Here is a 57,108-nt window from a genome sequence, read left to right as displayed (position 1 = left end):
GCAGCCCCAGCGCGATGATCAGCGAGCCCAGCGAGATCTTGTGCAGGCCGATGTCCCAGTACCACATGGCCAGGAAGGTCGCGGCCAGCACCAGTGGAATGGTGATGCCCACCACCAGGCCCGGGCGCGGGTCGATGTACCAGCGCCGCCACCAGCGCTGCGGGCCTTCGCGCTTGTGCAGGCCCAGGCTGATGAAGCTCACCGCGAGCACCACCGCCACGGCCTCGATCAGCACCTTGATGAACTCGTTGACCGAGTTGGACACGGCCTTGGGCTGGTCCTGCACATTGACCAGCTGCATGCCCGCCGGCAGCTCGCTGGCCATGCGCGCGCTCGCGGCGCGCAGCGCCTTGCCCAGGCGGATGATGTCGCCGCCCTTGGTCATGGCCACGCCCAGCGCGATGGAATCCTGGCCCTGGTGGCGCACCTTCACGTTCGGCGGATCGGTATAGCCGCGGCGGATCTCGGCGATATCGCCCAGCCGCAGCTGCGCGCCCGAGGCGCCGCGGATCGGCATGGCGCGCAGGTCCTCGACCGCGTTGAAGGCGCCGGCGACGCGCACCTGCACCTGCTCGTCGCCGGCTTGCACGACGCCCGCGCTCTGCAGCGCGTTCTGCTGGTCGAGCTGGGCCAGCACCTGGTTCATGTCGAGGCCCAATTGCGACAGGCGCAGCTGCGACAGCTCGATGTAGAGCTTCTCGTCCTGCACGCCGAACATCTCGACCTTGGCGACATCGGGCACGCGCAGCAGCTGCTGGCGCACGTCGTCGGCCACGTCCTTGAGCTCCGCATAGCTGAAGCCCGGACCCTGCAGCGCGTAGATCACGCCATAGACGTCGCCGAAGTCATCGTTGAAGAACGGCCCCTGCACGCCCTGCGGCAGGGTATAGCGCATGTCGCCGATCTTCTTGCGCACGGTGTACCAGAGCTGCGAGACCTCGCTGGGCTTGGAGTTGTCCTTGAGCTGGAAGATGATCTGCGACTCGCCGGGCTTGGAGTAGCTGCGGATCTTGTCGGCATAGGGCACCTCCTGCAAGGTGCGCTCGAGCTTGTCGGTGACCTGTTCGGCCACCTGCTGCGCCGTCGCGCCGGGCCAGTAGGTGCGCACCACCATGGCGCGGAAGGTGAACGGCGGGTCTTCATCCTGCCCCAGCTGGAAGTAGGCGGCAAAGCCCAGCAGCACGATGGACACCAGCAGGTAGCGCGTGAGCGCGATGTGCTCGAGCGCCCAGCGCGAAAGATTGAAGCCTGGTTTGGGCTGCATTGGATTCATGGCGGACTCAGCGGGTGGCGGGGGCGGGCTGGGACGGTGCAGCCGGTGCGGCGGCCGGTGCCGCGGCGGCCGGTGCCGCGGCGGCCGGTGCCGCGGCGGCCGATGCCGCGGCAGCGCCAGCCGCAGTGGTATCGCCCGGACCCTGGTACACCGTCACCTTCTGGCCCGGCGCCAGCACATGGCCGCCGGTGGCCACGACGCGCATGCCGGCCGTGAGGCCTTGGGTGATCACCACCTGGTTGCCGTCGGCCGTGCCCACCACCACCGGCTGCGAACGCACCGTGCTCGACGCGGGATCGAACACCCAGACGGCCGAGCCGCCGCCCGCCTGGTGCAAGGCCGTGGTCGGCAGCTTGATGACGCTTTCGCCGGCCGCGCCCATGCCCTCGGGCACTGCATGCACCGTGGCGCCCAGCGCCGGCAGCGCCTGGCCGGGCGCGGGCTCCAGCGCCACCTTCACGAGATAGGTGCGCGTCGCCGCATCGGCGCTGGCCGCGACTTCGCGCACCCGGCCGCGCAAGCGCTGGTCGTCCGCCCAGGTGCGCACCGCCACCGCCTGGCCGGGGCGCACGCGCGCCACCTTGTCCTCGGGCACCGAGAACACCACGTCGCGCTCGCCGTTCTGCGCGATGCGCACCACGGGCGTGCCCGCAGCCACCACCTGGCCGGGTTCGGCATCGATGCCCGTGACCACGCCCGCCACATCGGCCACGAGGCGCGTGTAGTCGGCCTGCAGCGACTGGCTCGCAGCCTGCGCGCGCGCCTGGTCGAGGCTGGCCTGGGCCGACTTCAGCGTGGCCTCGCGGCGGTCGAGCTCGGCACTGCTGATGAAGTTCTGCGCCTTGAGCGTGCGGTAGCGCTGCACGTCGGCGGCCGCGAGATCGCGCTGCGTGGTGGCCGCGGCCACCTGCGCGCGCCCGGCGTCGGCAGCGAGCCGGTAGTCCTGCGCATCGAGTTCGGCCAGCAGCTGGCCCGCGCGCACCTGCTGCCCGAGTTCGACCTGGCGCGAGACCAGCTTGCCCGGCACGCGAAAACCCAGCCGCGACTCGATGCGCGCGCGCACTTCGCCCGCGTACTCGATCTGCGTGCCATAGGCGCCCGTGCCGACCTCAAGCAGCTTCACGGCGCGCACCGGCTCGGGAGCGGGCGCCGGGCGCGAACAGGCGGCAAGGCCGCAGGCCAGGACCAGGGCGGGAATGGCCCAGCGGGGCCGCGAAAGAAGCAAGGAGGGCATGGGACGCCTAAAAGAGCGCAGGCCGCTGTCCATGGACGGATATCGCCCATGGACACGGGCCCACGACACAGTACAAATCTGCGAGGAATCGGTCTGCCAGACGGCAGATCGACACTAATGACTCATCGGTTAGTAATTATCAAAGGCCGGGCGCGCTTGTCAAGCGACAATGCTGGCGTGAAACCTGCCGCTTCGTCAAACCCCCTGCCCCCGGCCACGCCGCCCACGCTGGCGGCACCGGTCACCCATTACGAGAACTTCCCCGTGGCCTCGCTGCTGTGCCCGCCGCATCTGCGCCAGCCGATTGCCGCGATCTACGGCTTTGCACGCACCGCCGACGACATTGCCGATGAAGGCGATGCCGCGCCGCACGAACGGCTGGCCGAGCTCGCGGCCTACCGCGCGCAGCTGCAGGCCGTGGCCGCGGGCCAGGTGCCCGCCGCGCGCTGGGCCGCGGTGTTCGGGCCGCTGCAATGCGCCATCCAGCAGCATGCGCTGCCGGTGGCGCTGCTCGACGATCTGCTCAGCGCCTTCGTGCAGGACATCCACAAGACCGCGGCCGCAGGCACCTACGCCGACCGCGCCGAACTGCTGGACTATTGCCGGCGCTCGGCCAATCCCGTGGGCCGGCTGCTGCTGCATCTCTATGGCGTGCATGACGCACAGGCACTGGCGCAAAGCGATGCGGTCTGCAGCGCGCTGCAGCTGATCAACTTCTGGCAGGACCTGAGCGTGGACATTCCGCGCGGCCGCCACTATCTCAGCGATGCCGACTGCGCGCGCCATGGCGTCACGCGCGCCGAACTTGCCACGCTGATCAGCACGCCGGCCACGCAGCAGCTGATTGCCGACAACGCGCGCTGGGCGCGTGAGTGCATGCTCGCGGGCCTGCCGCTGGTGCACCGCCTGCCCGGGCGCGCGGGTTGGGAACTGCGCCTCGTGGTGCAAGGCGGGCTGCGCATTCTCGACAAGGTCGATGCGCTGCAGGGCGCGAGCCTGCACACCCGCCCCACGCTGGGCAAGGCCGACTGGCTGCGCATGCTGGGCCGCTGCCTGCGCATGTAAAGGCCCTGGCCTGGGGCGCTGCGCCGCCGCTGGCGCACAATCCCCCCATTACCGGCGCTGGCCCGCGTGTCCGCGCGCCCGGCTTTCGCGCCCGCACCTCTTATTGCAAATCCATGCCTTTTTCCTCTCTTGGCCTTTCCCCGGCCCTTGCCCGCGCCGCCAGTGAACTGGGGTTCGCGCAGCCCACGCCCATCCAGTCGCAAGCCATTCCCGCGATCGTGCAGGGACGCGATGTCTGGGCCTCGGCGCGCACCGGCTCGGGCAAGACCGCGGCATTCGCGCTGCCCGCGCTGCTCCAGCACCAGAACCTGGCGCTGGCCCAGCGCCCCGGCGGCGCGCGCAGCGTCCATACGCTGGTGGTGGTGCCCACGCGCGAACTCGCGGCGCAGGTCGGCGAAGTGCTGCGCAGCCTGGGCCGGCACTTGCCGCAGCCGCCGAAGATCGCGGTGGTGTTTGGCGGTGTGTCGATCAATCCGCAGATGATGGCGCTGCGCGGCGGCGCCGACATCGTGGTCGCCACGCCGGGCCGTCTGCTGGACCTGGTGGACCACCGCGCGCTGAAACTGGCCCAGGTGCAGCTGCTGGTGCTCGACGAAGCCGACCGCTTGCTGGACCTGGGTTTTGCCGACGAACTGCAGCGCACGCTGGCGCTGCTGCCGAAGAAGCGCCAGACACTGTTCTTCTCGGCCACCTACCCGCAGGCCGTCGAGGCGCTGGCGCAAAGCCTGCTGCAGGACCCGCTGCGCGTGGAAGTGGCCACCGACACCGCCGAAAGCCAGGCCACCATCGTGCAGCGCGCGATTGCCGTGGACACGCCGCGGCGCACGCAGCTGCTGCGCACGCTGTTGGCCGACCCGGCCTGGAGCCGCGTGCTGGTGTTCGTGGCCACCAAGCACACGGCCAATGTCGTCGCCGAGAAGCTCTACAAGAACGGCATCTACGCCACGCCTTTCCATGGCGAACTGAGCCAGGGCGCGCGCCAGCAGGTGCTCGAGGAGTTCAAGGACGAGCGCTGGCAGGTGGTGGTCACCACCGACCTGGCGGCGCGCGGCATCGACATCGCCCAGTTGCCGGTGGTGGTGAACTACGACCTGCCGCGTTCGGCCGTCGACTATGTGCACCGCATCGGCCGCACGGGCCGTGCGGGCGAAAGCGGCCTGGCGGTGAGCTTCGTCACGCCGGCCAGCGAGGCCCACTGGCAGCTGATTGAAAAGCGCCAGCACCTGGCGCTGCCACGCGAGATCATCGAAGGGTTCGAGCCGACCGAAGAAGTGCCCGCCCCCGTGCCCGGCGCGGCGGATGGCAATGGCGGAGTCAAGGGCAAGCGGCCGAGCAAGAAGGACAAGCTGCGCGCGGCGGCCGCGGCGGCTGAAGGCCGGCGCGACGGCGCTTGAGGGCAGGCCGTTCAGCCTTCGACCGGGCTCAGGACGAACGGGGGGTACTCACCCTGGGCCCAGGGCCCTGGGCCCTAAGCCCTGAGCTTGTCGAAGGGTCGAAGGGTGGCCCCTCGAAGGCCCACCCACAACCCAATCCCCCAAAGCCCCAGCCGCGATCATGGGAGAATCAGCGCCAATATGAATCCGGCCCAGTACGCTCAAGAAAAGGCTGCCGCTTCGGGCAGCAGCTTTTATTACGCCTTTCTTTTCCTGCCGCCGCAGCGGCGCGCGGCCATCACGGCCTTCTATGCGTTCTGCCGCGAGATCGACGATGTGGTCGATGAGGTCAGCGATCCCGGCGTGGCCGCGACCAAGCTGGCCTGGTGGCGCGGCGAGGTGGCCAAGTCCTTTGCGGGCCAGCCCACGCACCCCGCGATGCAGGCGCTGATGCCCAGCACGGCCGAGTACGGCATCACGCAGGCGCATCTGCTGGCCGTGATCGATGGCTGCCAGATGGATCTGGACCAGACGCGTTACCTCGACTACGCCGGCCTGCAGCGCTACTGCCACCTGGTGGCGGGCGTGGTCGGCGAGGTCGCCGCGCGCATCTTCGGCCAGACCGAGGACGCCACCACGGCCTATGCGCACAAGCTGGGACAGGCACTGCAGCTGACCAACATCATCCGCGATGTCGGCGAGGACGCGCTGCGCGGGCGCATCTACCTGCCCGTGAACGAACTGCAGCAGTTCGACGTCAAGGCGCACGAGATCCTCAAGCGCCAGTATTCGGACCGCTTCACCGCGCTGATGCGCTTCCAGGCCGAGCGCGCGCACCGGCTCTATGACGAAGCGCTGGCCCTGCTGCCCGCGGCCGACCGGCGCGCGCAGAAACCGGGCCTGATGATGGCCAGCATCTACCGCACGCTGCTGCGCGAGATCGAGCACGACAACTTCCAGGTGCTGCACCAGCGCATCAAGCTCACGCCGCTGCGCAAGCTCTGGCTGGCGTGGAAGATGCAGGCGCTGGGGCGCATGTGAGCGCGCGCGTCGCCGTCATCGGCGGCGGCTGGGCCGGCCTGGCGGCGGCGGTGACACTGGGGCAATCGGGCCGCCAGGTCACGGTCTACGAGGCCGCGCGCCAGTGGGGCGGGCGCGCGCGCGCGCTGGCGCTCGACACGCCCGACGGACCGCTCACGCTCGACAACGGCCAGCACATCCTGATTGGCGCCTATAGCGACTGCCTGGCGCTGATGCGCAGCGTCGGCGTCGAGGTCGACACCGCGCTGCGGCGCCTGCCGATGACGCTGCGCCACGCCGATGGCTCGGGCCTGGCATTTCCCGATCTGGCGCCGCCGCTCGATGCGCTGGCGGGCATTCTGGGTGCGCGCGGCTGGCGCTGGCGCGAGCGGCTGGCATTGCTGGCCTGGGCCACGCGCTGGCGGCTGCGCGGCTTTCGTTGCGATGAACGCGCCAGCGTGGCCGATCTGTGTGCTTCGCTGCCGCCAAGGCTGATGGCCGAATTCATCGAGCCGCTGTGCGTCTCGGCGCTCAACACGCCGCCCGCGCTGTCGAGCGGCGCGGTATTCCTGCGCGTGCTGCGCGATGCGCTGTTCAGCGGCCGCGGCGGCTCGAACTTCCTGCTGCCGACCTGCGACCTGGGCCAACTCTTTCCCGCCACCGCGGCCGACTGGCTGCAGGCACGCGGCCACGACCTGCGGCTGGGCACGCGGGTGGCGCAGTTGCAGGCCGATGGCAAGGCGTGGCGGGTCGATGGCGAAGCCTTCGACGCGGTGCTGCTGGCGACGCCCGCGAGCGAAGCCGCGCGCCTGGCCGGCCAGGCCGCCAAGTCCCTGCCCGATGCGCCGGCGCTGCGCCAATGGCCGGCGAGCGCCGCGGCGCTTGAACATACCGCCATTGCCACGGTCTACGCCCGCAGCGCAAGGCCGCAGCAGCGCCTGCAGCCCGGTTTGCCCTTGTTGGCGCTGCGTCCCGGCCCGGATGCGCCCGCGCAATTCGTCTTCGACCGCGGCCATCTGGGCGGCCCGGCGGGCCTGATGGCCTTTGTGGTCAGCGCCAGCGTGGCCTCGCGCGCCGATACCGAAGCCCAGGTGCTGGCCCAGGCCGCGCGCGAACTCGGCTGGCATGGCATGCAGCCGCTCACCACGGTGATCGACAAGCGTGCCACCTTTGCCTGCACGCCCGGCCTGCAGCGCCCCGCCCAGGCACTGGCGCCGGGACTGCTGGCCTGCGGCGACTATGTCGCAGGGCCCTACCCGGCCACGCTCGAAGGTGCGGTCAGGAGCGGGATCGGCGCGGCGCAGGCGCTGCGCTGAACGCGGCGTGCGGAGGCCGGCTCAGCCCTTCCTATCCAGCTGATTGCCCCAGGTCCCGACATTGGCGGACTTGAGCAGCGGCGACGCATCTCCGGCCACGGCCAGTTCCGCCGCCGCCTCCATCAAGGCCGGACCAAAGCTGGCCATGGCCTTTTGCGTGAGCCGCATCGATGGCCCTGCCACCACCAGCACGCCCGTGGTGGGCTCACCCTTGCGGCGCACCGGCGCGGCCATCGAACTCATGCCGGGCGCATACATGTCCTGGATGATGCAATAGCCGCGCTCGCGGTGGCCTTCGAGCAGCTTCATCAAGGCCTTGACCGAGGTTGGCGCATTCGGGCCGAACTGCTTCGGGCTGCCCAGACCCTGACGGCTGACCAGCGCGATGGCCTGGTCCTCGGGCAGCGTCATGAGCCAGGCCTGGCCCGCGGCGCTGCACGACAGCTGCAGGTCGATGCCCATGTCGGGGTCATAGAGCAGGCCGGACTTCGCGCCCTGGGCCTTGGCCACCAGCGTAAGGCGTTCGCCGTCGACGATGGCCAGGCGCGCGAGTTCGCCCGTGGCCTCGGCCAGCCGCTGGATCACCGGCTGGGCAATGTCGACCACGCCGGATTTGCTCAGGAAGCTCAGCCCCATCGACGACAGCTTGGTGGTCAGCGCGTAGTCGCCCTTTTGCGGCATCTGGCGCACATAGCCGTAGCCGATCAGCTCGTGCAGCGTGCGGTGGCAGCCGCTGCGCAGCTGGTTCAGGTCGGTGGCGATCTTCACCAACGCCGCGCCGTCCGGATACCCCACGAGGTATTCAAGGATGGCCAGCGATTTCTCCATGGCGCCGCTCATGTCGTTTCTCCTTGCCCACAAAAATGACGCCCATCATAACCGTTCAAAAGTTGAACGACGTTGAAAATTTGAACATCATTCAACTTTTTGGATATGATGGCCGCCGGCATCCGTTTCCTTCCCTCAACGCAAAGGTAGAGACATGAAAACCACCCCGTCCCTGATTCGCCGCGCCATCGTCGGTGCCGCCGGCGCCCTGCTGCTGGCGCAAGCCCCGGCGGCGCTGGCGCAGGAGGTGAAGGAGCGCAACCTCAAGTTCGCCTTCAGCCTGGCCAAGGACCACCCGCTGGGCCAGGGCGCGCAGAAGTTCGCCGACCTGGTGGCGCAAAAGAGCGGCGGCAAGATCAAGGTCTCGATCTATGCCAATGCGGTGCTGGGCGGCGACCCGCAGAACCTGTCGGCGGTGCGTGGCGGCACGCTGGACTTCACCTCGATGGCCACGGGCCTGCTGGCCGGCGTGGACAAGCAGTTCATGGTGTTCGACTTCCCCTTCCTGTTCAACAACGCCCAGGAAGCGTACGCGGTGTCCGACGGCCCGGTCGGCACGCAGTTGCTGGACGGCCTGTCGCGCTTCGGCCTGGTGGGCCTGGGCATCTGGGACCTGGGCTTTCGCAATATGACCAACAGCAAACGCCCGATTGCCCGCGCCGAGGATCTGCAGGGCCTGAAGCTGCGCGTGATTGCCGCGCCGATCTATATCGACATGTTCAACACGCTGGGCGCCAATCCCGTGCCCATGACCTTCGGCGAGGTCTATGGCGCGCTTGAATCAAAGGCCATCGACGGGCAGGACAACCCGGTGGGCGTGATCGAGTCGGCGAAATTCGCCGAGGTGCAGAAATACCTGTCGCTGACCCGGCACATCTACACCGGCATGCCGCTGCTGATGAGCAAGAAGACCTGGGACGGCATGTCGGCCGCCGAGCGCAGGATCATCACCGAGGCTGCGGACGAAGCCAAGGCCGAGGAGCGCAGGATCTCGCAGCGCAAGGAGGCGCAGGCCATCGACGGCCTGAAGAACACCATGCAGGTCAACGAAGTGAGCCCGGCCGAAGTCGCGCGCCTGCGCCAGAAAGTGCAGCCCGTGGTCGACAAGTTCAGCAAGGAAGTCGGCGATCCGCTCATGCAACAGGTGAACGCCGAACTGGCGCGCCTGCGCGCGGCGAAATGACGGCTTGAGAACGAAAGGACCATCATGGCACTTCTGGGCAAGGCCGCCGTTGCAATGTGGTGGGATATGGCCGGCGCATGGCGTGCGGAATTCGAGGACTGGCATTCGCATGAACATTTCCCTGAACGCATGGGCATTCCCGGATTCCTGCGCGGCTCGCGCTGGGCCGATGCGGACGGCGGCGAAGGCTTCTTCGTCATGTACGAACTCGACCGCTATGAAACGCTGGTATCGGACGGCTATCTGAGCCGCCTGAACCAGCCCACGCCCTGGTCGTCGCGCCTCATGCCCCAGCACCGCAACATGGTGCGCAGCCAGTGCCAGGTGCTGGAGAGCGCGGGCAGCGCGCTCGGGCGTTTCATGCTCACCGTGCGCTGCTCGCCGGCGCGCGGCGGCGCGCAGGCGCTGCGCGGCCACCTGCGCGCGCAAGCCGAGGCACTGTCCCAGCAGCCCGGCACGACCGGCGCGCATCTGCTGCAGACGCAGACACCCGATATCGCGCCCACCACCGAGCAGAAAATCCGCGGCGGCGACCAAGCCGCCGACTGGATCTACCTGGTCAGCGGCTATGACCGGCACGCGCTCGAGGCCAGCCTGGCGGGCGGGCTGTCCGCGCCAACGCTCCAGGCGCATGGCGCCGACGCCGCGCCCTGCGCGCAGGTTTTCACGCTGTGCCATTCAGCGGAAAACGCCCGGTGCCCGGACTGAGTTCACGCGTCTTTGCGCAGGCTCCAGCGCGCCAGTACCAGCGCCGCCAATGCCGCAGCACCGGCAACGAGAGCGCCCGCCACGCCCACACTGCCCACGCCCCAGCCCGCCACGCTGGCGCCGCCGAGCATCGCGCCCAACGCAATGCCGCCATTGGCCGCGGAAACATTGATGGTCCCCGCCAATGCCTGGGCCTGGGGCGCGGCCTTCATCACCCGGATCTGGCAGATCGGGTAAAGCGCGGTATTGGCAATGCCCCACAGCGCCAGGGCGAGCACCAGGCCCGCGTGCTGCTGCGCCAGCGCCACCGTGCCCAGCATGCCCAGCGCCAGCAGGACGCTGAATGCCGCCGTGGCCGCCAGCGGCTGGCGGTCGACCCAGCGCCCGCCCAGCCAGTTGCCCAGCAGGCCCACCGCGCCGAAACCCATCAGCCACCAGCCCACCTGCGCGGCCGGCACCAGCGCCTGTTTTTCCAGCAGCTCGGCAAGATAGGTGTAGCCAGTGAACATGGCAGTGAACACCGCGACCGACAGCAGCACCTGGGCGACGAGCCCCGGATCGCGCAGGATGCGCGCCTGCTGCGCCAGCCCCACGCGCGGGCTGCCGGCCAGCGCCGGCATGGAGAAATGCAGCAGCAGCGCCACGAGTGCCGAAAGCAAGGCCAGCGCCCAGAACGCGCCGCGCCAGCCGATGGCATCGCCGGCCAGCGTGCCCAGGGGAATGCCGAACAGCATGGCCGCGGAGATGCCCAGATAGACGGTGGCCACCGCCCGGCCCGCGCGTCCGGGCCCGGCCAGCTGCGCGGCGGTTTCACTGGCCGTGCCCCAGAACACCGGCAGCGCCAGCGCCGGCACGATACGGGCCAGCGCCAGCACCCAGAGATTCGGCGCCATCGCGGCCAGCGCGTTCGACAGCGCAAACAGCACCAGCACCGCCCCGAACATGCGCTTGCGCTCGATATGCGCCAGGCGTGCGGTGAGCAGCGGCCCGAACAGCATCACCACCACCGCAAACAGCGTCACCAGCTGGCCCGCGGTGGCCACGGAAATCGACAGGTCCCGCGCCAGCGCCGGCAGCAGGCCGACCATGAGGAACTCGGTGGTGACGATCACGAAGGCGGCGACCGCCAGGATCAGCGTGGACGTCTGGCCTGCGGCGGGCTGTGGCCGACCAGCGGCGCAAGATGAGGGCATGGAGCGGAAACCGAAAATGCAAAGGCGCGAGCTTATTGATTCCCCATGTTCCCGTGTTGGATGAAATTTCTCCAGACTTCATCCAAACATTCCGCAATTCAAACGCTCAGTCCTTTTCCCAGATGGCCCAGCAGCGCATCCACCTTGGGCAGCAGTTGGCGGCTGCGCTGCCAAAGCAGATACAGCGGCAGGCCGTCCGCGGCAAACGACGGCAGCACCTCGACCAGTTCCCCGCGCGCGATCCGCTCGCCCACGAGCCAGGTCGAAATCTGCGCCACGCCCAGCCCCTGCAGCACCGCATCGACCCAGGCCTGGGCATTGCCCACTTCCAGGCGCGCCGTCGGCTGGAGATGCTCGATCGGCGCCGTGCCGCGCTGAATCAGCCAGGGCGCAGGCGACCCATCGGCACGCAGATAGAGCACGCCGTCCATGGCATTCAGCGCCGCCCGGTCGTCGGCCAACGGGCCGACGCGTTCGAGATAGGCGGGCGCGCAGCAGAAGACGCGCCGGTCGCGGCCCAGATACCGGTGGCCGATGGGCGCGGGCCAGCGCTCGCTGCCGCCAATGCGCACCGCGACATCGATGCCGTCTTCGACCAGGTCGACAAACCGGTCGGTGAACGAGATCTGTGGCTGTACGCCGGGATAGGCCTTCACGAAATCAAACAGCAGCGGCATGACGCGCAGCTGGCCGTAGGTCGCGGGCAGATCGATGCGCAACCGGCCCTGGGGCGCGCTGCCCTCGGACTTGAGCACATGCTCGGCTTCCTCGAGTTGGCCCAGCACCTGCTGGCAGGTCTTGTGGAACGCCTGGCCGGCATCGGTCAGCGCCAGCCGCCGCGTGGTGCGCTCGAACAGCCGCACGCCCAGGCGCGACTCGAGCCGCGCCACGGCCTTGCCCACGGCCGAGTTGGTCAGATGCAGGCGTTCGCCCGCGGCGGTGAAGCTGCCGGCATCGACCACGCAGACAAATACGTCTATCCCCTTGAGGCGCTCGGAAGTGAACATGTTCAACGCCGGAGGCTCAGCCTTGCCGGCAGTTCGGTGGGCGGCTTTGGCCACGGGCCCAGGAGCCTCTGCAGAATTTCATGCGGATTGCAGGGACCGCGGAGCTATCGCTCCAGCCACCACTGGATGATGAACTTGGCGATGAAGCCGATGAAACCCACGCCCAGTCCGAGAAAGATCACGAAGGTGCCGAACTTGCCGGCCTTGGACTGGCGCGCCAGCTGCAAGATGATGAACAGCATGAAAAGAATGAACGCCCCCACCCCGTAGGTGAGAAAGAAGTGCGCGATCTGCTCTTCCGTAAACCCGAAAATCACAACGACATTTCCTACAACGCCCTGCCCGGCGGCGCCGGCTCGCGCGGCGCGAGCCCGGACACATCCACCAGGTCACGGTAGGCATGCCAGCTCGCATGTCCCAGCATCGGAACCACGGCCACCAGGCCGATCAGCAGCGAGCCCAGGCCCAGCAGGGTAAACAACACAATCAACGCCGCCCACAGCGCCATGGGCGCCGGGTTGGCAATCACGACCGTCCAGCTGGTCAGCACGGCTTGCCAGACGCTCACGCGGCGGTCGAGCAGCAGCGGCATGGCCACGACGCTGGACGCAAAGATCGGCGCGGCCAGGAAACTGCCCAGCGCCAGCCACAGTGCAAACAAGCGGCCATCGTGGGCCAGCACCACCTGCTGCAGGAAATCCATGGGCGTGCGCACCGGCACCGGCGACAGCACGGTGATCAGCGACGCCGACACCACGACCCAGCCCGTGGCCGCCAACGACAGCAGCAGGCCGAAGCGCACCAGGCACCAATAGCCGGCGTGCTGCTGCAGCCCTGCATGGCCGCTCTGCCAACGCATCCAGGTCTGGCGCACCAGGCCCGGGCCGACCGCCTCGCCGCGCTCCAGCGCGCGGCTGATCGCATACAGGCTGGTGGCCACCACCGGTCCGATGACGAGAAACCCCGACAGGGCCCCAGCCATCAGCCAGAAGCGATTGTGCCCGACGGCCAGGATGGCAGCGCCCAGCAGCGCCAATACCAGACCGTGCGCGTAGCCCAACAGCGGCGCGCGGCACAGGTCGCGCCAGGCCAGCCCTAGCCAGGCCAGCGGCTGCAGCAGGCCGATGCTGTGGACCGGGGGAAGCGCGGAGGGAGACAGGCGGGAGGGCAGGATACTGGGCATAGGTCTCGGCTCGCAGGCAGGGAGGGTCGGGAATCAGCCTTGGGCCAGACCCTGACACAACTGCGCGAGACTGGCCACCGTCGCGTGGGGCGTCACCCCCTCGTGCGGCCAGTCTACGCCCGCGCGGTTGAGCCAGGCTGCGTGCATACCCGCATCCATCGCGCCCTTGACGTCGAGCATGGCGTCGTCGCCGATGTGCAGCACGCTGTCTGCGGGCACGCCCGCGGCTTCGGCCGCGAGCGCGAAGATGCGCGCGTCGGGCTTGGCAAAGCCCACGCGGTGGGCGCTCACGCTGGCGTGGAAGAAGCGCCCGAGCCCCACGACATGCACATCGGCCGTGCCGTTGCTCAACGCCACGACGGGCCAGCGCGACGACAGGAATTCCAGCGCGGGCAGCGCGTCCTCGAACAGCTCGACGCGTTGGCGTTCGGCAAAGAAGGTATCGAACGCGGCTTCGGCCAGCGTGTGGTCGTCGCCGGCACGCGTCAGCGCCAGGCGGATGGATTCGCGCCGCAGGCCGTTGAGGTCATGCGCGAGATCGGGCCGCAGGCTGCCGATCTCGTTGCGCACCGCGCGCACGGCTTCGGCGGTCTGCAGCGACTGCGCCGTGGCCGGCGCATGGACGTGCAGCCATTCGAGCAGCACGCGCTCGGCGCGTTCGATGGTCGGCCAGATGGGCCACAGCGTGTCGTCGAGATCGATGGTGATGGCACGGATGGCGTGGGCACGCACGCCGTGGGCACGGATGGCGTGGGCAGGCACGCCGCCGAAGGCACTGAAATCAGGGAGAGCTTGCATATGCGCTCGAGAATACCGCAGCCATCGCGGGCCGGGGGCTGCGCGCGGCCCCGGGCCTTGGCACAATCGAAGCATGCCTTCACGCTTTGTGCCCGAACCCCCTTTCATCCACGGACAGGTGCCGCGCACCGCCGTGCTGCTGTGCAACCTGGGCACGCCCGATGCGCCGACGGCGCCGGCCGTGCGCCGTTATCTCGCGCAGTTCCTTGGCGACGACCGCGTCGTGGAGATCCCGAAACTGGCCTGGTGGCCGATCCTGCACGGCATCATCCTGCGCACGCGCCCGGCGAAATCGGCCGCGAAGTATGCAACCGTGTGGCATCCCCAGGACGGCTCGCCGCTCGCGCATTGGACCGCGCGCCAGGCGCTGCTGCTGCGCGGCTGGCTTGGCGAGGCGGGCCAGCATGTGCTGGTTCGGCACGCGATGCGCTATGGCAACCCGTCCATCGCCAGCGAACTCGATGCGCTCAAGGCCGAAGGCGCGACGCGCATCCTGATCCTGCCGCTGTACCCGCAGTACTCGGGCACCACCACGGCCAGCGTGTTCGATGCGGTGTACGACTGGGCGCGCACGCAGCGCCACATTCCCGAGCTGCGCTTCGTCAACCGCTACCACGACGACGCGGGGTATATCGACGCGCTGGCGCGGCGCATCGAGGCGCACTGGCGCGATGCCGGGCGCAGCGCGCATCTGGTGATGAGCTTTCACGGCGTGCCCGAACGCACGCTGCACCTGGGCGATCCCTACCACTGCGAAAGCCACAAGACCGGCCGGCTGCTGGCCGAACGCCTGGGCCTGGCGCCGTCGCAGTACACCATCACCTTCCAGTCGCGCTTTGGCAAGGCGAAATGGCTTGAGCCGTACACCGAGCCGACGCTGGTCGCCATGGCCCAGCGCGGCGTGCAAAGCGTCGACGTGGTCTGCCCGGGCTTCACCAGCGACTGCCTGGAAACGCTCGAGGAAATCAACCAGGAAGCGCGCGAAGCCTTCCTGCATGCGGGCGGCAAGGCGTTTGCCTATATCCCCTGCCTCAACGACAGCGCGCCCTGGATCACGGCGCTGAGCCAGCTGACGCAGCAGCATCTCGCGGGCTGGCCCACGGCCATGCCGGATGCGGCGGCGCTCGAACGATCGGCGCAGCGCGCCCGCGGCATGGGCGCGGCGCAATAGCCACGCCAGCGCGGCCGTCAGCGCAGGTTCTCGCGGCGCCAATGGGCGTCCTGCACCTCGCGCGCCGGCAGCGCCAGGCCGTGCTTGTCCATCAGCCGGTACAGCGTCATGCGCGAGATGCCCAGGTCGCGCGCCGCATGGGTGATGTTGTTGCCGACGCGGCTCAGCGTCTGGTGGATGGCTTCGCGCTCGGCCTGGGTGCGCGCCAGATCCAGCTGCGCGCCGGCCACGAGTTGCGTTCTCGGCAGGCCCAGATCGGCCACGCCGATCCAGCGCGCATCGCTCATCACCACGGCGCGCAGCACCCGGTTGTAGAGTTCGCGCACATTGCCGGGCCAGGCGTAGCCCAGCATGGCCGCCAGCGCCTGGCGGCTGAAGCCCTGCAGCCGCGCGGGCCGGTCGGCCGCGCAACGCGCAAAGAAATGCTGGGCCAGCTCAGGCACGTCCTCGATGCGTTCGCGCAGCGGCGGCACCTGCAGGGCCAGCACGTTGAGGCGGTAGAACAGGTCCTCGCGGAAACGCCCCTGGGCCACGGCACTGGCCAGGTCCACATGCGAGGCCGCCACCACGCGCACATCGACTTCGATGTCGACCAGCCCGCCGACGCGCGTGAGCGTGCGGTTCTGCAGGAAACGCAGCAGATGCGCCTGCAGATCGAGCGGCAGGTCGCCGATCTCGTCGAGAAACAGCGTGCCGCCCTGCGCGGTCTCGATCAGCCCGCGCTTTTGCGCCGCGGCGCCGGTGAACGCCCCGCGCTCGTGGCCGAACAGTTCCGACTGGATCAGCGCGGGTGCGACCGCCGCGCAGTTGATGGCCACGAACGGCCGGTCGCGGCGCGTGGAGCAGTCATGGATGGCGCGCGCCGCGAGCTCCTTGCCGGTGCCGCTTTCTCCGCCGATCAGTACCGAAGCCTGGGTCTGCGCCACCTTCGCGATGTCCTGGCGCAGCTGCTGCATGCCGGCACTGCGGCCCACCATGCCCAGCGCGTCGCCGGCAGCGGCCGGCTGGCTTTGGCACTGGCGCAGGCGTGCCCGCCGCTCAAGATGCTCCAGCACATGCTGCATGGCAGGCCAGTCGAGCGGCATGACCTGGTAGTCGAAAAAGCTCTCGAGCGCCTGGCGCCGGAATGCCACGCCCTCGAGCGCCACCTCCTCGCACAGCGCCACCCATTCCATGCCGGGCGCCGACTGCAGGCAGCGTTCGACCAGCTCCAGCGTCTGGGGCCGGGCCGTGCCCACGCCCAGCAGGCCGACCCCGGCGTCGCGTTGCGCCAGCGGCGCCGCTGCCGCATCGGCGGCCAGCGTCACCTGCCAGCCCAGCTGCTGCAGCCGCCGCGCGACTTCGTCCATGCCACCGCCTTCGAGATCCAGGCAGAGGATATGCGCCTGCTTCATGGCTGCGCCCATCTCAGAACGACATCGGCAGGCGCACCGTCAGGGTCAGGTCGGGGGTGTCGCGCGTGAGCCCGGCGCCCACAGACACGTTGAGCGTGGTGCGCTGGCTCAGCCGGTACGAGTAGCCCAGTTGCAAGGTGGCGATCTGCGCGCGCACCGAACTCGCCACCGAGCTGCCGTTTTGCTTGGTGCGGCCGATCGAGCTCAGATCGAGGCCCATGCTGAACGACGAGCGGTCGTTGAGCGCCATGCCCATGCCGAAATTCAGCCCCCAGATATTGCCCGGCTTGATCGAGCCGATGTACTCGCGCTGTCCGTTGAGCACCTGGCGCGAGATATCGTCGCGGCCGAAATTGTAGGTATAGCTGATGCCGCCAAAGAACACCGCCGGGTCGGACGCCATGAGCCAGGTGAGCGAGGGCTGCAGCGAATAGAAGCCCGAGCCCGTGGGCAGGTCCAGCGGCAGCCCGGTGCCCGTGGTGTTGCCTATGCAGCGCGTCTGGCAGTCCGTCACGACATCGAACGGATCCTTGCCGGTGCGGCTCTTGAAGCGCAGCGAGCCGATCAGATAGGGACGGTCGGCGCGCGGCTGATTGAGCTGGTAGCGCACCGCCATCTCCACATCGCCCACCGCATGGCCGCGGCTGCTGAATGACTGCTCCGCGGCCGCGCCGGTGAAGATCTCGCGGCTGATCGACGCATCGTTGCGGTAGACGTAGGGCACGCGCAACTCGGCTTCCAGCCGATTGGTCAGCCCCCATCGGCCCGTGAGCGCCGCGGTGATGGTGTTGCGCTTGACCTCGCGCACGTCGACCAGGCCGATCAGCAGCGCCGGAATGATGGTGTAGCCCACGAGCGCCACCCGGTTGCTCGACGAGTAGCCATACTGCACCGATGGCTCGAGCACATAGCGCCCGGGCGGGGTCAGGATGCCCGGCTGGTCGAACATCGGCACGACCGGCGGCGCCTCGGGCGCGGCCGGAGCCACGCCCACCTGGACCACGCGCTGGCCCTGCCCCTCGTGCGGGTCGACCCGCACCGCCACGGGCGGCGAGGCACCGGCGGCCGCGGTCACGGCGCCCGGCTGCGACTCCACCACCCTGGCGGTGGCACGCGCCGCGTTCTGCTCCTGCTGCAGGCGCTGCTGCAACGCATCCTGGTTGCTTTGCTGCTGCGAGACCAGGCTGCGCAGGCGCTCGATTTCCTGGCGCTGCTCGTCGAGCTGGCGCTGCAGGTTGTCGATGCGCTGCTGCGTATTGGGACGCGCAGGCGCCTGTTGCGTGCCCGCGCGCGCCGGCGCCTGCTGGGCGTGCAGTCCCGCGCTGCCCAGCATCAGTGCCAAGCCGCTGGTCACCAGCAGAGGGTGGGAAAGTCTCGATTTCTGCATCGCTTGGGCCTTGTCATCAAACCGGTTACCGCTCCGGGCGATCGCGGGGCAATCGGTGCAGGTAAGCACGTGAGCCGATCCGAGCGTAGGGGCGCGCCTTCAGCGCACCTAACGGAAGTACGCAAGCGAACGTAAAAAACCCATGGGACTTATTGCCGGTGTTACGTCTTCATGGCGTTCGGGCGCGCGCCGCGTCGCCATGTGGTACATCGCCTTGCGCCTACAGCAGACTGGATTGCGCACTCCCGCCGCTCGCGGGCAGCGCGGCTCAAAGACGCTTGGCCGTGGCGCACAGCGGTGGCGCACGCGTATCGCTGCCATCGCAGATCTGTGACAGTTGCGTGCGCCCCGCGGCGCGGCGTCCGCAGCGGTTTTTTCGCGGGGCCAGCCGCGTGCCAGAGGGCCTTCAGGCAGCGAGGCTGCCGCGTTTCGCTGTCACAGTACAGAGACAGTCTTGCGCGCTCGGAACACCGTTTTTTGCGCTTCCTACCCTGTCTACACCTTGACACAAACAACCGCCCTCCGCGCCCCGCTGAGCGCTGCCGGGGCCCGCTGAATCACTGGCATGGATGCTGCTATGCGCCCTGTGATTTGCGGCAACGCACATCACTATCCGTTCGCAGATCTTCACCAACGTTTTGGAGGCTTTATGAAAAGGACTCTCGTGGCTTCGGCCCTCGCAATGGCATTCGGCATCAGTGGCATGGCCTGGGCAGCGGACAACACGCAGGAAACGCGCCGAGGTGACAACTACAGCACCGACACCCAGACCTTCAATACGAACAACAGCGACAACAGCACCCGCACGCGTACCACGGACAACAGCAACTCGAGCACCAACACCCGCACCACGGACAACAGCGACTCGAGCACCTACACCCGTACCACGGACAACACCAACTCCAGCACCAACACCCGCACTTCCGACAGCAACAACACCAACTCCAGCACCAACACGCTGACGCGCACCACCGACAACAGCGACTCGAGCACCAACCGTGAATCGGGCGCGTCGGAAGCCAGCGCCGCACGCTCGGCGGCATTGAACAACGGCTCCGCCGCAACGTTCTCGAATGCCTTCAACGTGACCACGGCCGTGGCCAGCAGCGCGCTCAGCGGCTCGGTGTCGGGCAACGCCGTGAGCAACATCGGCAACTGGGCGACCAACACCGGCTCGGCGGCCGGCGGCGCAGGTGCAGGCGGCGCAGCCGGCACGGGCTATGGCGGTGACGCCAACGGCACCGGCCGCGGCGGCGCGGGCAGCGGCGGCAATGGCGCCGCCGGCGGCACGGGTGGCGGCGCCACCAATGCCGGCTCGCAAAGCGGCGGCGCCTACAGCGGCGTGGCCACCGCGGGCAACGGCGGCGCGGGCCGCGGCGGTGCCGCCACCGGCAGCGACAGCGGAACGAGCACGGCGGGCGCGAGCGACGGCGCAGCCGATGGCGGCCTGAGCGGCGCCACGGCCAATGCCAATGGCGGCGGCGCCACCAGCACCGGCGGTGGCGGCACGCGCACAGCCGGCACGGGCACGGCGGGCACGGGCGGCGCGGCCTCGGTGGGTGACACCAGCAGCGGCTCGGCCAGCAATGGCTCGAGCACTGCCGGTGCCGCGGGTGCAGGCGGCAATGGCAGCGGCGGCGTGGGCGGCGCGGGCAATGGCGGCACCAACACCGCAGCGGGCGGCACGGGCGGCTCCGGCCAGGGCGGCGTCGGCGGCGCGGGCGGCAGCAACAGCGTGAGCGCAGGCACCTTCAGCATGGCCAACGCCATGACCAGCGTCGGCCAGTCGGCCGCGGGCATCATGATCGCCAACCAGAACAGCGGCATCTCGTCGCTGGTGCAGCAAAGCGTGAACGTGCAGGCCAACCTGGCCGTTCGCTGACGCCAAAGCGAGCCGCGGATGGCAGCAGGTGTCGGGCAGCGTCCCGCATCTGCGCGCCATCCGCGCCGGCATCTTGCCCGTCCCTTCAGGAGCAAACATGAAAATGCATCAAGTGCTGGCAGCGCTCGCGGCGGCAGCCGGCCTGGCCGCGCCGCTGGCCCAGGCCCAGGACGCACCCGCGGCGCCGGTTGCGGCGCAGCCCCCAAGCGGTTTCGACCGTCCCGTGGCGCTGGCCACGCTGGAAGGCCTGCGCGGCGGCATGGCGGTGCACAACGACATGGACCTGCATGGCGTGACCAGCGGCAACTCCGCGTTCCAGGTGCAGACCGGCAACAACACCATCGATGCGGGCTCGTTTGCCAACATGGCCGGGTTGCCGGTCGTGATCCAGAACTCGGGCGCCAATGTGCTCATCCAGAACGCCACCATCGTCAACCTGCAGATGAACTGATGCCACGCACCGGCTGCAGCCGCAGCCGCGCGCCGGTACACGCTACAAGGGCCTTGCCATGTTGCTGCCACGTGTTTCGAGTCTTTGCCTGCGGCCGGCGGCATGCGCCGCGCTGCTGGCCGCGCTATGGGCCGCGGCCTGCGCCGCGCCTGCGGCGCTGGCCGAATCGGCCCGGCCCGACTTCTCGGCGCAGCCGGCGCTGTTCCCGGGGGTGGCCATGGGTGGCGTGGCCGTGCCGGTGGTGAGCATGCGCCAGGCGCGCCTTTCCGGCACCATGCTCCAGCAATACGATTTCAGCTGCGGTTCCGCGGCCCTCGCCACGCTGCTCACGCACCACTACCGCACGCCCGTGACCGAGGCCCAGGTGTTTGAATCCATGTACCTCGAAGGCGACCAGGCCAAGATCCGGCGCGAGGGCTTTTCCTATCTCGACATGAAGCGCTATCTGGCGCGCCTGGGTTTTGCGGCCGACGGTTTCGAGCAGCCGCTGGACAAGCTCAACGACGCGCGCATTCCGGCGCTGGCGCTGATCAACGAGAACGGCTACCAGCATTTCGTGGTGATCAAGGGCGTGCAGGCCGACCGCGTGCTGCTGGGCGACCCGGCGCAGGGCACGCGCGCCATGCCGCGGCGCCAGTTCGAATCGCTATGGACCAACCGCCTGCTGTTCGTGATCCACAACCGCATGGACCAGGCGCAGTTCAACCGCGTTGCCGACTGGCGCGCCGCGCCGCGCGCGCCCATGAACACCAGCCTGGGCCAGGACAGCCTGAGCATCGTCACCATGCCCAAACACGGACCGGGAGGTTTCTGATGCGCCAGATGCTTTGCACCGCTGCCTGCGCCCTGCTCTGCCTGGGCGGAACCTCGCTGGCACATGCACAGGCCGATTCCGCGCCGCAGGAGCAACTGTGGCTGGCGGTGGCGGACACCACGCTGTCGGAGATGCGCGGCGGGTTCGCGCTGGGCGACGGTTTGATGGTCACGCTGGGCATCACGCGCGCGCTGTACATCAACGGCGCGCTGGTCACCGAAACCCGGCTGCACCTCAATCCCGCCGAACAGCTCAACAGCCTGCAGGCGGCGCAGCTGGGCCAGCAGTTGCAGTCGCTGAACCTGGTGCAAAACGGGCCTGGCAACGTGTTCCAGTCCGGCAGCACGCAGACCGTCCAGACCGCGGCGCAAGCCGCAGGCACCGCCGCGCTGGTCAGCAGCGTCACGGGCCTGGGGCCGGGCACCATCGTGCAAAACAGCCTCGACGGCCAGAACATCCTGAACCAGACCACCATCAACGCGACCAGCTCGGGATTGAGCATGATGCGCGCCGCGCAGCTGCAGTCCGACATCAGCCAGGCCGTGCAGCAGGCGATCGGCGCGCGCTGACCGGCACGTTTCAGCGCCGGCGCAGATGCCCGGTGGGCAGCGCCGTGGTGTACTTGACCTGGCTCAGCGCAAAACTCGAGCGGATGCTGGCCACGCTGGGAATCTGCGTGAGGCATTCAAGCAGCAGGTTCTGGTACTTGATCAGGTCCTCGATCACCACGCGCAACATGAAATCGGCCTCGCCGCTCATCAGATAGCACTCCATCACCTCGGGCCGCTGGGCAATGGCACGCGTGAAGACTTCGAGCGACTGCTTGTCCTGATGCCTGAGCGAGACATGCACGAAGACATTGACGGCCAGGCCGAGCTTGAGCGGGTCGACCAGCGAAACCGACGCGCGCAGCACGCCGCTTTGCTTGAGCTCGGCGACGCGGCGCCAGCAGGGCGAGGCCGACAGGCCCACGCGCTCCGCGAGTTCGGCATTGCTCAGCTGCGCATCCTTTTGCAGCTCGTCGAGGATGCGCAGGCTCGCTTCGTCGAGGGAAATCTCGTTCAAGATAATTTTCTCCGGCTTTCATTTCATATGCGGTATTTTCCTCCACTTACCCTGTAATCCTTCGAAAAGAAGACAAAGCAATTCCGCGCATTCTCAGCAAAACTACCTGTAAATAGTGGTTTCCCCGACAGCATGCGCACTTCCCCGATTCCGTTGGCCATTTCCCGGCCCAAGCTGCTCCTCTCCGACCGGGCCCGTACGCTGGCTTGGCTTGGACTCATGGTGCTGCTGTGGGGGCTGAGCTGGCCCGCGACCAGGATTGCCCTGGATGCCGTGCCGCCGCTATGGCTTGCGGCCATCCGTTTCGGCAGCGCCGCACTGTGCCTGTTTGCCTTTGTCGCGCTGCGCGGCCGGCTGGCCTTTCCGCCACGCGCCGACTGGCCCATCGTCGCCAGCATGGGGCTGCTGCAGATGATGACCTTCACCGGCCTGGGCATGATTGCCATGACCCATGTCGACACCAGCCGCGCGGTGCTTCTGGCCTACACCACCCCGCTGTGGGGCGTCATTGCGGGCTGGATGATGCACCGCAATGCACCCACGCGCTGGCAACTGCTGGCACTGGCCGTGGGCCTCGCCGGGGTGGGCCTGGTGTGCTCGCCCTGGGAGATGGACTGGTCGGCGCCTGGCACGGTCATGGGCGCGGCCTTCCTGCTCATCGGCGCGATCTGCTGGTCGGTGGTGATCCTGCACATCAAGCGCCATCGGTGGAGCGCCTCCCCGCTGGCGCTCGCGCCCTGGCAGATGCTGCTGGCCGCAGTACCTCTGTCGTGCTTTGCGTTGGCGCTGGAGGGCTCGCCCGCCGCGATTGCCTTCGACCTGCGGCTGCTGGAACTGCTGCTGTTCATCGGACCGGTTGCGACCTCGGCCTGCTTCGTGATCTCGGCCGAGCATGGCCGGCGCATCAGCACCTTTGCGATGTCCAACTTCACGCTGGGCGTGCCGCTGATCGGCATCCTGGCGTCCATGTTGCTGTTGGGCAACAGCCTGTCGCCGCTGTTTGCGGCCGGCCTGTGCCTGGTGTTCGCGGGCATGCTGCTCGCCGCCATGGCCGCCGCACGCGCGCGCGCGTGAGGGCGGCATAGGCAATCGCTGTGCCTTCTTCTGCCAATTCATCGTGAATCTTCACCGCGTTATTGCCTGCCGTTATTTATTAACAGCACAAACATCGTTGGTCCTCACCCGATCAAAAAGGACAATGAAGGCTTCGGGATTGAATCCCTTGGAGTGACCATGAAAAAAATGCTTGCCTTTGCCGCGGCGCTGACAGCCGCCCAATGGGTGGCCGCAGCCCAGCCGCTGCTGACGCCAGCGCAATTGAACAGCCTGCAGGCCACGCCGGCGCAGGCGCGGGTGATCGACATCCGCGATCCGCAGGCCTATGCCGCGCAACACATTCCCGGCGCGGTGAATGCGCCCTATGGCAAATGGCGCGGCCCGGCCACCAATCCCGGCGAATTGCCTGACGTCTCCAAACTCACGCAACTCGTGCAGTCGCTGGGCCTCACGCCCGCGACCCATGCGGTGGTGGTCTCGACCGGAGCCGATGCCACCGATTTCGGCGCTTCGGCGCGCGTCTACTGGACGCTCAAGACGCTGGGCCTCAAGGAGCTGTCCATCGTCAACGGCGGCATGAAGGCCTGGACCGAAGCCGGGCTGCCGCAGGACACGGCCGCGCCGACGATTGCGGCCAGCCAGTGGCAACCCCAACTGGACGACCGCCTGATTGCCACGCGCGAAGATATCCGCCGCAACATCGACCTGAGCAATGCCGCGCTGGTCGATTCGCGTCCCGATGCCTTCTACCAGGGCAAGACGCGCGCGCCCGCAGCCAAGCTCTCGGGCACGCTGCCCGGTGCGCAGCAGCTGGACTTCAACCAATGGTTCGTGCCCGGCACATCGACCTTTGTCGACGCCGCCGCAGCAAAACAGATTGCCGCCAAGGTGCAGCGCAAATCGGGCCAGGACATGGTGGCTTTCTGCAACACCGGCCACTGGGCGGCTACCGACTGGTTTGGCCTGAGCGAAATGGCCGGCCTGCCCAACGTCAAGCTGTATGCGGGCTCGATGGTCGACTGGACCCAGCAGCCCGGTGCGCCGGCGTTGGAAAACCAGCCCAGCCGCGCCGAATCGCTGGCGTATGACGCACGCCAATGGTGGCAGCGCAAGTTCAAGTAAGCCGGCGCCGGCCCCGGCCAGCGCTGCTGGCCTTTCTCCCTGATTGATATCCAAACGGATTGGTGGACATGAAACGTCTTCCCCTCGCGGCCGTGATGGCCGTTTTCCTTGCCTGGCTGCTGTGGACCGTCTCGGTGCGCCAGGCCGCCCTGTTTGCCGTGGGCATCGGCCTGGGCGCGGTGCTGGCGGGCCAGCGCTTTGGCTTCACCACAGGCTGGCGCATGCTGATCGAGGAAAAGGACGCCAGCGGCGTCTTCGGCCAGTTGCTGCTGCTGGCCCTGGCCGCGGCCCTTGCCATGCCGCTGCTGGGCACCTTCCCCGAACTCACGGCCGCGCTGGGCCCGCCCAGCGTGAGCCTGCTGATTGGCGCATTCGTGTTCGGCCTGTGCATGCAGATCGCCGACGGCTGCGGCAGCGGCACGCTCTACAAGGCCGGCATGGGTATTCCCATGAACGCCGCCATCCTGCCGATGTTTGCGCTCGGCAGCTTTGTCGGCTCGCTGCACCTGGGCTGGTGGCTGGAACTGGGCCGCGTGCCGCCCGTGGGTCTGGTCAGCGCCTGGGGTTGGCCGGTGGCATTGGGTGCGACGCTGCTGGCTTTGGCTTTGATTGCCGTGGGTGTGCGCTGGTATGTGGGCCGGGCCAATGCCAGGCTCCAGCGTGCCACCCAGCCGCTGTGGCAGCGCAAATGGGTGGTGGGCGCGGTGCTGCTGGCGATGCTGGCCACCGCCAACCTGGTCATTGCGGGCCAGCCCTGGGGCGTGGTCTATGGCTTTGGCCTCTGGGCCGCCAAGCTCGCCAACGCCACGGGCGCGGTCGACCTCGCGCAGAACTGGTTCTGGAGCCAGCCCGGCAACGCCGCGCGGCTGCAGGAAACCGTGCTGCTCGACGTGACCAGCATCACCAATATCGGCATCCTGGCCGGCGCCCTGTGGGTCGCGGCCGCGAAGCCGGTTTCAGCCAAGGCGCTGACCGGCACGCAATGGATCGTGGCCCTGGTCGCGGGCCTGGTGCTGGGCTACAGCTCGCGCCTGGCCTTCGGCTGCAATGTCGGCGCCATGCTGTCCGGCATCAGCACCGGCAGCATCCATGGCTGGATCTGGGTGCCGTTGGCCTTTGCGGGCACCATCTTCGGCCTGCGCATCCGCCGCCGCTTCGGCTTCTGAGGAGAGCGCCATGACACGACAAACGACATTGCGCATCGGCTTCTGGCTGGTGCTGGCCGGTTTCCTGGCCTGGGACTATAACCACTCGGCCCCCGTCGACCTGCGCTACGAGGCGCCGCTGATCGCAGCGGGTTCCGGGCAGGCAACCCAGGGCGGCCACTGCTCCATGCCGGATTGAACGGCCACAAGCTTTGCAAAGCCCCGCTTGCAGGGCTTGATCCATTGTCAGTTCGTCCCGAGCCCGTCGAAGGACGAACCGATGTCCGTTCGTCCCGAGCCCGTCGAAGGATGAACCGATGTCCGTTCGTCCTGAGCCTGTCGAAGGATGAACCGATGTCCGGTCGTCCTGAGCCTGTCGAAGGATGAACCGATGTCCGGTCGTCCTGAGCCTGTCGAAGGATGAACGTCCAAGCACAATTGCCGTGCGCGGCCGGCCCTACTGCAAAGCCGCCCCTCCCGCCCTCAACGCGCCCTTCACCGCCGCCCACTGCCCCAGCGCATTCAGCGCCAGCGCATGCCCGCAGCCCGCGACTTCCAGCCATCGCAGTTGCCCACGCGCGCCCGGCCCGCGCTCGCGCAGCAGCAGCAACGGGCTGCGGCCTGGCATGTCATGCCTTGTCGAATCCCAGCAGCCGCACGGCGTTGCCCTTGAGGATGCCGGGCATCACCTCGGGCTTGAAGCCCGCGACCTCGAAATCCTTCATCCAGCGCTCGGGCGTGATCAGCGGAAAGTCGCTGCCGAACAGCACCCGGTCCTTGAGCAGCGTGTTCGCGTATTGCACCAGCTGCTTCGGGAAATACTTCGGGCTCCAGCCCGAGAGATCGATCCAGACATTCGGCTTGTGCATCGCCACCGACAGCGCCTCGTCTTGCCAGGGAAAGCTCGGATGCGCCATGACGATCTGCATGTCGCCAAAGTCCACGGCGACGTTGTCCAGCAGCATCGGGTTGCTGTACGACAGCCGCAGCCCGCCGCCGCAGCGCATGCCGCTGCCGATGCCGCTGTGGCCGGTGTGGAAGATCGCGGGCAGCTTGTGCGCGTTGATCACCTCGTAGATCGGCCAGGCCATGCGGTCATAGGGATCGTAGCCCTGCACCGTGGGGTGGAACTTGAAGCCCTTGACGCCCTCTTCCCGGATCAGCCGCTCGGCCTCGCGCGCCCCCATCTTGCCCTTGTGCGGATCGACGCTGGCAAACGCCACCATCATGTCGCTGTTGGCGCGCGCCGCTTCGGCAATCTCCTCGTTGGGAATGCGCCGCCGGCCCAGCTGCGATTCCGCATCGACGGTGAACATCACCAGCCCCAGCTTGCGCTCCCGGTAGTAGGCCACGGTCTCGGCAATCGTCGGCCGCGCCGAACTGCCGAAATACTTGTCGGCCGCGCGGTCGAACTCCTCGCCGTAGTTGTCGAACGGGTTGCGGCAGCTGACTTCGGCATGGGTATGGAAGTCGATGGCCACCAGATCCTGGTGTTGCATGCAAATGTCTTTCGTGGTCGCGGGGTGGCAACGCCAGACCCGCATAACTAGATATATTTCATAACTATATGCCGATGACTTCGGCCGTCAGCAGGGGAAACCCGCGCCGCACACCAGCCAGTCAGCTTGCGCAGCGTCACTCCACTTTCGTGGCGCCGATCTGCGCTTGTTCGAACAGGCCTCGAGCCAGGCGGTCGATCTCCCCGGCCATGAAGAGCTTGTCCAGCCACGGCTTTGGAATGTTCGATGCGCCGTAGTGGGCGCCGGCCAACTGGCCCACGATGGCGGCGGTCGTGTCTGCGTCGTCGCCGAGGTTGGCGGCAGCCAGCACGGCCGCTTCAAAGTTGTCCGTGTGAGCAAAGCACCAAAGAGCCGCCTCAAGCGACTCGACGCAATATCCCGATCCCTTGATTTGCGCGGCGGGTTTGCCGTGGTACGCCGCACATGCGAGCCCATTGACCTTCTCGGACGCATAGGAAGGCCTTGCCGCGCGCAGCAGCGACGGCTTGGGCATGCCGGCCAATGCGTGGTGAATCAGCTCGCCAAAGAGCTCGCAGCAGTCCAGAGCCTCCGGCGCGGCGTGCGTGGTGCAAGAGCTCAGACGCGAAAAGTGCCGGACCTGCTGAACGTCAGGCGCATATTGCAGCACCACGGGCGCCAAGCGCATCAATGAGCCATTGCCGGCGGTGCCGGGATTGGTGTCACCCGCCATGGGGTCCTGAGTCACCAGGTATTTCTGCAACGCCCTGCAGACGGTCATGCCGATGTCGAAGCACTCCCCCGTGGCGCTGAGGTAGCCCCACTGCCACCAGTTCGTGTAGCGATTCATCTGATCGCGTGCGTTGAAGCCGTTGCAATGCAGCAGGCTGGTGGCCAGGCACAAGGCCATCGAGGTGTCGTCGGTCCATGCACCTGCCGCAAGCTCGAAGGGGCCACCCCCCGTCATATCCCGTACGGGCGCAAAGGTGCCGCGGGCTTCGAACTCGACTGAAGTGCCGACGGCGTCGCCGCAGGCCAGCCCCAGAAGGCTGCCGCGATAGCGGTCGAGAAGGTCAATAGGCATGCCGACCTCAACTTCCGCCGCGCGGGCTGAAGGTCCGCGGAAAAATCACGGGCCCGGAGCGATCCTTGAGGCGGTAGCCCATTGGCGGTCTGTTCGAAGGGCTCTCGACAAAGCCGATTTCTTCCAGGAAGTCGGCGGCCAGCATGCGCGTGCGGAAACCGCTCTTGTCGACAGCACGGCCGAGGACGATTTCGTAGGTCTTCTGAAGTTGGGGCAGCGTGAAGGGCTCGGCGAGCAAGAAGGCCGGCAAAGAGGTGTACTCGACCTTGTTGCGCAAGCGTTCCACTGCCGCCTGCAGTATCTCGCTGTGGTCGAAAGCAAGCCGCGGCCTCTGGAGCAGGTGATCGACCTGGAACCAGTCCACATCGGCGGCATTGGCACCCTTGGCCAGCGCAAGGTCAGCCGCGGGGATCAGGGCGAAGTAAGCGTGCGTGGCCGACCAGCCCCGCGGATCGCGCGTGGCGCTGCCCCAGCTTCCCAGTTGCTCCAGATAGGGACTGCGCACGGCGGTCTTCTCCAGCAGCTTGCGACGTGCGCAGGCCATCAGGTCCGAATCCAGCTCGACGTCAACAAAGCCTCCCGGCAACGCCCATTTGCCGGGGCACGGTTCGCCCTGGTTCAACGGGCGCTGCACCAACAGGACTTTCAAGCCATCGTCCAGAACCGTGAAGATGACCACATCCACCGTGGTGTAGGGACGCGCGAAGTCGTGTGCCTTGGGCTGCGCAGCAGCCGGGGTGCCCGTCTGCTTCGCCTGGGATGTTCGTGTTGCCATGATGGAGAAATTCCTTGACGCGCTGAATTGATGGTTGTACTGTACACCTTATCAAAGATGTACTGAACAACTAATTGGTCACAAAGGAGGAAATCCATGTTCGGCATTCGATTCATCAAGTCCCAACCGACCACGCACCTGATGCAGTTCCGCGGTGGAAAGCTGGCCCGCGAAGGCGCCGGTTTGTCGTTCTTCTATTACGCGCCAGCCAGTACGCTGGTGGCAGTTCCTGTGGCAAGCCATGACCGGCCCTTCATGTTGGACCTGGTCACTTCGGACTTCCAGAGCGTGACCGTGCAGGGCCAGGTGACCTATCGCATCAACGCTCCGACGCGCACTGCCGCGATGATGGACTTCTCGCTGCGCCCTGATGGAAAGTCCTACGCTTCCGAAGACCCGGTACGGCTTGCCGATCGCGTGGCGCAACAGGCCGAAGTGATCGTCCAGCAGGCCGTCCAGGCGCTCGACCTCAAGCAGGCGCTGCGTTCGTCGGCATTGATTGCTCGAACCGCTCAGCGCGAGCTCGGGGTCCAGCCAGAGATCGAGGCACTGGGCCTGGAAATACTCGGGGTATCCATCCTGAGCGTGAAGCCCACACCGGACATTGCCCGGGCCCTCGAAGCCGAAGCGCGCGAATCCAACCTCCGCGCCGCCGACGACGCGGTCTACGCCCGTCGCATGTCGGCCGTGGAGAAGGAGCGCGCCATCCGGCAGAACGAGCTGGACACGGAAGTCGCCGTCGAACAAAAGCGTCGCGAGATCGACGAAACCAGGCTGGAAGCCAAGGCCGTGCTGATGCGCAAGGACAACGCCCTGCGCGCCGAGCAGATGGGCGCTGACGTGGAACTGGAGGAAAGCCGCAAGGCGTTTGTTGCCGGGCAAGCGAGCAACAGCCGCACGCTGGCCGAAGCAGAAGCACACCGCATCTCAAGCGTCATGACGGCGCTGAGCCAGGCCGATCCGAAGATCGTCCAGGCACTCGCGGCCGTTGGCATGCAGCCGGCGCAGCTCATCGCGCAAGCCTTCGGCGGCATTGCGGAAAATGCCGAGCGGATCGGGCAGTTCAACATGGCGCCGGAGTTGCTTCAGGCGCTGTTGGGTCACAGTGCAACGCCAGTGGCCGAAGTGCCAAGGAGCAGCCGTGAGCGCAGCCGCTGAACGCAAGGTCGTGCTGGTCACGCGCAAGACGCGGCTGGAAGAGTTGGTGGCGAAGTACCACACGCTTGCCCAGGCCCGCTTCTACATCGAGCACCTGGGGGCCGACTTCACGGACTATGTCGAGGAGAACATGGCCTACAGCCGGAGCCTGAGTCAGGTGAGCCAGGCTCTCAGGAACTGGGGCCGGCATCAGGTGCTGGACCGCGCGCATCTGCCGAACTTTGTGTTCGCTGCGGATGACATCGTGGTGGCGCTGGGGCAGGACGGCCTGGTCGCCAACACGATGAAATACCTGGAGGGCCAGCCATTGGTGGGCATCAATCCGGAGCCCGGTCGCTGGGACGGGCTGCTGCTGCCGTTCGGGCCTGAGCAGCTTGAGGCATTGCTGATGGATGTCGCCCAGGATCGCCGGCCGACCAAATCGGTCACCATGGCACAGGCGCGTCTGTCGGACGGGCAGACGCTGAAGGCGGTCAACGACCTCTTCATCGGTCCGCGCAGCCATACGTCTGCGCTGTACGACATCGCGCTCGGCGAACGCCAGGAGCAACAGTCGTCCTCCGGAGTCATCGTCTCGACGGGGCTCGGATCCACGGCGTGGATGAAGAGCGTGATGACGGGATCGCTGGCGCTTGCTGCAGCGACGGGCGGCCGAATGCACGCAGAGTACAAGCCCATGGCCTGGGACTGCGCGCACCTGACGTTTGCGGTTCGTGAGCCGTTTCCAATGAAGCGCGCGCAGGCGACACTGGTCTACGGCCATGTGACCCGTGCCCAGCCGTTGAGCTTGCGCTCCCGCATGCCTGAGCACGGCGTCATCTTCTCGGACGGTATGGAAGCGGACTTCCTGCGCTTCACAGCCGGGGTCGAAGTGACAGTGACCGTGGCGCAGACACAAGGCTGCCTGGTCCTGTGACGCACTTTGGCCAGGTGCTGCTGCAAAGCAATGGCTTGGCGACGGCGTCAGACGAAATTACCGTGGCTCTGCGCACCAACTATCAGTGCTGCTGCATGGGCGCAAATGCATCGAGTTCCATCCGGTCCCGTCCCTTGCGCTTGGACGCGTAAAGGGCTTCGTCGGCGCGCTTGATCCAGTGCGACAGTTCCTTGTCGGGCTGGTCGAACAAGGCAACGCCGATGCTCAGGGACACCGGCTCGGGCGTCGCGAACATCGCGCGCGCCTGATGCGCGAACGCTTCGCGCAAGTCCTGGCCCAGCACCTGCGCGGCGGCGGCGGAGACGCCGCGCAGCAGGATCACGAATTCGTCCCCGCCCAGCCGGGCCGCCAGCGCGCCGTGCGGCAGCGCGCCGCGGATGAGGTCGCTCAAGCCCACCAGCAGGCGGTCGCCGGCATCGTGGCCGTGCAGGTCGTTGACCTGCTTGAAGTGATCGATATCGATCAGCAGCACCGCGCCGGGGCTGGCCGGCGAGGCCTGCTCCAGCAACTGCGGCGCACGCAGGTGCAGCGCACGGCGATTGTCCAGCGCGGTCAGCGGGTCGCGGGCGGCGATCTGCGCGATGCGTTCCTCGCGGCGATGGCGCTCGGTTCCGGTCATGGACATCGCCAGCAGCATGATCGCCATCACCCCTTCCACCAGCGAGATTTGAATCACCGCGCCGCGGAAACTGGCGAGGTTGACGATGGCCTCCGGCGCCACGGCCAACGCGGCCTTGGCAAGGTAGAACAGGCCGTGCGCCAGCAGGACGAAGCGCAGTTGCGCCGCGCCCACGCTCAGCGCGCCGCCCTGCGGGCGCAGCAGCAGGCCGGCGCGCAAGGTGGTGATGGCAACCAGCACCGACTGGACGCACATCATCGCCTTGGACCACCAGGGTCCGTCGGGCAGAAACAACATCGCCAGCCAGACGACCGCCAGCAGCCACCAGGCATGCGGCAAGCGCACGCGCGTGAACCCGGCGACGCCTGCCAGGAACAACCAGTGGGCCACGATCAGCAAGCCGTTGGGGAACCAGATGCCGAACAGCAGATACCCGCTGGAACGCAGCAAGGCCAGCGAACTGCCCACGGCGACGATGGCAAACCCCGCGCTCCAGAGCAGCAGCGAGCGCTCGCGCACACTGCCCCATTCGGCAGCCAGGTACAGCGCCGAGGCGGCAGCCATGGCCGCAGTGATGACGAGCAGGGTGAAGGGGTCGAGAACCATGGATGATGAATGTGTCGGGCGCAGGCGGGCGGGCTCCGCGCAAGGGCCGTATCGCGAGGAGCAATGCGCGCAAGCGCAACAGCTGATCGGCGGCGACGTGGGGGCCGCATTGGCGGGGAACGGCGCCGCGCGCGGGGCGGATTGTCGCAGCATGCGTATTTCCCGGCGCATAGAGACCGCTTTCGCCACCGGGCAGGCAAAAGCGGCACAAATGCCAGCTTGCACCCGGGCCGCGCATCCGCCACAGGGGGGAAGACGAAAAATGGCCGGGCTTGCGCAGCGCCCGCCACAGCGCCGGCACAAAAATACTTGATTACATTTATATATCAAATTTGCACTTTCGAACAAACTGGCAGTCTCATCTTCAAGGGGGACACCACATGTTCAGATCTCTGAGTCCGCTGGTTTTGATGGGCGCTGCATGCATGTTGCCGGGTTGCGGTGGCGGCAATGATGGCGCGTCCGGCCAACCGGGCACCAATGGCAGTTCGGCGCTCATCGCCATGGGCGCCGAGCCCGCCGGCAGCAACTGCGCCAACGGTGGCACCCAGGTCATGGCTGGCCTGGACACCAATGGCAATGGTCAACTGGATCCGGACGAAGTCAGCCAGATCCAGCATGTCTGCACGGGATCGACCGGCGCTGCGGGCGCCGCCGGCGCGACGGGTGCCGAGGGCAGCGCGGGGACTGCGGGCGCTCCAGGCGCGACGGGCCCGGCCGGTGCCGATGGCGCGACGGGCCCGTCGGGAGCGAATGGCCACGGCGCGCTGCTTTCGCTGTCCAGCGAGACTGCGGGCGGCAACTGCGTCCACGGTGGCACACGCATAGACGCCGGCGTGGACACCAATGACGACGGCGTGCTCCAGCCCGGGGAAATAAGCAGCACCGGCCATGTCTGCAATGCCTCGGCGGCCTGGTCGGTCATCAGCGACGACACGCAGGCGGCCTCCAACTCCAGCTATCTTGCCTCGAGCGACAGCAGACTGAAATTGACCCTGCCGCCCAGCCCGCAGGTGGGCGACATCATCGCCATCAGCGGTGCGGGAGCGGGCGGCTGGGAGCTCGCACCCAATGCCGGCCAATCCATTGGCACCGCCACCATCAGCGCGATTGCCGTGCAATCAGCCGCGGCCCAAATTCCCCTGTATGGCGCGCAGTACGCATCGATGCAGCTGCAGTACATCGGCGACGACCAGTTCATGCCGCTGAGCTACACGGGCAGCATCACTAATGGCTACCTCTCGCAGGGGGGACTTGTCTGGAGTCCGGCCAGTGTCGCATTGCCATGGAACGAAGCCAAAAGCTACTGCGACGGCACCATCAACGGCTCGACCGGCTGGCGCCTTCCCACCCAGGGCGAACTGCACGAACTGGTCTCCAGCGGACAGCAATACACCGGCGGCTGGACGATTCGCTTCACCTGGACCGCAGATCCGGACGCGCCCGGTCACTGGGGCGTCAAGACCGACGGCAGCGGTGAATATCCGTTTGACGACACCTACGACGGCAGCGTGACCTGCGTGAAGTAAGGCGGGCAGCCCGATGCCCGTCTGCAGGGCGGGTGTCGGGCAGGCCTCCTGCTTGCGGATCGAACCCGTCCGCGGAAAACTGGCGGCACTTGCATGCCGGACGTTTCAACCGCCTGTGACGACCACCCGGTTGCGCCCTTGCTTCTTGGCGCGATACAGCGCCTGGTCGGCCTGTTCGATGACAGCGCTGGCGGTCAGGTCTGCTGCCGCCGAAGTGGCCGCTGCAACCCCGCCCGAGACGGTGACAATGCCCTCTGCGCTGGCGACATGGTCCAACGCCAGCCGCGCCACCTCCTCTCTCGCAGCGTTGGCAACTGCGCGTGCCCCATCCGCAGCCGTGTCCGGCAGGATCGCGACAAACTCCTCGCCGCCGTAGCGCGCCAGCACATCGCCCGGACGGCGCATGGCCTTGGACAGCGCGGCCGCAACCATGCGCAGGCACTCGTCCCCCGCGAGATGGCCGTAATGGTCGTTGTAGGCCTTGAAGTGATCGACATCGAACAGCACCAGCGAAACCGGGCGGCCGTAGCGTCGGCTCTGCCCCAGGATTTCCTCGAAGCGCCGGTCGAACGCACGGCGATTCAATATTCCCGTGAGGCCGTCGTGATCCACCAGGTGTGCGAGCTGGGAGTTGGTATGCACAATCTGCTGATGCGCCGTGCGCAACGCGCGGTCGGAGGCGCCGCGCAGCCGCATGCTTCTGAGCACGTAGCGCGTGGACAGGCCGATGACCGACACCATGAGCAGCAGGCATGCGAGCTGGACCTGCGCCGCATCACGCCATTGCGACAGGATCTCCTTCTCGGACAGTGCGATGGCAATGAACAGCGGGTTGTTGGGCAGATGCTCGAAGACCACGAGGCGCTTGACGCCGTCGATGGGCGAGCGCAGCCGCGCCATTCCGGTGCGCGCGCTGCTGGCCGCCGACAGCAAGGGGTTGTTGGGGAGCTTGCGGCCCAGATCCTCGACGGCATAAGGGCGCCGCAGCACGATCGTGCCATCCACAAGACTCAACGAGATCGCGCCGTTCTCGCCGATATCGAAACCGTTGAGCAGCCGCAGGATCTGGTCGACGCGCACGGTGGCCAGCAAGACGCCGGCAAACTCCCCGTATGCGTCGTCGATGCGCTTGGACACCGGAATGATCCAATCCCCCGTCGAACGGCTTCTCAAAGGCTTGCCGATCAAGACCCGGGAGCTGCGGTTTTCGCGATGGAAGATGAAATAGTCGCGGTCGGAGTTGTTGGCCTGGCGCGATTGCGCGGGTTGGGTATGCACCAGCCATTGGCCCTCGGGGCCATAGACAAAGAGCCCATGCAGATACTCCGCCCGGCTGACATGCGTCACCATGATGGGCTGCAGGGCCTCCAGCGTGGCGGGCGTCATGTCGCTGCTTTCGAGGATGAACCCCAGCGTGTGCAGCACCCGGTCCACTTCGCTGAACACGCTGTCGAGCTGGTTGGCCACCGAGTGACCGAGATTCCTCGATGTCTTGCTGGCCTGCGACCAGGCAGCGTCATAGGCGCGCCACGCGCTCCAGACATTCGTGGCAATCAATACGGCAGTCAAAAGCGCGAGAAACACGCCGGCCGCCAGAAAGGGCCGGCCTTCGGGGCCGGGCAATGTCTGCGCGTCGTTCTCGACATCTGAAGGGATGGATTTCATGCGAAGCTGCATCGAAGGGCGCCGGCCGCCCGCTTGCGCGTTCGACCTGGCTGCACCGGATTGCTGGAGACCAGAAAGCACAGGCCAGGCTGCCACTGCAGCGGCCCCTCGCCAGAGTTGACTGGTGCTAGTGTGCCTCAGCTTGCGCCAGCGCCACCTTCCAGGCGCGAGCAGTGCGTTACAGGGCGTTGCGCCACCGCAGCAGCATCGCCAGCGCGCCAAGGCACACCGCGGCCAGCAGAAGCATCACCAGCTGGTAGCCGCAGCGAATCCCCCATCCTGTGCTGCCAGACGAAACACCTCGGTGCCAATGGCCAGGCCCAGCGCCCCACCGATGTTGTGCAGCGTGGTGGGCACGCCCAGCGCCGTGCCCGCCAGCGCCTGCGGCAGCGCCGCGAGTGCCGCCGCCATCGAAGGGCCGAGCACGCAGCCCCATCCCAGGCCCATTCAGGCAAATGCCGCCAGCACCCAGGGCCAGGGCGTGCCGGCGTTGAACATCGCCTGCATCAGCGCCGAAACCAGCAGCGCGATGAATCCCACCATCATCGCCCGCCCGCAGCCGATGCGGTCGCAGCCGCGCCCCGCCAACGCAGAGACCAGCGCCATCAACGCGGTGGTCGGCAGCAGCAGCCAGCCCGTGGTCGCACTGCCCTGCGCGCGCAATTCGCCAAGGTACAGCGGCATGAGGAAAAAAGCCACGCAATAGAACAGCGCCAGCGCCGCGGTGGCGCAGGCCGCCACGGCAAAGCGCGGCTGCGCGAACAGCGACCAGCGAAGCGCTGGCGCCGCACTGCGCTGCGCGGCGTTCGTGGGCGATGCCGGCAAGCGTCCCGAGCACAACGCGAAACCCGCAGCGATCAGCGGCACGTTCAGCAAAAAGATGGCGCGCCAGCCCCATGCCTCCACCAGCAGCCCGCCTGCCACCAGCCCGAACGCCAGCCCCAGGCCATTGATGCTGAACAGCAGGCCCAATGCCCGGCCGCGCTGCTGTTCGGGAAACATCGCCGCTGCCACCGCTGCCGACACCGTATGGAGACCCGCGCACGCCACGCCCTGCACCGCGCGCCACAGCACCAGCCAAGTCAGGTTTGACGCCAGGCCCGCGCCCAGCGAGGCGTCCGCAAACAGTTCCATGCCGGCAAACATCGCCTCGCGCCGGCCGTGGCGGTCCGCCAGGTGCCCCACGGCAATGGTGCAGACCGACAAGGCGGCGACAAACGCCGTGACGGTCCATTGCACCTGAGCGATATCGGCATCGAAGGCCGTTGCCCGGCCGCTCGGACAGCAGGCGCTGTGGCTGTGCGCGGCACCCGCGTATCTCGAGCGGCGCGGCGCGCCCTCCACGCGGGCGCAACTGACCGCGCACGATGCCATCGTGCGGCTGCTGGCGGCGCCGAAGAACCCTGGCAACTGCCCCCAGGCGCCAGCGCGCCGCGCCTGCCGCAGCGCACTGGCGGGCGAAGGCATTGCCCAGCTGCCGGGCTGGTTTGCCGAAGACGAGGTGCGTGCCGAACGGCTGTGCGTGGTGCTCCAGGATGCACAGCCCGCCCCCCTGCCGAATCATGTGCTCTGGTCCAGGAACACGCGCATGACGGCGCGCCAGCGCGTCGCCATCGATGCGCTGATCGAGCATCTGGCACCGCAGCGCCCTTGCGGGCGCGCATAAAAAAAAGCCCGCGGAAAACCGCGGGCTCAAAGGCAAAGAAGAAAAACTCAACCGCGGCCACGCCGCTGCAGCAGCCGCGGCACGATCAGCACGGCGAGCACGATCACGATCAGCGCCAGCGACATTGGCCGCTGCAGGAAGATCAGCCAGCTGCCTTCGCCGATCGACACCGCATTGCGCATCTGCGCCTCGGCCAGCGGGCCCAGGATCATGCCCACCACCACGGGGGCCGTGGGAAAGTCGAAGCGCCGCATCAGCACGCCCAGCACGCCGATGCCATACAGCAGGAACAGATCGAACGCGCTCTGGCGCATGCCATAGGCGCCCACCGTCGCAAAGATCAGGATGCCGGCATACAGCTGCGGCTTGGGGATCTTCAGCAGCTTGACCCACAGGCCCACCATCGGCAGGTTCAGCACCAGCAGCATCAGATTGCCGATGTAAAGCGACGCAATCAGCGCCCACACCAGCGTGGCCGAGGTCGTGAACAGTTGCGGCCCGGGATTGATGCCGTAGTTCTGGAATGCGCCCAGCAGCACGGCCGTGGTGTTGGAGGTCGGAATGCCCAGCGTCAGCAGCGGAATCAGCGCGGCCGTCACCGTGGCATTGTTGGCGGCCTCGGGGCCTGCCACGCCTTCGATCGCGCCCTGGCGGCCGAACTCGGCCTTGTTGCCGTCCTTGGCCAGCTTCTTCTCGGCCGCATAGCTCAGGAAGGTCGGGATCTCGGTGCCGCCCGCGGGAATGCAGCCAAAGGGCGTACCGATGACCGTGCCGCGCAGCCAGGCGGGAATCGAACGTTTCCAGTCGAGGCGTGTCATGTGCACCCGGCCCATGCGGTTTTGCGTGTCCTGGGTACGGCCTTCGTAAAGCGCCGCATAAAGCACTTCGGCCACCGCAAACAGGCCTACGGCCACCAGCACGATGTCGATGCCGTCCAGCAGCTCCATCTTGCCGCCGGTATAGCGCGCCGCGCCCGAGATCTGGTCCATGCCGATGCAACCAGCGGCCAGGCCGATGAACAGCGCCGTCATGCCGCGCAGCCGGCTCTGGCCCAGCACCGCGCTCACCGTGGTGAATGCCAGCACCATCAGCATGAAGTACTCGGGCGGGCCCAGCTTGACGGCGAACTCGGCCACCGACGGCGCAAACAGCGTCACCACCACGGTGGCAATCGTGCCCGCGACAAACGAGCCGATGGCCGATGTGGCCAGCGCCGCGCCCGCGCGCCCGCTCTTGGCCATCTTGTTGCCTTCCATCGCCGTGACCATGCTCGCGGTTTCGCCGGGCGTGTTCAGCAGGATGGAGGTCGTCGAGCCGCCATACATGGCGCCGTAATAGATGCCGGCAAAGAAGATCATCGAGGCCGTGACCTCGACCTTGGCGGTGATCGGCAGCAGCATGGCCACGGCCACGGCCGGGCCGATGCCGGGCAGCACGCCCACGGCCGTGCCCAACGCACAGCCGACCAGGGCCCAGAGCAGATTCGCGGGAGTGATGGCGGTTGCAAAGCCCGCCATCAGAGCATCGAGAATTTCCATTACAGCCACCCCGTATCCGTCAGACCCGGCAGATTGATCGCCAGAAATTGCGTGAAGACCCAGAACACCGGCGCCGAGATGCACAGCCCGGTGACCACATCCACGCCCCAGGTGCGCGGCGCGCGCGCCTGCGGCTGGCCCGCCGAGCGGCGCAGTCCCTGCACCGCCAGCACGTAGCACAGCGTGCAGCTCAGGATGAAGCCCAGCGTCGTGATCAGCGCCGCATTGAGCAGCAGTCCCGCCGAGACCCAGACCGCCGCGCTCCAGTCGGCACGGGCGCCGCCCGAGGGTTCGGCCATCGCGCGGTAGCCGCCGCTGCGCGCTTCCCAGACAAGCCAGGCGCCACACACGGCCAGCACCAGCGCGCAGACCCAGGGCAGGAAATTCGGGCCCACGCCGCCATAGCCGGCATCGCCGGGAATGCCCAGCGCGCCAAACGCCAGCCCGGCCGCGACCAGCAGCACGCCCGCGCCGACCGCGGTCTGCAGATGCACGCCGGGAATCGTGCCCGCGGGGGAAGAATCAGAAATATCGGAGGAAACTGGGGGGCTGGGATCGGTCATCTGCACACCTGCGCCAAACGCGCGCTGCCGGCGCCGCCCGCGATCGGGCGGCGTGGCAACGCCAAGAAACAACCGGCGGCACACCGCCGGCACTGGCCTGGCGCCGGCAATTGCCGTGCGCCAGGCTTAGGGCCTTCAGACCATGCCGGACTTGACCATCGTCGCGCGCAGGCTCGCGAACTCGTTGTCCACGAAGCTGGCAAACGCATCGCCGGCCAGCCAGGCCGAAGTCCAGTCGTTCTTCTTCATGGCTTCGGCCCACGACGCGCTCTTCACGGCCTTCTCGAGGGACGCGATCAGCGCATCGCGCTGCGCGCGGCTGATGCCGGGCGCGCCATAGACACCGCGCCAGTTGCCGATTTCCACGTCGATGCCCTGCTCCTTGAGCGTGGGCACGCTCGAGCCGGCGAGGCGCTGGCCCGAGGTCACGGCGATCGGCTTCATCTTGCCGGTGTTGATGTATTCGGCAAACTCGCTGAAGCCGCTGCCGCCCACCGTGACGTTGCCGCCCAGGATCGCCGAGATGGCCTCGCCGCCGCCACGGAACGCGACGTAGTTGATCTTCGCGGGATCGACACCCACGGCGCGCGCAATCATGGCCGCGGCAATGTGTTCGGTGGAGCCGCGCGAGCCGCCGCCCCACTTGATGCTGCCCGGGTCCTTCTTGAGCTGCGCAATCACATCGGCCATGGTCTTGTAGGGCGAGTTGGCCGGCAGCACGAACACGTTGTATTCGCTGGTCAGGCGCGCCAGCGGCGTGGCCTGGCTCAGGTTCACCGGCGGCTTGCCGGTGATGATGCCGCCCAGCATCACCGCGCCCATCACCATCAGCGCATTCGGGTCGCCCTTGCTGCCGTTGACGAACTGCGCCAGGCCGATCGCACCTGCGGCGCCGCCCTTGTTGTCATAGGTGACCGACGAGGCCACGCCCGCATCCTGCAAGGCCTTGCCCAGCGCGCGGCCCGTGGTGTCCCAGCCGCCGCCCGGGTTGGCCGGCAGCATCATCTTGATGGCCTGTGCGGCTTGCGCGCTCAGGGGCAGCGCACCGCCCACAGCCAGGGCTGCCAGCGAGTGAAGAAAGGTGTCTCGGCGCATGTTGTCTCCTTGAAGGTCTTGTGGAAGTCGAGCCGCGCCATCATGCGCCGCGCACCTGTCAAAAGGCTGTACGCAAGCCTAGGGGTAATCCCGCAAATCAAGACCGCGCCCGACGCCGAATCCATGGCTGCCATCGCGAGGTGCTAACCTTCCGCCCCATGCGTTTGCTGCTTGTTGAAGATGACCCCGCGATGCGCGCCACGCTGCAGCGCACCCTGGCGCGCCGCGGCATGCAGGTGCGTACCGCGGCCGACGGGCCGACGGCGCTGCAGGAATGGCAGACCGGTCTGCCCGATGCCGTGGTGCTGGACCTGAGCCTGCCCGGCCTCGACGGCCTGCAGGTGCTGGCCGCTGCGCGCGACCAGGGGCTGCGCACTCCGGTGCTGGTACTCACGGCGCGCGACAGTGTCGGCGACCGCGTGCTGGGACTCAACGCCGGCGCGGACGACTATCTGACCAAGCCGTTCGATCTCGATGAACTCGAGGCCCGGCTGCGCGCGCTGCTGCGCCGCAGTACCGGGCTGGCCAGTCCGCCCGTGCAGGAGGAATCGGTGCTGGGCGCGCTGCGCTTCGAGAAGCAAAGCGGTGCGCTCTATGCCTGGGGCGAGCCACTGGAGCTGACGCCGCGCGAGCGTGCGTTGATCCAGGCGCTGATAGCACGGCCCGGCCACGCCGTGGCCAAGGAGCGGCTGTTCGCGCTGGTGTTTCCCGGCGAAGCCGAGGTGCAGTACGAAGCCGTCGAGGTCGTGGTCTACCGCCTGCGCAAAAAGCTGGCCGGCACGGGCGTCACGCTGATGACGCTGCGCGGCCTGGGCTATCTGCTCAAGGCCGACGACTGAACGCCATGGCCAGCGCACCCGCGCCGCTTCGCCCCGCCTGGTCGCTGCGGCGCCAGCTGCTGGTCGGCATCCTGGTGCCGGTGCTGCTGCTGATCGGCTTCAACACCTGGAGCCTGCACCAGCAGACGCTCAAGGCGCTCAACACCGCCTACGACCGAACCCTGCTGGCCTCGGCCAAGAGCATCAGCGAGCAGTTGGGCGTGCGCGGCTATGACGACCAGGCCGAGCTGCGCGCGCTGGTGCCCTATTCGGCGCTGGAGATCTTCGAGGCCGACAACCAGAGCCGCATGTTCTACCGGGTATCGACCACGGGCGGTGAAATGGTGTCGGGCTTTGCCGAACTGCCGATGTGGCGCGGCCAGATTCCGCAGCGCCCGCCCTATGCGGCATTGGTGGATTTCTACGATGCCCAGTTCCGCGGCGTGCCGGTGCGCATGGCGGTCTTGCTCCAGCCCGTGTCCAGCGCCGAAGGCCGCGGCATGGCTGTGATCCAGGTGGCCGAAACGCTCGAGCTGCGCGAAGCGCAGGCCTGGCCCATCCTGTGGCGCACTTTGGCAAGCCAGGCCCTGCTGGTGGCCGTGGTGGCGCTGATCGTCGTATTGGTGGTGCAGCGCGCGACCCGGCCCGTGCGCGCGCTCAGCACCGCGCTGCAGGCACGCACGCAAGGCGACCTGAGTCCGCTACAGGCCCCCGACGCGGCGCGCGAGTTGCAGCCGCTGGTACAGGCCACCAACCAGGTCATGCAGCGCTTGCGCCTGCTGCTGGCCCACCAGAAGCGCTTCGTGCGTGATGCCTCGCACCAGCTGCGCACGCCGCTGGCCGTGCTCAAGATCCAGGTGCAGTCGGCGCAGCGCGGCGATGTGCCTGCGGTCCAGGCGTTTGCCGAAATCGGCGCCACGGTGGAGCGCGCCACGCAACTCGCCAACCAGATGCTGGCCTTGGCCAAGGTCGAGCAACTGCGCCAGCAGGCCGAGCCCGGCGAGCCGCGCGCCTGGGACGAGATCGTGCGCGAGATCGCACTGGATCTGTCACCGCTGATGGCCGAGAAGAACCTCGACTTCGAACTGCAGGCCGCGCCAGTGCACATCAACGCACATGGCTGGATGCTGCGCGAACTCACGCGCAACCTGCTGCACAACGCCGTGCGCCACTCCCCCGAATCAGGCTGGCTGCGCGTGCAACTGACGCAAATGCCCGCCCCCCATGGCGAGCGCTGCCTGGCCGTGCTGTGCATCAGCGACAGCGGCCCCGGCATCAGCGAGGAACTGGCCCAACGCCTGTTCCAGCCGTTCTCGGCGGGGGACCTGCAGGCCGGCTCTGGCCTGGGGCTGGCGATCTGCCACGATATCGTGCAGGCACTGGGCGGCCAGTTGCGCCTGACCCACCGGGAGGCGCGCGACGGCCATCCCGCCGGGCTCGATGCGCAGGTGACGCTGGACTGCAACAGCCCCCCCGCAAAACACATGGAAACACCTTCGCGCGCTGGGCCGCAGGCACAATTTCATCCATGAGCGAACTGCAAACCATGCGTCTGGACAAATGGCTTTGGTGCGCGCGTTTCTACAAGACGCGCAGCCTGGCCGTAGAGGAAATCGGCAAGGGCCGGGTCACCGTGAACGGCCAGAACGCCAAGGCTTCACGCGAACTGCGCGCCGGCGACACCGTGGCGCTGCGCCAGGGCCCGGTGGCACGCACCGTGGTCGTGCGCGGGCTCATGCCATCGCGCGGCCCGGCCAGCGTGGCCCAGGGCCTGTACGCCGAAACCGCCGACAGCCTTGCCGAACGCGAGCGCCTGGCCGAACAGCGCCGCCTTGCGCCCGAACCCGCGGCCACCCTCACCGAAGGCCGCCCCACCAAACGCGACCGCCGCGATATCGACCGCACCCGCGGCACCGACTGGAACGACCGTTGGAGTGCCTCGATCGATTAAGGGCGCCACCCATTCGTCCTGAGCCTGCTGTGACCCGTGAGTCTGAGCCAGCTGATCCGCTCGTCCTCAGCTAGCTTTGATCCGCTCGTCCTGAGCTTGTCGAAGCATGAACGGCCAACCTCCTGATCCCCAAGCTCCTGAGCCAGCTGATCCGTTCGTCCTGAGCTTGTCGAAGGATGAACGGCCCATCTCCTGATCCACAGATATCGCACCTGAACCGCTTGCACGGCCGCAACTCGTGCGGCTCGGTTGCGCTGTACCTACTCCCGGCCCTCTTCGCCCACCCGCGGCAACACCAGGTTCATCACCATCGCCGCCATCGCGCCCACTGTCACCGCCGAGCCCAGCAGGTACTGGAGCATATCGGGCAGCGACTGCAGCCACTCCTTCGGCGCCAGCGTGGCAAAGAACGCGCAGATCAGGGGAATGCCCACCACCAGCATCGCGCGCTCGTCGAGGTGCACATGGCGCAGGATGCGGATACCCGCCATCGAAATCGTGATGCAGACCACGGCAAACACGCCGCCGATGACCGGTGCCGGAATCGCCGCGATCAGCGCCGAGAACTTGCCGATGAAGCCCAGCACCGCGAGTACCACGCCAATCGCCACGAACACCATGCGGCTGGCCACGCCAGTGATCGAGATCACGCCAGCATTGGTTGAATAGCCCGTGACCGGTGTGCCGCCGATCAGTGCCGCCACGCCGCAGCCCAGGCCTTCGCCCATCGCGCCGCGGTCCAGCTGCTGGTCGGTAATGGGCTTGTTGATCACAGCCGACACCGCAAACCAGGTACCCGTCGTCTCTGCCATCACCACCATGTAGATCAGCACGAAGGTCAGTATTGCGGGCAGAGAGAACTGCAGCTGATAGTCGACAAAGGCCATCTTCGGCAACGTGAGCCAGGGCGCGGCAGCCACGGCATCGAAAGAGAACTGCCCGACAAAAGACGCGGCAATGGTGCCGCCCACCAGCGCAATCACCACCGACAGCAGACGCACCCAGGTGCCCGCGCGGTTGTTGAAACGCAGGCCGATCATCATCGCCACCACCAGCAGCGCGGCCGACAGCGCCGCCAGCCCGATGTTCAGGTTGATGGTCGAGTCGCCATGCACCGCAAACACATTGGCCGTGAGCGCAATCGGCAGCAGCGACAGCCCCACCACCAGGATGATCGAGCCGCCGACGATGGGCGGCACCAGCCAGCGGATCAGGCGGTGAAACCAGCCGAGCGCACCCAGCGCAATCACCAGCAGCGCACCCGGAATCAGCGCGCCATACACGGCGCCCATGCCGCTCAAGCCGGCGCCGCCGGCGAGCGCCACGGCAATGATCGCGCCCAGCGGAATGTACGATGGGCCCTGCGCCACCGGCATGCGCATGCACCAGGCGGTCTGGATGATGGTGGCGATGCCCGCCGCCAGAAAGGTCGACTGGATCAGCGAGGCCGAATCGGCTTGCGACAGTGCCAGCGCGGAGGCGATGATGAAGGGCACCACATACACATCCATGGCCATCACATGCTGCACGCCGAGCAGCAAGGCTTTGACGATGGTGACGCGGTCGTCGGGCTGGGCGATCAGGCGCCCCTCATAAGCGGTGGGTTCAGTCATTTGGCGCTGCAATCAGCAAGGTTGGTAAAGGGTTTCACGCAGTGCCGCGGCAGTGCACCAGCGCGCCCTGCACCCAGGTCTGGCTCACATTGGCGCGCGTCGCGTTGTAGATGATCTTCTGCAGCACATCGGCCGGGCTGTCACTGTCCGGCCAGATGCAGACATTGGAGTCGGGCGCATGGCAGTCGACGACGATGGCGTCGAAATGCTGGCCGGCTTCGATGCGGCCGATCGGCAGATCCAGCGCCTTGCCGCCCGCGGCCGTGGCCAGCCACAGCGCAAACACATGGTCGATGCGCGCATTGTGGCGTCCGCGCTGCGCGGACGGCAGGTCCGGGTCCACGCCCTCATCGAGCGCATAGGACGCGGTGATCGCATGCCGGCATGCATCGAACATGGACGGGCTGTAGCCGCCGGAGATGTCGCTGCCCATACCCATGCCCATCTGCTGCGCATGACCCGAGCGCGCCGGGAACACGCTGTTGGCAAAGTAGAAGTTCGACAGCGGGCAGTGGGCCACTGACGCGCCCACCTCGGCCATCAGCGCCACATCCGCATGCGTGAGAAAGTTCGCATGCGCTACCACCGTGCGGCGCGTCAGCAGACCGAAGCGGTGCAGCGCATGCGCATCGGTCGTGCCGGTGCGCTCCAGAACATGCTGGTGCGCCCAGTCGCTTTCCGAACAATGGGTCTGCACATGCGCACCCGTGCGTTGCGCCAGCGCGCCCAGGCCCGCAAGCAGCTCATCGGTGCAGCTGGGGATGAAGCGCGGCGTGATCACCGGCAGCACCAGGCCACCGGAGTTGCCCGGCAGCTGGGCCACGGCATCGATGAAGGCTTCGGTTTCGGCCACCGCCTGCCGAGCACTGGCATCGCGGTAGAACGCCGGGCACTGGCCGGGCTCGTCCATGGCCACGCGACCCACCAGCGCGCGCTGGCCCTGGCGCAGGCACTGCTCGGCCAGCACGCGGTTGCCCACCTCATGCAAGGTGCCGAAGTACATGGCCGTGGTCGTGCCATTCGCCAGCAGCTGCTGCACCAGCGGCCGATAGACGCTCTCGGCAAACGCCGCATCGCCGTAGCGTGCCTCGAGCGGGAAGGTGTTCTGCTGCAGCCAGTCCTCGAGCGGCACATCGAGTGCCTTGCCCATCTGCGGCCATTGCGGCGCGTGCACATGCACATCGACCAGCCCCGGCAACAGATAGCTGCCCGCAGGCAACGCACGCAACTGGCCCGCAGCCGCGTGGCGTGCGCGCTCCGTCTCCCAGCGCGGATCGTCGCGCGCGATCACCGCCTCGATCCGGCCCTGCCCTGACACCACCACCAGCACCTCGGACTGCACGCGCAGCGTATCGGCTTGGGGCGCATCGAATGCCGTGCATTGCATGGCCCAGGGCAGGCCCGTGGCGGAAACTGGAGAGGCAGTGGAGTTCATCGGCAGCGCCCGGAGCGCACGGGGCAGCTGCCGCAGACCCCATGGCGGGCCTTCACGGCAGCGCCCGGCGCCCCGAATCTTTCATCAGACGTTTGCAGGGCGCAGCAGGCCTGAACCTGCTGCGGCACAGGGCCACCATATTGGACCCTGCGCAGGAGGCACGCATTCTACGACTGCACGCGCAACGCCACTGAGGGCGGGCCAACAGCCCCTCGAGCCACTCGGCTGTAACCCCGGCCCAGGCCGTTGAAATGCGGGCACTGGCGGCGCCCAACTTGCTTTGGAGCTCGCATTTTTGAGGCATCCTCGGAGCTTCGTGCCACCACCGCGTGGTCCACGTCGTGCGCCACGCGGCAGCCCTGCTGCGCCGGCTTTCTAGCATCTCTTGAGTAACGGCCCCGGGCCGATGAACGCAGTGAATTTTGGTCAGTCCATGGCGCGCTTCACCCAGCGCGTCACAGTTGCCGCCCTGATCGCGGCAGCAGCGGCGGCAGTCTCCGCCAAACCCTCCTCCTCCACCGTTGCGCTGCCGGCAAACGCCTTTGCCGAATGCCCGGCATTTTTCGTGGCGGGCCATGTGCCCGCCCCCGCGCCGGCGGCCGGAATCGGCAGGCTGCGCGCGCTGTGCTACGAGGCCTTCGCGGTCCTGCACAACGGCGAAAGCAAGACACCGGTCTATGTGGTGCAGCGCCTGAACCGTGCAGCGGTCGACGATGCCGACGAAAAGCGCACCAACAAGTTCTTTGCCGATGCGCGCCTGCCGCGCAGCGAGCGCGCCGAACTCGACGACTACAAGCGCTCGGGTTACTCGCGCGGCCATATGGCGCCAGCCGGCGATATGCCCACCGCGCGTGCCATGGCTCAAAGCTTCTCGCTGGCCAACATGGTGCCGCAGGCCATGAAGCACAATTCAGGCCCCTGGGCCCGCATCGAGAAGGACACGCGCAGCTACGCACACCGTGCCCAGGGCGATGTATTCGTTTTCACCGGCCCGGTCTTTGACCACCACAGCAGCGCCATCGGCAACGGCCAGGTGCGCGTGCCCAGCCACCTCTACAAACTGGTCTACGACGCCACCACCCACCGCTCGTGGGCTTACTGGCAGGCCAACGACGACGCCGAACGCGTCTCCAAGCCCATCAGCTATGAGGAACTGGTGCAGCGCACCGGCATCGAGTTCCTGCCCCGGCCCGTCAGAACATCGTCACGCTGAACTGGCGTACCCGTTCGCCCTGAGCTGCGTACCCGTTCGCCCTGGGCTTGCGTACCCGTTCGCCCTGGGCTTGCGTACCCGTTCGCCCTGGGCTTGCGTACCCGTTCGCCCTGAGCCTGTCGAAGGGTCGAAGGGTCGAAGGGTCGAAGGGTCGAAGGGGCCGGGCCAAGCATGCTCAGGCACAGCGGCCATTCATCCCTTGAGCTTTTCCAGGTCCGCGCCCGTGAGCCAACGCCACTGCCCCGGCGCGAGGTCCTCGGGCAGCTGCATGCTGCCAATGCTGGCGCGGTGCAGGCCTTCCACGCGATTGCCCACCGCTGCCAGCATGCGCTTGACCTGGTGGTACTTGCCTGCGGTCAGCGTCAGATCCAGCACATGGCTGTCGATCAGCACACAGGCCGCTGCCTTGACTGGCTTGGGATCATCATCGAGCACCACGCCGGCCAGCAGACGGTCCACCATCTCCTGCGTCACCGGATGCTTGGCCGTCACGCGATAGACCTTGGGCACATGCTTTTTCGGCGAGCTCATGCGGTGAATGAACTGGCCGTCGTCGCTGAGCAGCAGCATGCCTGTCGTATCCTGGTCCAGCCGGCCCACGGCCTGCAGGCCCTGGATCGCACTCTTGCAGGGCCGCTGGCGCAGCGGCGCGGGCAGCAGCGTATAGATGCTGGGATAGGTCGAGGGCTTTTGAGAACATTCGGTACCCGCCGGCTTGTTCAGCACGATGTAACCCTTGGCGTGGTATTCCCAGTCGACTCCTTGCACGCGCATGCGCAGACCTTCCGGATCGAAATCGGCGGTCGAATCCGTGCATTTGATGGGCGCGGCCGAAGCGTCATCCTGAGGATAGATTTCCACCCAGCCCTGCTGCACCAGGCCGGCACACACACGACGGGTTCCAAACCCTTGCGAATAAAGAATGTCTTGCAGTTGCATGGCAATATGACTTTGGAAAAAACAAAACCCCCAGGCCTTTGGGGCGCTGGGGGTTTGCTTGCTGTAAGAGCCTGACGATGACCTACTTTCACACGGGAACCCGCACTATCATCGGCGCAAAGTCGTTTCACTGTCCTGTTCGGGATGGGAAGGAGTGGTGCCAACTTGCTATGGTCATCAGGCATAACTTTTTGCCTTGGCGCTCAGTTTGTCGAACGCTTCAGCGAATTCATAGAGACTGAAATCAGATTATATTTTGATTGCGCCTGGCATAACTGTCTTTGGTCCGCTTTTGGGATCAAAGTTATAGGGTCAAGCCTCACGAGCAATTAGTATTGGTTAGCTTAACGCATTGCTGCGCTTCCACACCCAACCTATCAACGTCCTGGTCTCGAACGACTCTTCAGGGGGGTCAAGCCCCCGGCAGATCTCATCTTGAAACGAGTTTCCCGCTTAGATGCTTTCAGCGGTTATCTCTTCCACACTTAGCTACTCGGCAATGCCACTGGCGTGACAACCGATACACCAGAGGTGTGTCCACTCCGGTCCTCTCGTACTAGGAGCAGGCTTCCTCAAATCTGCAGCGCCCACGGAAGATAGGGACCAAACTGTCTCACGACGTTTTAAACCCAGCTCACGTACCTCTTTAAATGGCGAACAGCCATACCCTTGGGACCGACTACAGCCCCAGGATGAGATGAGCCGACATCGAGGTGCCAAACACCGCCGTCGATATGAACTCTTGGGCGGTATCAGCCTGTTATCCCCAGAGTACCTTTTATCCGTTGAGCGATGGCCCTTCCATACAGAACCACCGGATCACTATGTCCTGCTTTCGCATCTGCTCGACTTGTCAGTCTCGCAGTTAAGCACGCTTATGCCATTGCACTATCGTCACGATGTCCGACCGTAACTAGCGTACCTTCGAACTCCTCCGTTACGCTTTGGGAGGAGACCGCCCCAGTCAAACTGCCTACCATGCACTGTCCCCGATCCCGATAAGGGACCTAGGTTAGAACCTCAAACACACCAGGGTGGTATTTCAACGTTGGCTCCATGAGAACTAGCGTCCTCACTTCAAAGCCTCCCACCTATCCTACACAGATCTGTTCAAAGTCCAATACAAAGCTACAGTAAAGGTTCATGGGGTCTTTCCGTCTTTCCGCGGGGAGATTGCATCATCACAAACATTTCAACTTCGCTGAGTCTCTGGAGGAGACAGTGTGGCCATCGTTACGCCATTCGTGCAGGTCGGAACTTACCCGACAAGGAATTTCGCTACCTTAGGACCGTTATAGTTACGGCCGCCGTTTACTGGGACTTCAATCAAGAGCTTGCACCCCATCATTTAATCTTCCAGCACCGGGCAGGCGTCACACCCTATACGTCCACTTTCGTGTTTGCAGAGTGCTGTGTTTTTATTAAACAGTCGCAGCCACCGATTTTTTGCAACCGCTTTGGGCTCCCCTTGTACAGGATCACCTACTTGCGGCATACCTTCTCCCGAAGTTACGGTATCAATTTGCCGAGTTCCTTCTCCAGAGTTCTCTCAAGCGCCTTAGAATACTCATCTCGCGCACCAGTGTCGGTTTGCGGTACGGTCGTCAATAGCTGAAGCTTAGTGGCTTTTCCTGGAAGCTGGGTATCACTCACTTCGTCTGCAAGCAGACTCGTTATCACCCCTCATCTAAGCCCGGCGGATTTGCCTACCAGGCACGACTACAGGCTTGAACCAACATATCCAACAGTTGGCTGAGCTAACCTTCTCCGTCCCCACATCGCACTATTGATCGGTACAGGAATATTGACCTGTTTCCCATCAGCTACGCATCTCTGCCTCGCCTTAGGGGCCGACTCACTCTACGCCGATGAACGTTGCGTAGAAAACCTTGCGCTTACGGCGAGGGGGCTTTTCACCCCCTTTAACGCTACTCATGTCAGCATTCGCACTTCTGATACCTCCAGCATCCGTTACCAGACACCTTCACAGGCTTACAGAACGCTCTCCTACCACGTGCAATGAATTGCACATCCGCAGCTTCGGTAACTGGCTTAGCCCCGTTACATCTTCCGCGCAGGACGACTCGATCAGTGAGCTATTACGCTTTCTTTAAATGATGGCTGCTTCTAAGCCAACATCCTGACTGTTTTAGCCTTCCCACTTCGTTTCCCACTTAGCCAATTTTAGGGACCTTAGCTGGCGGTCTGGGTTGTTTCCCTCTTGAGTCCGGACGTTAGCACCCGGTGCTCTGTCTCCCAAGCTGTACTCTGCGGTATTCGGAGTTTGCATAGGTTTGGTAAGTCGCCATGACCCCCTAGCCTAAACAGTGCTCTACCCCCGCAGGTAATACTTGAGGCACTACCTAAATAGTTTTCGGAGAGAACCAGCTATTTCCAAGTTTGTTTAGCCTTTCACCCCTATCCACAGCTCATCCGCTAATTTTGCAACATTAGTCGGTTCGGACCTCCAGTACCTGTTACGGCACCTTCATCCTGGCCATGGATAGATCACTTGGTTTCGGGTCTACACCCAGCGACTGATTCGCCCTATTCGGACTCGATTTCTCTACGGCTTCCCTATTCGGTTAACCTTGCCACTGAATGTAAGTCGCTGACCCATTATACAAAAGGTACGCAGTCACCCTTGCGGGCTCCTACTTTTTGTAAGCATGCGGTTTCAGGATCTATTTCACTCCCCTCCCGGGGTTCTTTTCGCCTTTCCCTCACGGTACTGGTTCACTATCGGTCGATTACGAGTATTTAGCCTTGGAGGATGGTCCCCCCATATTCAGACAAGGTTTCTCGTGCCCCGCCCTACTTTTCTCTAGCTTAGTAGCTCGTCTGTTTTCGCATACGGGACTATCACCCACTATGGTCGGCCTTTCCATGCCGCTTTGCTAACAGTCGAGGTATCACTAGAAGGCTGTTCCGATTTCGCTCGCCACTACTTTCGGAATCTCGGTTGATGTCTTTTCCTCGAGCTACTTAGATGTTTCAGTTCACTCGGTTCGCTTCGCATACCTATGAATTCAGTATGCGATACCCTTGCGGGTGGGTTTCCCCATTCAGAAATCTCCGGATCAAAGCTTATTTGCCAGCTCCCCGAAGCTTATCGCAGGCTATCACGTCTTTCGTCGCCTGTAATCGCCAAGGCATCCACCACATGCTCTTAGTCACTTGACCCTATAACTTTGACGTCTCGTTAAAGACAATCGCGGTTGTATCAAAGACTGTGCGAGGTCTCTCACCTCGCGCGTTATGCCATAATGTGAACATTCTTTTTGCTTCCACCGATTGCTCGGTGGTTGTTAGAGAATGATTCGTCATTACTTAAGAAATAACAGAAGTTAAATCTTGTTTTGACGCAATCAAAAATGTCGTTAGCGGCACGGTCTGCACTAAACCTTTACGAATGTGCAGTTTCCGCTAACAACTCTGATTTCGACTCTATGAATTTTTAAAGAACAGCCGATGATCGTTAGATAACGATCAACAAAAAAGCAGTCTTTTTGAAAACTGCTTTTTTGTTGAGTCAAAAATTATAGCATGCTTGGACGACCCAAACAGCCAAATGGTGGAGGATGACGGGATCGAACCGACGACCCCCTGCTTGCAAAGCAGGTGCTCTCCCAGCTGAGCTAATCCCCCGCTGGTTGTCTATAGCCGGCGTCCTGCGGCGTTGCTCGTCGCTCACACACGAGGTGTGTGCTTCGCTCCTCGCGCCTTGCAGGACTTGGCTCTAGCCAACCCTCGTTTCAACCTCTACTTCGTTGGAAGCAAATGGTGGGTCTAGTTGGGCTCGAACCAACGACCCCTGCGTTATCAACACAGTGCTCTAACCAGCTGAGCTACAGACCCTTTTGCGGACAGTCACGAGGACTGCTCCAACAACCGATAAGTGTGGGCGTTCAAATTGGATTGCGGTTTTCCAGAAAGGAGGTGATCCAGCCGCACCTTCCGATACGGCTACCTTGTTACGACTTCACCCCAGTCACGAACCCCGCCGTGGTAAGCGCCCTCCTTGCGGTTAGGCTACCTACTTCTGGCGAGACCCGCTCCCATGGTGTGACGGGCGGTGTGTACAAGACCCGGGAACGTATTCACCGCGACATTCTGATCCGCGATTACTAGCGATTCCGACTTCACGCAGTCGAGTTGCAGACTGCGATCCGGACTACGACTGGCTTTATGGGATTGGCTCCCCCTCGCGGGTTGGCAACCCTCTGTACCAGCCATTGTATGACGTGTGTAGCCCCACCTATAAGGGCCATGAGGACTTGACGTCATCCCCACCTTCCTCCGGTTTGTCACCGGCAGTCCCATTAGAGTGCTCAACTGAATGTAGCAACTAATGGCAAGGGTTGCGCTCGTTGCGGGACTTAACCCAACATCTCACGACACGAGCTGACGACAGCCATGCAGCACCTGTGTTACGGTTCTCTTTCGAGCACCAAGCCATCTCTGGCGAGTTCCGTACATGTCAAAGGTGGGTAAGGTTTTTCGCGTTGCATCGAATTAAACCACATCATCCACCGCTTGTGCGGGTCCCCGTCAATTCCTTTGAGTTTCAACCTTGCGGCCGTACTCCCCAGGCGGTCAACTTCACGCGTTAGCTTCGTTACTGAGTCAGTGAAGACCCAACAACCAGTTGACATCGTTTAGGGCGTGGACTACCAGGGTATCTAATCCTGTTTGCTCCCCACGCTTTCGTGCATGAGCGTCAGTACAGGCCCAGGGGATTGCCTTCGCCATCGGTGTTCCTCCGCATATCTACGCATTTCACTGCTACACGCGGAATTCCATCCCCCTCTGCCGTACTCCAGCTATGCAGTCACAAATGCAGTTCCCAGGTTGAGCCCGGGGATTTCACATCTGTCTTACATAACCGCCTGCGCACGCTTTACGCCCAGTAATTCCGATTAACGCTTGCACCCTACGTATTACCGCGGCTGCTGGCACGTAGTTAGCCGGTGCTTATTCTTACGGTACCGTCATGGTCCCGGGGTGTTATCCCGGACTTTTCGTTCCGTACAAAAGCAGTTTACAACCCGAAGGCCTTCATCCTGCACGCGGCATTGCTGGATCAGGCTTTCGCCCATTGTCCAAAATTCCCCACTGCTGCCTCCCGTAGGAGTCTGGGCCGTGTCTCAGTCCCAGTGTGGCTGGTCGTCCTCTCAGACCAGCTACAGATCGTCGGCTTGGTAAGCTTTTATCCCACCAACTACCTAATCTGCCATCGGCCGCTCCGTTCGCGCAAGGCCCGAGGGTCCCCTGCTTTCATCCGTAGATCGTATGCGGTATTAGCAAAGCTTTCGCTCCGTTATCCCCCACGATCGGGCACGTTCCGATGTATTACTCACCCGTTCGCCACTCGTCAGCCTCCGAAGAGCTGTTACCGTTCGACTTGCATGTGTAAGGCATGCCGCCAGCGTTCAATCTGAGCCAGGATCAAACTCTATAGTTCGATCTTGATTTTTTTGCTCTTTCGAGCGACTCATAAAAGAATTGAAGTGAACTTCACTTCTTCATGAGCATTTGTAGTGCAATGCACTAGTTCCAAAGAACTTGGCAATCGCCTTCAAACGCCCACGCTTATCGGCTGTATATTTTTAATGATCAGTGAAAATTTCTTTTCACCTGGCTCGCTGCGATCAGCGAAGCCTTGAATTCTAGCACAGCTTTCACTGCGCTCAAACGTCTTGCGTTTTCTTTTCACTTCGAAGGCATCAACCAGCTGGTTGTTCCTCTGAAGGGAAGAGAAAACGCCCAGTCGCTCGACTGGGCGTTTCTTGCTGTAAGAGCCTGACGATGACCTACTTTCACACGGGAACCCGCACTATCATCGGCGCAAAGTCGTTTCACTGTCCTGTTCGGGATGGGAAGGAGTGGTGCCAACTTGCTATGGTCATCAGGCATAACTTTTTGCCTTGGCGCTCAGTTTTTCGAGCGCTTCAGCGAATTCATAGAGCTAGAAATCAGATTATATTTTGATTGCGCCTGGCATAACTGTCTTCGATCCGCTTTTGGGATCAAAGTTATAGGGTCAAGCCTCACGAGCAATTAGTATTGGTTAGCTTAACGCATTGCTGCGCTTCCACACCCAACCTATCAACGTCCTGGTCTCGAACGACTCTTCAGGGGGGTCAAGCCCCCGGCAGATCTCATCTTGAAACGAGTTTCCCGCTTAGATGCTTTCAGCGGTTATCTCTTCCACACTTAGCTACTCGGCAATGCCACTGGCGTGACAACCGATACACCAGAGGTGTGTCCACTCCGGTCCTCTCGTACTAGGAGCAGGCTTCCTCAAATCTGCAGCGCCCACGGAAGATAGGGACCAAACTGTCTCACGACGTTTTAAACCCAGCTCACGTACCTCTTTAAATGGCGAACAGCCATACCCTTGGGACCGACTACAGCCCCAGGATGAGATGAGCCGACATCGAGGTGCCAAACACCGCCGTCGATATGAACTCTTGGGCGGTATCAGCCTGTTATCCCCAGAGTACCTTTTATCCGTTGAGCGATGGCCCTTCCATACAGAACCACCGGATCACTATGTCCTGCTTTCGCATCTGCTCGACTTGTCAGTCTCGCAGTTAAGCACGCTTATGCCATTGCACTATCGTCACGATGTCCGACCGTAACTAGCGTACCTTCGAACTCCTCCGTTACGCTTTGGGAGGAGACCGCCCCAGTCAAACTGCCTACCATGCACTGTCCCCGATCCCGATAAGGGACCTAGGTTAGAACCTCAAACACACCAGGGTGGTATTTCAACGTTGGCTCCACGAGAACTAGCGTCCTCGCTTCAAAGCCTCCCACCTATCCTACACAGATCTGTTCAAAGTCCAATACAAAGCTACAGTAAAGGTTCATGGGGTCTTTCCGTCTTTCCGCGGGGAGATTGCATCATCACAAACATTTCAACTTCGCTGAGTCTCTGGAGGAGACAGTGTGGCCATCGTTACGCCATTCGTGCAGGTCGGAACTTACCCGACAAGGAATTTCGCTACCTTAGGACCGTTATAGTTACGGCCGCCGTTTACTGGGACTTCAATCAAGAGCTTGCACCCCATCATTTAATCTTCCAGCACCGGGCAGGCGTCACACCCTATACGTCCACTTTCGTGTTTGCAGAGTGCTGTGTTTTTATTAAACAGTCGCAGCCACCGATTTTTTGCAACCGCTTTGGGCTCCCCTTGTACAGGATCACCTACTTGCGGCATACCTTCTCCCGAAGTTACGGTATCAATTTGCCGAGTTCCTTCTCCAGAGTTCTCTCAAGCGCCTTAGAATACTCATCTCGCGCACCAGTGTCGGTTTGCGGTACGGTCGTCAATAGCTGAAGCTTAGTGGCTTTTCCTGGAAGCTGGGTATCACTCACTTCGTCTGCAAGCAGACTCGTTATCACCCCTCATCTAAGCCCGGCGGATTTGCCTACCAGGCACGACTACAGGCTTGAACCAACATATCCAACAGTTGGCTGAGCTAACCTTCTCCGTCCCCACATCGCACTATTGATCGGTACAGGAATATTGACCTGTTTCCCATCAGCTACGCATCTCTGCCTCGCCTTAGGGGCCGACTCACTCTACGCCGATGAACGTTGCGTAGAAAACCTTGCGCTTACGGCGAGGGGGCTTTTCACCCCCTTTAACGCTACTCATGTCAGCATTCGCACTTCTGATACCTCCAGCATCCGTTACCAGACACCTTCACAGGCTTACAGAACGCTCTCCTACCACGTGCAATGAATTGCACATCCGCAGCTTCGGTAACTGGCTTAGCCCCGTTACATCTTCCGCGCAGGACGACTCGATCAGTGAGCTATTACGCTTTCTTTAAATGATGGCTGCTTCTAAGCCAACATCCTGACTGTTTTAGCCTTCCCACTTCGTTTCCCACTTAGCCAATTTTAGGGACCTTAGCTGGCGGTCTGGGTTGTTTCCCTCTTGAGTCCGGACGTTAGCACCCGGTGCTCTGTCTCCCAAGCTGTACTCTGCGGTATTCGGAGTTTGCATAGGTTTGGTAAGTCGCCATGACCCCCTAGCCTAAACAGTGCTCTACCCCCGCAGGTAATACTTGAGGCACTACCTAAATAGTTTTCGGAGAGAACCAGCTATTTCCAAGTTTGTTTAGCCTTTCACCCCTATCCACAGCTCATCCGCTAATTTTGCAACATTAGTCGGTTCGGACCTCCAGTACCTGTTACGGCACCTTCATCCTGGCCATGGATAGATCACTTGGTTTCGGGTCTACACCCAGCGACTGATTCGCCCTATTCGGACTCGATTTCTCTACGGCTTCCCTATTCGGTTAACCTTGCCACTGAATGTAAGTCGCTGACCCATTATACAAAAGGTACGCAGTCACCCTTGCGGGCTCCTACTTTTTGTAAGCATGCGGTTTCAGGATCTATTTCACTCCCCTCCCGGGGTTCTTTTCGCCTTTCCCTCACGGTACTGGTTCACTATCGGTCGATTACGAGTATTTAGCCTTGGAGGATGGTCCCCCCATATTCAGACAAGGTTTCTCGTGCCCCGCCCTACTTTTCTCTAGCTTAGTACCGCTCGTCTGTTTTCGCATACGGGACTATCACCCACTATGGTCGGCCTTTCCATGCCGCTTTGCTAACAGTCGAGGTATCACTAGAAGGCTGTTCCGATTTCGCTCGCCACTACTTTCGGAATCTCGGTTGATGTCTTTTCCTCGAGCTACTTAGATGTTTCAGTTCACTCGGTTCGCCTCGCATACCTAT

At 64.9% G+C, this 57,108-nt stretch carries 47 protein-coding genes, 2 tRNA genes and 5 rRNA genes (2 of these 54 cut by a window edge); 23 read left to right on the top strand and 31 right to left on the bottom strand.

The window, feature by feature from the left end; genetic code table 11:
• Positions 1-1,273: the beginning of an efflux RND transporter permease subunit gene (locus HUK68_RS06690; protein WP_175503494.1), read on the bottom strand. 1,943 nt of this gene lie to the left of the window's left edge; 1,273 of the gene's 3,216 nt are visible here — the first part of the coding sequence; its start codon is at positions 1,271-1,273; the stop codon falls past the left edge of the window.
• A gap of 7 nt (positions 1,274-1,280) precedes the next feature.
• Complete coding sequence (locus HUK68_RS06685) at positions 1,281-2,507, bottom strand: efflux RND transporter periplasmic adaptor subunit (protein ID WP_175503493.1); 1,227 nt, start codon at positions 2,505-2,507, stop codon at positions 1,281-1,283.
• Positions 2,508-2,684: 177 nt separating this feature from the next.
• Between HUK68_RS06685 and hpnC the strand changes: the two genes are divergently transcribed.
• The 4 genes from hpnC (at position 2,685) to hpnE (ending at position 7,281) form a co-directional block, all read left to right on the top strand.
• A complete protein-coding gene (gene hpnC / locus HUK68_RS06680; protein ID WP_244146277.1) occupies positions 2,685-3,572 on the top strand; it encodes a squalene synthase HpnC in 888 nt (295 codons plus the stop codon).
• Between the two features lie 113 nt (positions 3,573-3,685).
• Positions 3,686-4,966 (top strand): DEAD/DEAH box helicase, encoded by a 1,281-nt coding sequence (locus HUK68_RS06675; protein WP_175503491.1) that lies wholly within the window; start codon positions 3,686-3,688, stop codon positions 4,964-4,966.
• A 180-nt stretch (positions 4,967-5,146) separates the two neighbouring features.
• Complete coding sequence (gene hpnD, locus HUK68_RS06670; protein WP_175503490.1) at positions 5,147-5,986, top strand: presqualene diphosphate synthase HpnD; 840 nt, start codon at positions 5,147-5,149, stop codon at positions 5,984-5,986.
• Positions 5,983-7,281: a hydroxysqualene dehydroxylase HpnE gene (gene hpnE / locus HUK68_RS06665; RefSeq protein WP_244146276.1), complete on the top strand. Its 1,299-nt coding sequence runs from the start codon at positions 5,983-5,985 to the stop codon at positions 7,279-7,281. Before hpnD ends, hpnE begins: the two co-directional genes overlap by 4 nt.
• 21 nt (positions 7,282-7,302) lie before the next feature.
• Here the strand turns inward: hpnE and HUK68_RS06660 are convergent, their stop codons facing one another.
• A complete protein-coding gene (locus HUK68_RS06660; RefSeq protein WP_175503489.1) occupies positions 7,303-8,121 on the bottom strand; it encodes an IclR family transcriptional regulator in 819 nt (272 codons plus the stop codon).
• A 142-nt stretch (positions 8,122-8,263) separates the two neighbouring features.
• On the opposite strand from HUK68_RS06660, the gene HUK68_RS06655 reads away from it, so the two are divergent.
• Positions 8,264-9,292: a TRAP transporter substrate-binding protein gene (locus HUK68_RS06655; RefSeq protein ID WP_175503488.1), complete on the top strand. Its 1,029-nt coding sequence runs from the start codon at positions 8,264-8,266 to the stop codon at positions 9,290-9,292.
• 24 nt (positions 9,293-9,316) lie between these two features.
• Positions 9,317-10,000 (top strand): hypothetical protein, encoded by a 684-nt coding sequence (locus HUK68_RS06650; RefSeq protein WP_175503487.1) that lies wholly within the window; start codon positions 9,317-9,319, stop codon positions 9,998-10,000.
• Positions 10,001-10,002: 2 nt separating this feature from the next.
• Here HUK68_RS06650 and HUK68_RS06645 read toward each other — a convergent pair whose 3' ends face one another.
• The 5 genes from HUK68_RS06645 to HUK68_RS06625 all read right to left on the bottom strand — a co-directional run bounded on the left by HUK68_RS06645 (position 10,003) and on the right by HUK68_RS06625 (position 14,181).
• Entirely contained in the window at positions 10,003-11,193 is a 1,191-nt protein-coding gene (locus HUK68_RS06645; protein ID WP_175503486.1) for an MFS transporter, read from the bottom strand.
• A gap of 98 nt (positions 11,194-11,291) precedes the next feature.
• On the bottom strand, positions 11,292-12,200 hold the full coding sequence (locus HUK68_RS06640; protein WP_175503485.1) for a LysR family transcriptional regulator: 909 nt from the start codon (positions 12,198-12,200) through the stop codon (positions 11,292-11,294).
• 104 nt (positions 12,201-12,304) lie between these two features.
• The gene (locus tag HUK68_RS06635; protein ID WP_175503484.1) at positions 12,305-12,517 is read right to left on the bottom strand and encodes a DUF2788 domain-containing protein; all 213 of its coding nucleotides are present in this window, start codon (positions 12,515-12,517) and stop codon (positions 12,305-12,307) included.
• 11 nt (positions 12,518-12,528) lie between these two features.
• Positions 12,529-13,383, bottom strand: coding sequence for a DUF2189 domain-containing protein (locus HUK68_RS06630; protein WP_175503483.1), 855 nt, complete (start codon positions 13,381-13,383; stop codon positions 12,529-12,531).
• Positions 13,384-13,416: 33 nt separating this feature from the next.
• Positions 13,417-14,181, bottom strand: a complete 765-nt coding sequence (locus HUK68_RS06625; RefSeq protein WP_175503482.1) for an HAD family hydrolase — start codon at positions 14,179-14,181, stop codon at positions 13,417-13,419.
• Between the two features lie 73 nt (positions 14,182-14,254).
• On the opposite strand from HUK68_RS06625, the gene hemH reads away from it, so the two are divergent.
• On the top strand, positions 14,255-15,352 hold the full coding sequence (gene hemH, locus HUK68_RS06620; RefSeq protein WP_175503481.1) for a ferrochelatase: 1,098 nt from the start codon (positions 14,255-14,257) through the stop codon (positions 15,350-15,352).
• A 17-nt stretch (positions 15,353-15,369) separates the two neighbouring features.
• On the opposite strand, the gene HUK68_RS06615 is transcribed toward hemH, so the two are convergent.
• Together HUK68_RS06615 and HUK68_RS06610 are read right to left on the bottom strand one after the other, a co-directional pair.
• Positions 15,370-16,746, bottom strand: a complete 1,377-nt coding sequence (locus HUK68_RS06615) for a sigma-54 interaction domain-containing protein (RefSeq protein ID WP_175503480.1) — start codon at positions 16,744-16,746, stop codon at positions 15,370-15,372.
• Between the two features lie 13 nt (positions 16,747-16,759).
• Complete coding sequence (locus HUK68_RS06610) at positions 16,760-18,133, bottom strand: PspA/IM30 family protein (protein ID WP_244146275.1); 1,374 nt, start codon at positions 18,131-18,133, stop codon at positions 16,760-16,762.
• 649 nt (positions 18,134-18,782) lie between these two features.
• Here HUK68_RS06610 and HUK68_RS06605 point away from each other — a divergent pair.
• The 4 genes from HUK68_RS06605 to HUK68_RS06590 all read left to right on the top strand — a co-directional run bounded on the left by HUK68_RS06605 (position 18,783) and on the right by HUK68_RS06590 (position 21,849).
• On the top strand, positions 18,783-20,015 hold the full coding sequence (locus tag HUK68_RS06605) for a hypothetical protein (protein ID WP_175503479.1): 1,233 nt from the start codon (positions 18,783-18,785) through the stop codon (positions 20,013-20,015).
• Between the two features lie 97 nt (positions 20,016-20,112).
• A complete protein-coding gene (locus HUK68_RS06600) occupies positions 20,113-20,466 on the top strand; it encodes a hypothetical protein (RefSeq protein ID WP_175503478.1) in 354 nt (117 codons plus the stop codon).
• A gap of 58 nt (positions 20,467-20,524) precedes the next feature.
• Positions 20,525-21,280 (top strand): C39 family peptidase, encoded by a 756-nt coding sequence (locus HUK68_RS06595; RefSeq protein WP_175503477.1) that lies wholly within the window; start codon positions 20,525-20,527, stop codon positions 21,278-21,280.
• A complete protein-coding gene (locus tag HUK68_RS06590; protein ID WP_175503476.1) occupies positions 21,280-21,849 on the top strand; it encodes a hypothetical protein in 570 nt (189 codons plus the stop codon). The genes HUK68_RS06595 and HUK68_RS06590 overlap by 1 nt, the downstream gene beginning before the upstream one ends.
• A gap of 10 nt (positions 21,850-21,859) precedes the next feature.
• Here HUK68_RS06590 and HUK68_RS06585 read toward each other — a convergent pair whose 3' ends face one another.
• Positions 21,860-22,345, bottom strand: a complete 486-nt coding sequence (locus tag HUK68_RS06585) for an Lrp/AsnC family transcriptional regulator (RefSeq protein ID WP_175503475.1) — start codon at positions 22,343-22,345, stop codon at positions 21,860-21,862.
• Positions 22,346-22,477: 132 nt separating this feature from the next.
• Between HUK68_RS06585 and HUK68_RS06580 the strand changes: the two genes are divergently transcribed.
• The 4 genes from HUK68_RS06580 (at position 22,478) to HUK68_RS06565 (ending at position 25,867) form a co-directional block, all read left to right on the top strand.
• Entirely contained in the window at positions 22,478-23,419 is a 942-nt protein-coding gene (locus tag HUK68_RS06580; protein WP_175503474.1) for a DMT family transporter, read from the top strand.
• A gap of 159 nt (positions 23,420-23,578) precedes the next feature.
• Positions 23,579-24,523, top strand: coding sequence for a sulfurtransferase (locus tag HUK68_RS06575; protein ID WP_175503473.1), 945 nt, complete (start codon positions 23,579-23,581; stop codon positions 24,521-24,523).
• A gap of 68 nt (positions 24,524-24,591) precedes the next feature.
• Positions 24,592-25,689, top strand: a complete 1,098-nt coding sequence (locus HUK68_RS06570; protein ID WP_175503472.1) for a YeeE/YedE thiosulfate transporter family protein — start codon at positions 24,592-24,594, stop codon at positions 25,687-25,689.
• A 10-nt stretch (positions 25,690-25,699) separates the two neighbouring features.
• Positions 25,700-25,867 carry a hypothetical protein gene (locus tag HUK68_RS06565; RefSeq protein ID WP_175503471.1) on the top strand — a complete coding sequence of 56 codons (168 nt, stop codon included), beginning with the start codon at positions 25,700-25,702 and terminating at the stop codon, positions 25,865-25,867.
• A 430-nt stretch (positions 25,868-26,297) separates the two neighbouring features.
• Here HUK68_RS06565 and HUK68_RS06560 read toward each other — a convergent pair whose 3' ends face one another.
• From HUK68_RS06560 to HUK68_RS06550, 3 genes are all read right to left on the bottom strand, one after another.
• Positions 26,298-27,167: an amidohydrolase family protein gene (locus HUK68_RS06560; RefSeq protein WP_175503470.1), complete on the bottom strand. Its 870-nt coding sequence runs from the start codon at positions 27,165-27,167 to the stop codon at positions 26,298-26,300.
• A gap of 136 nt (positions 27,168-27,303) precedes the next feature.
• Entirely contained in the window at positions 27,304-28,230 is a 927-nt protein-coding gene (locus HUK68_RS06555) for an ADP-ribosylglycohydrolase family protein (protein ID WP_175503469.1), read from the bottom strand.
• 7 nt (positions 28,231-28,237) lie between these two features.
• Positions 28,238-29,005, bottom strand: a complete 768-nt coding sequence (locus HUK68_RS06550) for an NUDIX hydrolase (protein WP_175503468.1) — start codon at positions 29,003-29,005, stop codon at positions 28,238-28,240.
• A gap of 96 nt (positions 29,006-29,101) precedes the next feature.
• On the opposite strand from HUK68_RS06550, the gene HUK68_RS06545 reads away from it, so the two are divergent.
• Both HUK68_RS06545 and HUK68_RS06540 read left to right on the top strand, forming a co-directional pair.
• Complete coding sequence (locus HUK68_RS06545) at positions 29,102-30,163, top strand: SPFH domain-containing protein (protein ID WP_175503467.1); 1,062 nt, start codon at positions 29,102-29,104, stop codon at positions 30,161-30,163.
• Positions 30,147-31,079: a diacylglycerol kinase catalytic domain-containing protein gene (locus HUK68_RS06540; protein WP_175503466.1), complete on the top strand. Its 933-nt coding sequence runs from the start codon at positions 30,147-30,149 to the stop codon at positions 31,077-31,079. The genes HUK68_RS06545 and HUK68_RS06540 overlap by 17 nt, the downstream gene beginning before the upstream one ends.
• 82 nt (positions 31,080-31,161) lie before the next feature.
• Here HUK68_RS06540 and HUK68_RS06535 read toward each other — a convergent pair whose 3' ends face one another.
• Positions 31,162-32,325: a GGDEF domain-containing protein gene (locus tag HUK68_RS06535; RefSeq protein ID WP_175503465.1), complete on the bottom strand. Its 1,164-nt coding sequence runs from the start codon at positions 32,323-32,325 to the stop codon at positions 31,162-31,164.
• Between the two features lie 425 nt (positions 32,326-32,750).
• Here HUK68_RS06535 and HUK68_RS06530 point away from each other — a divergent pair, with 425 nt between their 5' ends.
• On the top strand, positions 32,751-33,854 hold the full coding sequence (locus HUK68_RS06530) for a DUF1566 domain-containing protein (RefSeq protein ID WP_175503464.1): 1,104 nt from the start codon (positions 32,751-32,753) through the stop codon (positions 33,852-33,854).
• Between the two features lie 105 nt (positions 33,855-33,959).
• Here HUK68_RS06530 and HUK68_RS06525 read toward each other — a convergent pair whose 3' ends face one another.
• The 3 genes from HUK68_RS06525 to HUK68_RS06515 form a co-directional block, all read right to left on the bottom strand.
• Positions 33,960-35,615: a sensor domain-containing diguanylate cyclase gene (locus HUK68_RS06525; RefSeq protein ID WP_244146274.1), complete on the bottom strand. Its 1,656-nt coding sequence runs from the start codon at positions 35,613-35,615 to the stop codon at positions 33,960-33,962.
• Positions 35,616-35,765: 150 nt separating this feature from the next.
• Positions 35,766-35,966, bottom strand: coding sequence for a hypothetical protein (locus HUK68_RS06520; RefSeq protein WP_175503463.1), 201 nt, complete (start codon positions 35,964-35,966; stop codon positions 35,766-35,768).
• Positions 35,967-36,893 carry an MFS transporter gene (locus tag HUK68_RS06515; protein WP_175503462.1) on the bottom strand — a complete coding sequence of 309 codons (927 nt, stop codon included), beginning with the start codon at positions 36,891-36,893 and terminating at the stop codon, positions 35,967-35,969.
• Between HUK68_RS06515 and HUK68_RS06510 the strand changes: the two genes are divergently transcribed.
• The gene (locus HUK68_RS06510) at positions 36,811-37,185 is read left to right on the top strand and encodes a LysR substrate-binding domain-containing protein (protein WP_350355236.1); all 375 of its coding nucleotides are present in this window, start codon (positions 36,811-36,813) and stop codon (positions 37,183-37,185) included. The genes HUK68_RS06515 and HUK68_RS06510 overlap by 83 nt on opposite strands.
• A 47-nt stretch (positions 37,186-37,232) precedes the next feature.
• On the opposite strand, the gene HUK68_RS06505 is transcribed toward HUK68_RS06510, so the two are convergent.
• The 3 genes from HUK68_RS06505 to HUK68_RS06495 all read right to left on the bottom strand — a co-directional run bounded on the left by HUK68_RS06505 (position 37,233) and on the right by HUK68_RS06495 (position 40,381).
• The gene (locus HUK68_RS06505) at positions 37,233-38,723 is read right to left on the bottom strand and encodes a tripartite tricarboxylate transporter permease (RefSeq protein WP_175503460.1); all 1,491 of its coding nucleotides are present in this window, start codon (positions 38,721-38,723) and stop codon (positions 37,233-37,235) included.
• Entirely contained in the window at positions 38,723-39,286 is a 564-nt protein-coding gene (locus tag HUK68_RS06500; RefSeq protein ID WP_175503459.1) for a tripartite tricarboxylate transporter TctB family protein, read from the bottom strand. Before HUK68_RS06500 ends, HUK68_RS06505 begins: the two co-directional genes overlap by 1 nt.
• 135 nt (positions 39,287-39,421) lie before the next feature.
• On the bottom strand, positions 39,422-40,381 hold the full coding sequence (locus HUK68_RS06495) for a Bug family tripartite tricarboxylate transporter substrate binding protein (RefSeq protein ID WP_175503458.1): 960 nt from the start codon (positions 40,379-40,381) through the stop codon (positions 39,422-39,424).
• Between the two features lie 158 nt (positions 40,382-40,539).
• Here HUK68_RS06495 and HUK68_RS06490 point away from each other — a divergent pair, with 158 nt between their 5' ends.
• From HUK68_RS06490 to HUK68_RS06480, 3 genes are read left to right on the top strand one after another with little or no spacing between them, the layout of a single operon-like run.
• Positions 40,540-41,220, top strand: coding sequence for a response regulator transcription factor (locus tag HUK68_RS06490; protein WP_175503457.1), 681 nt, complete (start codon positions 40,540-40,542; stop codon positions 41,218-41,220).
• A gap of 5 nt (positions 41,221-41,225) precedes the next feature.
• A complete protein-coding gene (locus HUK68_RS06485; RefSeq protein ID WP_175503456.1) occupies positions 41,226-42,731 on the top strand; it encodes a sensor histidine kinase in 1,506 nt (501 codons plus the stop codon).
• Entirely contained in the window at positions 42,728-43,150 is a 423-nt protein-coding gene (locus HUK68_RS06480) for an RNA-binding S4 domain-containing protein (RefSeq protein ID WP_175503455.1), read from the top strand. Before HUK68_RS06485 ends, HUK68_RS06480 begins: the two co-directional genes overlap by 4 nt.
• Positions 43,151-43,410: 260 nt before the next feature.
• On the opposite strand, the gene HUK68_RS06475 is transcribed toward HUK68_RS06480, so the two are convergent.
• Together HUK68_RS06475 and guaD are read right to left on the bottom strand one after the other, a co-directional pair.
• On the bottom strand, positions 43,411-44,763 hold the full coding sequence (locus tag HUK68_RS06475) for a uracil-xanthine permease family protein (RefSeq protein WP_175503454.1): 1,353 nt from the start codon (positions 44,761-44,763) through the stop codon (positions 43,411-43,413).
• A 34-nt stretch (positions 44,764-44,797) separates the two neighbouring features.
• Positions 44,798-46,198, bottom strand: a complete 1,401-nt coding sequence (gene guaD, locus HUK68_RS06470; RefSeq protein WP_175503453.1) for a guanine deaminase — start codon at positions 46,196-46,198, stop codon at positions 44,798-44,800.
• A 469-nt stretch (positions 46,199-46,667) separates the two neighbouring features.
• On the opposite strand from guaD, the gene HUK68_RS06465 reads away from it, so the two are divergent.
• Positions 46,668-47,411 carry a DNA/RNA non-specific endonuclease gene (locus HUK68_RS06465; protein WP_350355235.1) on the top strand — a complete coding sequence of 248 codons (744 nt, stop codon included), beginning with the start codon at positions 46,668-46,670 and terminating at the stop codon, positions 47,409-47,411.
• 192 nt (positions 47,412-47,603) lie between these two features.
• Here the strand turns inward: HUK68_RS06465 and HUK68_RS06460 are convergent, their stop codons facing one another.
• The 8 genes from HUK68_RS06460 to HUK68_RS06425 form a co-directional block, all read right to left on the bottom strand.
• A complete protein-coding gene (locus tag HUK68_RS06460) occupies positions 47,604-48,350 on the bottom strand; it encodes a 16S rRNA pseudouridine(516) synthase (protein ID WP_175503452.1) in 747 nt (248 codons plus the stop codon).
• Positions 48,351-48,419: 69 nt separating this feature from the next.
• Positions 48,420-48,532 (bottom strand): 5S ribosomal RNA (gene rrf / locus HUK68_RS06455).
• A 126-nt stretch (positions 48,533-48,658) separates the two neighbouring features.
• Positions 48,659-51,533 (bottom strand): 23S ribosomal RNA (locus HUK68_RS06450).
• A 389-nt stretch (positions 51,534-51,922) separates the two neighbouring features.
• Positions 51,923-51,998, bottom strand: a tRNA-Ala gene (locus HUK68_RS06445).
• Positions 51,999-52,131: 133 nt separating this feature from the next.
• Positions 52,132-52,208 (bottom strand) — tRNA-Ile (locus tag HUK68_RS06440).
• 74 nt (positions 52,209-52,282) lie between these two features.
• Positions 52,283-53,814 (bottom strand): 16S ribosomal RNA (locus HUK68_RS06435).
• A gap of 336 nt (positions 53,815-54,150) precedes the next feature.
• A 5S ribosomal RNA gene (rrf, locus tag HUK68_RS06430) occupies positions 54,151-54,263 on the bottom strand.
• A 126-nt stretch (positions 54,264-54,389) separates the two neighbouring features.
• Positions 54,390-57,108 (bottom strand): 23S ribosomal RNA (locus tag HUK68_RS06425) (it continues 158 nt past the right edge of the window).
• Together the 16S, 23S and 5S rRNA genes with 2 tRNA genes alongside form the textbook arrangement of a ribosomal RNA operon.

Source organism: Comamonas antarctica (assembly GCF_013363755.1).
In the GTDB taxonomy this organism is placed as follows: Bacteria; Pseudomonadota; Gammaproteobacteria; order Burkholderiales; family Burkholderiaceae_C; genus Comamonas; species Comamonas antarctica.
Note: the sequence above shows the minus strand (reverse complement) of the source record. Positions and strands in the feature narration are given on the sequence as shown.

Excerpts from the sequence above, each read along its gene's own strand:
- HUK68_RS06485 (WP_175503456.1), top strand. The coding sequence starts at position 41,226 with ATGGCCAGCGCACCCGCGCCGCTTCGCCCCGCCTGGTCGCTGCGGCGC.
- hpnD (WP_175503490.1), top strand. The coding sequence starts at position 5,147 with ATGAATCCGGCCCAGTACGCTCAAGAAAAGGCTGCCGCTTCGGGCAGC.
- HUK68_RS06530 (WP_175503464.1), top strand. The coding sequence starts at position 32,751 with ATGTTGCCGGGTTGCGGTGGCGGCAATGATGGCGCGTCCGGCCAACCG.
- HUK68_RS06495 (WP_175503458.1), bottom strand. The coding sequence starts at position 40,381 with ATGCGCCGAGACACCTTTCTTCACTCGCTGGCAGCCCTGGCTGTGGGC.
- HUK68_RS06685 (WP_175503493.1), bottom strand. The coding sequence starts at position 2,507 with ATGCCCTCCTTGCTTCTTTCGCGGCCCCGCTGGGCCATTCCCGCCCTG.
- HUK68_RS06605 (WP_175503479.1), top strand. The coding sequence starts at position 18,783 with ATGAAAAGGACTCTCGTGGCTTCGGCCCTCGCAATGGCATTCGGCATC.
- HUK68_RS06560 (WP_175503470.1), bottom strand. The coding sequence starts at position 27,167 with ATGCAACACCAGGATCTGGTGGCCATCGACTTCCATACCCATGCCGAA.
- HUK68_RS06520 (WP_175503463.1), bottom strand. The coding sequence starts at position 35,966 with ATGGGCCTGGGATGGGGCTGCGTGCTCGGCCCTTCGATGGCGGCGGCA.
- HUK68_RS06500 (WP_175503459.1), bottom strand. The coding sequence starts at position 39,286 with ATGACCGATCCCAGCCCCCCAGTTTCCTCCGATATTTCTGATTCTTCC.
- HUK68_RS06615 (WP_175503480.1), bottom strand. The coding sequence starts at position 16,746 with ATGAAGCAGGCGCATATCCTCTGCCTGGATCTCGAAGGCGGTGGCATG.
- HUK68_RS06595 (WP_175503477.1), top strand. The coding sequence starts at position 20,525 with ATGTTGCTGCCACGTGTTTCGAGTCTTTGCCTGCGGCCGGCGGCATGC.
- HUK68_RS06675 (WP_175503491.1), top strand. The coding sequence starts at position 3,686 with ATGCCTTTTTCCTCTCTTGGCCTTTCCCCGGCCCTTGCCCGCGCCGCC.
- HUK68_RS06490 (WP_175503457.1), top strand. The coding sequence starts at position 40,540 with ATGCGTTTGCTGCTTGTTGAAGATGACCCCGCGATGCGCGCCACGCTG.
- guaD (WP_175503453.1), bottom strand. The coding sequence starts at position 46,198 with ATGAACTCCACTGCCTCTCCAGTTTCCGCCACGGGCCTGCCCTGGGCC.
- HUK68_RS06545 (WP_175503467.1), top strand. The coding sequence starts at position 29,102 with ATGTTCGGCATTCGATTCATCAAGTCCCAACCGACCACGCACCTGATG.
- HUK68_RS06475 (WP_175503454.1), bottom strand. The coding sequence starts at position 44,763 with ATGACTGAACCCACCGCTTATGAGGGGCGCCTGATCGCCCAGCCCGAC.
- HUK68_RS06515 (WP_175503462.1), bottom strand. The coding sequence starts at position 36,893 with ATGGCATCGTGCGCGGTCAGTTGCGCCCGCGTGGAGGGCGCGCCGCGC.
- HUK68_RS06565 (WP_175503471.1), top strand. The coding sequence starts at position 25,700 with ATGACACGACAAACGACATTGCGCATCGGCTTCTGGCTGGTGCTGGCC.
- HUK68_RS06550 (WP_175503468.1), bottom strand. The coding sequence starts at position 29,005 with ATGGCAACACGAACATCCCAGGCGAAGCAGACGGGCACCCCGGCTGCT.
- HUK68_RS06655 (WP_175503488.1), top strand. The coding sequence starts at position 8,264 with ATGAAAACCACCCCGTCCCTGATTCGCCGCGCCATCGTCGGTGCCGCC.
- HUK68_RS06555 (WP_175503469.1), bottom strand. The coding sequence starts at position 28,230 with ATGCCTATTGACCTTCTCGACCGCTATCGCGGCAGCCTTCTGGGGCTG.
- HUK68_RS06505 (WP_175503460.1), bottom strand. The coding sequence starts at position 38,723 with ATGGAAATTCTCGATGCTCTGATGGCGGGCTTTGCAACCGCCATCACT.
- HUK68_RS06650 (WP_175503487.1), top strand. The coding sequence starts at position 9,317 with ATGGCACTTCTGGGCAAGGCCGCCGTTGCAATGTGGTGGGATATGGCC.
- HUK68_RS06480 (WP_175503455.1), top strand. The coding sequence starts at position 42,728 with ATGAGCGAACTGCAAACCATGCGTCTGGACAAATGGCTTTGGTGCGCG.
- HUK68_RS06600 (WP_175503478.1), top strand. The coding sequence starts at position 20,113 with ATGAAAATGCATCAAGTGCTGGCAGCGCTCGCGGCGGCAGCCGGCCTG.
- HUK68_RS06570 (WP_175503472.1), top strand. The coding sequence starts at position 24,592 with ATGAAACGTCTTCCCCTCGCGGCCGTGATGGCCGTTTTCCTTGCCTGG.
- HUK68_RS06610 (WP_244146275.1), bottom strand. The coding sequence starts at position 18,133 with ATGCAGAAATCGAGACTTTCCCACCCTCTGCTGGTGACCAGCGGCTTG.
- HUK68_RS06645 (WP_175503486.1), bottom strand. The coding sequence starts at position 11,193 with ATGCCCTCATCTTGCGCCGCTGGTCGGCCACAGCCCGCCGCAGGCCAG.
- HUK68_RS06575 (WP_175503473.1), top strand. The coding sequence starts at position 23,579 with ATGAAAAAAATGCTTGCCTTTGCCGCGGCGCTGACAGCCGCCCAATGG.
- hemH (WP_175503481.1), top strand. The coding sequence starts at position 14,255 with ATGCCTTCACGCTTTGTGCCCGAACCCCCTTTCATCCACGGACAGGTG.
- HUK68_RS06590 (WP_175503476.1), top strand. The coding sequence starts at position 21,280 with ATGCGCCAGATGCTTTGCACCGCTGCCTGCGCCCTGCTCTGCCTGGGC.
- HUK68_RS06580 (WP_175503474.1), top strand. The coding sequence starts at position 22,478 with ATGCGCACTTCCCCGATTCCGTTGGCCATTTCCCGGCCCAAGCTGCTC.
- HUK68_RS06640 (WP_175503485.1), bottom strand. The coding sequence starts at position 12,200 with ATGTTCACTTCCGAGCGCCTCAAGGGGATAGACGTATTTGTCTGCGTG.
- HUK68_RS06535 (WP_175503465.1), bottom strand. The coding sequence starts at position 32,325 with ATGGTTCTCGACCCCTTCACCCTGCTCGTCATCACTGCGGCCATGGCT.
- HUK68_RS06460 (WP_175503452.1), bottom strand. The coding sequence starts at position 48,350 with ATGCAACTGCAAGACATTCTTTATTCGCAAGGGTTTGGAACCCGTCGT.
- HUK68_RS06625 (WP_175503482.1), bottom strand. The coding sequence starts at position 14,181 with ATGCAAGCTCTCCCTGATTTCAGTGCCTTCGGCGGCGTGCCTGCCCAC.
- HUK68_RS06630 (WP_175503483.1), bottom strand. The coding sequence starts at position 13,383 with ATGCCCAGTATCCTGCCCTCCCGCCTGTCTCCCTCCGCGCTTCCCCCG.
- HUK68_RS06660 (WP_175503489.1), bottom strand. The coding sequence starts at position 8,121 with ATGAGCGGCGCCATGGAGAAATCGCTGGCCATCCTTGAATACCTCGTG.